This is a genomic window from Clostridium bornimense (genome assembly GCF_018917145.1).
In the GTDB taxonomy this organism is placed as follows: Bacteria; Bacillota; Clostridia; order Clostridiales; family Clostridiaceae; genus Clostridium_AN; species Clostridium_AN bornimense_A.
In genome coordinates this window covers 1-41,196 of sequence record NZ_JAHLOD010000028.1, presented here as the reverse complement: position 1 = coordinate 41,196, position 41,196 = coordinate 1, and the positions used below count along the sequence as shown (strand labels likewise).

The 41,196-nt window shown below is 28.8% G+C and carries 30 protein-coding genes and 2 rRNA genes; 23 read left to right on the top strand and 9 right to left on the bottom strand.

The annotated features are described in order from the left end of the window. From KQI30_RS10750 to KQI30_RS10705, 10 genes are all read left to right on the top strand, one after another. Nucleotides 1–1,580, top strand: a 23S ribosomal RNA gene (locus KQI30_RS10750); the annotation flags it as partial. Between the two features lie 54 nt (nt 1,581–1,634). Beyond that, nucleotides 1,635–1,752, top strand: a 5S ribosomal RNA gene (gene rrf, locus KQI30_RS10745). 160 nt (nt 1,753–1,912) lie between these two features. Next, a complete protein-coding gene (locus KQI30_RS10740; protein WP_216463321.1) occupies nt 1,913–3,724 on the top strand; it encodes a diguanylate cyclase domain-containing protein in 1,812 nt (603 codons plus the stop codon). Between the two features lie 44 nt (nt 3,725–3,768). Then, nucleotides 3,769–5,628: a GGDEF domain-containing protein gene (locus tag KQI30_RS10735; RefSeq protein ID WP_216463320.1), complete on the top strand. Its 1,860-nt coding sequence runs from the start codon at nt 3,769–3,771 to the stop codon at nt 5,626–5,628. 62 nt (nt 5,629–5,690) lie between these two features. Next, on the top strand, nt 5,691–7,652 hold the full coding sequence (locus KQI30_RS10730) for a PAS domain-containing sensor histidine kinase (RefSeq protein WP_216463319.1): 1,962 nt from the start codon (nt 5,691–5,693) through the stop codon (nt 7,650–7,652). A 21-nt stretch (nt 7,653–7,673) separates the two neighbouring features. Beyond that, on the top strand, nt 7,674–8,447 hold the full coding sequence (locus KQI30_RS10725) for a YdcF family protein (RefSeq protein ID WP_216463317.1): 774 nt from the start codon (nt 7,674–7,676) through the stop codon (nt 8,445–8,447). Nucleotides 8,448–8,564: 117 nt separating this feature from the next. After that, entirely contained in the window at nt 8,565–9,260 is a 696-nt protein-coding gene (locus tag KQI30_RS10720) for a response regulator transcription factor (protein ID WP_216463324.1), read from the top strand. A gap of 84 nt (nt 9,261–9,344) precedes the next feature. Further along, the gene (locus tag KQI30_RS10715) at nt 9,345–10,268 is read left to right on the top strand and encodes an ABC transporter ATP-binding protein (RefSeq protein ID WP_216463316.1); all 924 of its coding nucleotides are present in this window, start codon (nt 9,345–9,347) and stop codon (nt 10,266–10,268) included. Next, on the top strand, nt 10,261–11,148 hold the full coding sequence (locus KQI30_RS10710; protein ID WP_216463312.1) for an ABC transporter permease subunit: 888 nt from the start codon (nt 10,261–10,263) through the stop codon (nt 11,146–11,148). The genes KQI30_RS10715 and KQI30_RS10710 overlap by 8 nt, the downstream gene beginning before the upstream one ends. 119 nt (nt 11,149–11,267) lie before the next feature. After that, nucleotides 11,268–12,149 carry a sensor histidine kinase gene (locus KQI30_RS10705; RefSeq protein WP_216463310.1) on the top strand — a complete coding sequence of 294 codons (882 nt, stop codon included), beginning with the start codon at nt 11,268–11,270 and terminating at the stop codon, nt 12,147–12,149. A gap of 365 nt (nt 12,150–12,514) precedes the next feature. Here KQI30_RS10705 and KQI30_RS10700 read toward each other — a convergent pair whose 3' ends face one another. Further along, complete coding sequence (locus KQI30_RS10700; RefSeq protein ID WP_216463308.1) at nt 12,515–13,825, bottom strand: hemolysin family protein; 1,311 nt, start codon at nt 13,823–13,825, stop codon at nt 12,515–12,517. A gap of 137 nt (nt 13,826–13,962) precedes the next feature. Between KQI30_RS10700 and KQI30_RS10695 the strand changes: the two genes are divergently transcribed. The 3 genes from KQI30_RS10695 to KQI30_RS10685 all read left to right on the top strand — a co-directional run bounded on the left by KQI30_RS10695 (nt 13,963) and on the right by KQI30_RS10685 (nt 19,036). Then, a complete protein-coding gene (locus tag KQI30_RS10695; RefSeq protein ID WP_216463306.1) occupies nt 13,963–14,817 on the top strand; it encodes a Cof-type HAD-IIB family hydrolase in 855 nt (284 codons plus the stop codon). Nucleotides 14,818–15,174: 357 nt separating this feature from the next. After that, nucleotides 15,175–16,884 carry an endo-1,4-beta-xylanase gene (locus KQI30_RS10690; RefSeq protein ID WP_216463305.1) on the top strand — a complete coding sequence of 570 codons (1,710 nt, stop codon included), beginning with the start codon at nt 15,175–15,177 and terminating at the stop codon, nt 16,882–16,884. Nucleotides 16,885–16,957: 73 nt separating this feature from the next. Beyond that, nucleotides 16,958–19,036: a family 43 glycosylhydrolase gene (locus KQI30_RS10685; protein WP_216463304.1), complete on the top strand. Its 2,079-nt coding sequence runs from the start codon at nt 16,958–16,960 to the stop codon at nt 19,034–19,036. A 101-nt stretch (nt 19,037–19,137) separates the two neighbouring features. On the opposite strand, the gene KQI30_RS10680 is transcribed toward KQI30_RS10685, so the two are convergent. Continuing rightward, the gene (locus KQI30_RS10680; RefSeq protein WP_216463300.1) at nt 19,138–20,235 is read right to left on the bottom strand and encodes an SLC13 family permease; all 1,098 of its coding nucleotides are present in this window, start codon (nt 20,233–20,235) and stop codon (nt 19,138–19,140) included. 190 nt (nt 20,236–20,425) lie between these two features. Between KQI30_RS10680 and KQI30_RS10675 the strand changes: the two genes are divergently transcribed. Further along, the gene (locus KQI30_RS10675; RefSeq protein WP_367397848.1) at nt 20,426–20,866 is read left to right on the top strand and encodes a L,D-transpeptidase; all 441 of its coding nucleotides are present in this window, start codon (nt 20,426–20,428) and stop codon (nt 20,864–20,866) included. 128 nt (nt 20,867–20,994) lie between these two features. On the opposite strand, the gene KQI30_RS10670 is transcribed toward KQI30_RS10675, so the two are convergent. The 6 genes from KQI30_RS10670 to KQI30_RS10645 form a co-directional block, all read right to left on the bottom strand. Next, entirely contained in the window at nt 20,995–21,225 is a 231-nt protein-coding gene (locus KQI30_RS10670; RefSeq protein WP_216463299.1) for a hypothetical protein, read from the bottom strand. A gap of 126 nt (nt 21,226–21,351) precedes the next feature. Beyond that, the gene (locus KQI30_RS10665) at nt 21,352–23,238 is read right to left on the bottom strand and encodes a PTS fructose transporter subunit IIABC (protein ID WP_216463298.1); all 1,887 of its coding nucleotides are present in this window, start codon (nt 23,236–23,238) and stop codon (nt 21,352–21,354) included. 21 nt (nt 23,239–23,259) lie between these two features. After that, complete coding sequence (pfkB, locus tag KQI30_RS10660; RefSeq protein WP_216463297.1) at nt 23,260–24,171, bottom strand: 1-phosphofructokinase; 912 nt, start codon at nt 24,169–24,171, stop codon at nt 23,260–23,262. 2 nt (nt 24,172–24,173) lie between these two features. After that, nucleotides 24,174–24,917 (bottom strand): DeoR/GlpR family DNA-binding transcription regulator, encoded by a 744-nt coding sequence (locus KQI30_RS10655; RefSeq protein ID WP_216463296.1) that lies wholly within the window; start codon nt 24,915–24,917, stop codon nt 24,174–24,176. 495 nt (nt 24,918–25,412) lie between these two features. Next, nucleotides 25,413–26,810 (bottom strand): hypothetical protein, encoded by a 1,398-nt coding sequence (locus KQI30_RS10650; protein ID WP_216463295.1) that lies wholly within the window; start codon nt 26,808–26,810, stop codon nt 25,413–25,415. A 79-nt stretch (nt 26,811–26,889) separates the two neighbouring features. After that, nucleotides 26,890–27,312, bottom strand: coding sequence for a metal-dependent transcriptional regulator (locus KQI30_RS10645; RefSeq protein WP_253287473.1), 423 nt, complete (start codon nt 27,310–27,312; stop codon nt 26,890–26,892). Between the two features lie 188 nt (nt 27,313–27,500). Here KQI30_RS10645 and KQI30_RS10640 point away from each other — a divergent pair, with 188 nt between their 5' ends. The 4 genes from KQI30_RS10640 to KQI30_RS10625 all read left to right on the top strand — a co-directional run bounded on the left by KQI30_RS10640 (nt 27,501) and on the right by KQI30_RS10625 (nt 30,999). After that, nucleotides 27,501–27,731, top strand: a complete 231-nt coding sequence (locus KQI30_RS10640) for a FeoA family protein (RefSeq protein ID WP_216463293.1) — start codon at nt 27,501–27,503, stop codon at nt 27,729–27,731. A gap of 31 nt (nt 27,732–27,762) precedes the next feature. Continuing rightward, nucleotides 27,763–29,874: a ferrous iron transport protein B gene (feoB, locus tag KQI30_RS10635; protein ID WP_216463287.1), complete on the top strand. Its 2,112-nt coding sequence runs from the start codon at nt 27,763–27,765 to the stop codon at nt 29,872–29,874. Nucleotides 29,875–29,982: 108 nt separating this feature from the next. Further along, nucleotides 29,983–30,360 carry a hypothetical protein gene (locus KQI30_RS10630; RefSeq protein WP_216463286.1) on the top strand — a complete coding sequence of 126 codons (378 nt, stop codon included), beginning with the start codon at nt 29,983–29,985 and terminating at the stop codon, nt 30,358–30,360. A gap of 18 nt (nt 30,361–30,378) precedes the next feature. Beyond that, on the top strand, nt 30,379–30,999 hold the full coding sequence (locus tag KQI30_RS10625) for a DUF4004 family protein (RefSeq protein ID WP_216463285.1): 621 nt from the start codon (nt 30,379–30,381) through the stop codon (nt 30,997–30,999). Between the two features lie 101 nt (nt 31,000–31,100). On the opposite strand, the gene KQI30_RS10620 is transcribed toward KQI30_RS10625, so the two are convergent. Continuing rightward, a complete protein-coding gene (locus KQI30_RS10620) occupies nt 31,101–33,569 on the bottom strand; it encodes a peptidoglycan-binding protein (protein WP_216463284.1) in 2,469 nt (822 codons plus the stop codon). A 308-nt stretch (nt 33,570–33,877) separates the two neighbouring features. Between KQI30_RS10620 and KQI30_RS10615 the strand changes: the two genes are divergently transcribed. The 5 genes from KQI30_RS10615 (at nt 33,878) to KQI30_RS10595 (ending at nt 40,960) form a co-directional block, all read left to right on the top strand. Next, the gene (locus tag KQI30_RS10615; protein ID WP_216463283.1) at nt 33,878–35,020 is read left to right on the top strand and encodes a trans-sulfuration enzyme family protein; all 1,143 of its coding nucleotides are present in this window, start codon (nt 33,878–33,880) and stop codon (nt 35,018–35,020) included. 238 nt (nt 35,021–35,258) lie between these two features. Next, nucleotides 35,259–37,613 (top strand): hypothetical protein, encoded by a 2,355-nt coding sequence (locus tag KQI30_RS10610; protein WP_216463282.1) that lies wholly within the window; start codon nt 35,259–35,261, stop codon nt 37,611–37,613. Beyond that, on the top strand, nt 37,613–38,539 hold the full coding sequence (locus tag KQI30_RS10605) for an ABC transporter ATP-binding protein (protein ID WP_216463281.1): 927 nt from the start codon (nt 37,613–37,615) through the stop codon (nt 38,537–38,539). Before KQI30_RS10610 ends, KQI30_RS10605 begins: the two co-directional genes overlap by 1 nt. A gap of 11 nt (nt 38,540–38,550) precedes the next feature. Then, entirely contained in the window at nt 38,551–39,408 is an 858-nt protein-coding gene (locus KQI30_RS10600; RefSeq protein WP_216463280.1) for an ABC transporter permease, read from the top strand. A gap of 19 nt (nt 39,409–39,427) precedes the next feature. After that, nucleotides 39,428–40,960 (top strand): apolipoprotein A1/A4/E family protein, encoded by a 1,533-nt coding sequence (locus tag KQI30_RS10595; RefSeq protein WP_216463279.1) that lies wholly within the window; start codon nt 39,428–39,430, stop codon nt 40,958–40,960. Nucleotides 40,961–41,196: the final 236 nt, after the last annotated feature.

The window sequence follows — 41,196 nt, the reverse complement described above, 5'->3', positions numbered from 1 at the left end:
ATGGCCGAAAATCTAAGGTTTCCTGGGGAAGGCTCGTCCGCCCAGGGTTAGTCGGGACCTAAGCCGAGGCCGAAAGGCGTAGGTGATGGACAATCGGTTGATATTCCGATACTACCAAATGACGTTATTACTGATGGAGTGACGCAGGAGGATAGGGTGTGCAGACTATTGGATGTCTGTCTAAGCACTTAGACATGTCTCTAGGCAAATCCGGAGACTAAGTTGAGGTGTGATGGGGAGCTCGTATGAGCGAAGTACCTGATTCCACGCTGCCAAGAAAAGCTTCTAAGGAGGAGTTTGGTACCCGTACCGCAAACCGACACAGGTAGATGAGGAGAGAATCCTAAGGCCAGCGGAAGAATTGCAGTTAAGGAACTCGGCAAATTGACCCCGTAACTTCGGGAGAAGGGGTGCCTACAGAAATGTAGGCCGCAGAGAATAGGCCCAAGCAACTGTTTAGCAAAAACACAGGTCTCTGCTAAAGCGAAAGCTGATGTATAGGGGCTGACGCCTGCCCGGTGCTGGAAGGTTAAGGGGATCACTTAGCGCAAGCGAAGGTGTGAACTTAAGCCCCAGTAAACGGCGGCCGTAACTATAACGGTCCTAAGGTAGCGAAATTCCTTGTCGGGTAAGTTCCGACCCGCACGAATGGCGTAATGATTTGGGCACTGTCTCAACTGCAAATCCGGCGAAATTGTAGTACCAGTGAAGATGCTGGTTACCCGCGATTGGACGGAAAGACCCCGTAGAGCTTTACTGTAGCTTAGCATTGAGATTTGGTATTGTCTGTACAGGATAGGTGGGAGACTAGGAAACATGGGCGTCAGCCTGTGTGGAGTCACCCTTGGGATACCACCCTGACAGTACTGAATTTCTAACCGGAGGCCTTGAATCAGGTCACGGGACATTGTTAGGTGGGCAGTTTGACTGGGGCGGTCGCCTCCTAAAAAGTAACGGAGGCGCCCAAAGGTTCCCTCAGAACGGTCGGAAATCGTTCGAAGAGTGCAAAGGCAGAAGGGAGCCTGACTGCGACACTTACAAGTGGAGCAGGGACGAAAGTCGGGCTTAGTGATCCGGTGGTTCCTCGTGGGAGGGCCATCGCTCAACGGATAAAAGCTACCTCGGGGATAACAGGCTGATCTCCCCCAAGAGTCCACATCGACGGGGAGGTTTGGCACCTCGATGTCGGCTCGTCGCATCCTGGGGCTGTAGTAGGTCCCAAGGGTTGGGCTGTTCGCCCATTAAAGCGGCACGCGAGCTGGGTTCAGAACGTCGTGAGACAGTTCGGTCCCTATCCGTCGCGGGCGTAGGAAATTTGAGAGGAGCTGTCCTTAGTACGAGAGGACCGGGATGGACTGACCTCTGGTGTACCAGTTGTTCCGCCAGGAGCACAGCTGGGTAGCTATGTCGGGAAGGGATAAACGCTGAAAGCATCTAAGCGTGAAGCCCACCTCAAGATAAGATTTCCCATGACGTTAAGTCAGTAAGACCCCTGGAAGACTACCAGGTTGATAGGTCAGAGGTGTAAGTGTGGTAACATATTTAGCTGACTGATACTAATAGGTCGAGGGCTTGTCCAATGTATATAAAATTTATTGTAGCATGCAATTTTGAAAGAACAATAAGTTCTTCAATCTGGTGATGATGCCTCTAAGGGATACACCCGTTCCCATACCGAACACGATGGTTAAGCCTCAGAGGGCCGATGGTACTGCACGGGAGACTGTGTGGGAGAGTAGGATGTTGCCAGGTAAGGAAAAAAAGTCTTGAGAATATTCTCAAGACTTTTTTATTTTTGTTTCAAAAATTTATAATATATAAAGTTTCCATACAAAATATCATCAAGTTTCGACTAAAAATATGGTATAATAATAAAAAATGCTAAAATTGTATTTTAATTTGGAGATGTTACATGATAAAAGATATAGATGATTATATAGAGGGGTTAGAAGTTAGACCTAAGTTTATATTAAATATAAATGAGCTTAGAAATTTAAAAAATCAATGTGAAGAATGCATAAAAAATATAAGTAAATATAAAGAAGAAGAATTATTAAAAATATATTATTTGAATGGATTGATATATAGATCTTTAGAGAAAGGTGAAGAAGCTATAAATTGTTTTGAAAAAGTAGCTGTCATAGCAAAGACAATAAATGATGAGATTTGGCAAGCAAGAGCCTATAGTTCTATTTCTCTTGTATATAGTAAGAAGAATGATATACATAATAGTAAAAAATATTTTGATAAAGCATTTAATTTAATTAAATTTAAATATACATTAGAAGAAACATTAATAATACATATCCAAAATATATTAAAGAACAAATATGAAGATTTTGATAGAGATTTATTTAGAAAAGAAATGGATAGGATGAGAGATTTTCTTAATGAAAATATAAAAAAGGAATATGGATATTTATTTATAATCTTAGGATCAAGATATACAGAGATATTTGATGATTATAGAGAGGCAATGAAGTGCTTTTTAAAGGCATTAAAAATAGGGGAAAAATATGAATTAGTAGAAGTTAAATGTATTGTTTTATATTATATAAGTACAAGTTATTATGATGGATTGCATAAAAGTAAAGAAGCCATACGATATTTGGAACCATTAGTTTATAATATCGAATACAAAAATATCATGAATATAAATTTGAGATCTTCATCAACAATGACACTAATTGAATGTTATTTAGATACTGAAAATTTTGATAACATAGATAGATTATTTAAAGATGTTATGGAAAATATAGATAATCTTAGTGAATTTATTAAAAATAGTATGGACGCTATGATTTTTTATTTAAGATCTAGGATAAGTTTTACAAGGGACAAAAATTATGAAGTAGCATTAGAAGAAGCTTGGAAAGCTGAAAAACTTTATCTTGCCAATGAGAAAACATTTGCATTTACTCATTTTGATTATAATATACGGACGTTGATAGGAGATATATATTTTAAACTTGAGGAATACAAAAAAGGTATTGATGTATATAGAGATACTATAGAGATAAGTAAGATATGGGGATCATTATTTGAACTAAATTTATATGAGAAGTTAGCTGAAAGTTATGAAGCTATAGGAGATTATAATAAATCGTTAGAGTATTATAAAAAATATGATGAATTGTTTAGTAATGAAGCTAGATATCAGGATGTTGAGTATATGCATAAGGTTTTTGAAAAGGATTCTAAAGAAGAGAAGATAAAAGAACTATATGATATTAATGGAATGATGAAAAAAGAGATATATATAGATGGACTTACGAAGATATATAATAGAACATATCTTAATAATTTACTAGAAAAGCATAGTGGTAGGCATTATGTATCTATAATGATGATGGATATAGATTATTTTAAAAAGTACAATGATAATTATGGACATATAATGGGTGATAAAGTTTTAGAAAGTGTAGCAAGAACTATTAAGAAGTGTTGTAATCTTGATGAGGATAAAATTATAAGATATGGAGGAGAAGAGTTCTTAATAATATCATATAATGAAGATTCTAATTATTTAAAAGAAGTTAAAAGGAGGATTGAAAGTGAGATATATAATCTGAATATAGAGCATAGGTTTTCTTTAGTTAGTGATAGGATAAGTATTAGTATGGGTGATACAAAAGGTATCATTAATAGTAAGGATGACTATATAAATATGATTAATATTGCTGATGAAGAATTATATAAGGCTAAAAGAAAAAGACTGGAATAGGTTATCAAATATTTAGAAAATATCATTGGGATTAGGGTGGCATAATGGTAGATATTAAATTTATAGAGAATTGTATTGAGAAAGTAAGAAAATTTGATATATATCCAATAAGATTTAAAGAATTAAATGAAATGAAAAGTTTAACTATTGAATATATAAATAGTTTAGAAGAAGGTGAATTATTATATAATCAATCAAAAGGTTATTTTTTAATATCATTAATAGATTTAATCTTAAGGGAAGATATGATATCAAAAAAAGAGATTGAGAAATCTATATTATTATTGAAAAGAAGTGCTGTTGTAGATGAAGAATATGATGCTATTTTACAAGGATATTTAGTACAATGTTATTTCTATTGTTACAATAGCAAAGACTTTATTCACAAGTATAATAATGGGGAAGAAAAGTTAATTAAGTTAAAAAGTAAAGATGAGTTGTTAGATTTCTATTTAAGAATCTTAGAGTTATTATCAAAAGATAGTAGATTTCATGAAGATATTGATAAATATTTAGATAAGGCACGTGAAGTAATAAAAAAGAATGATATTAAAAATAATGGAAAGTATTATTATATCATAGGACATATATACAATAATATATACAATAATATTGTTGGTGCTATATTTTATCTTTCACAAGCATTAAAGTTTGCAGAAGAAACAAAGAGCATACAATTGGAAATTAAAATTCGTATTGCTTTAGGAGAATCTTACAGGATAAAAGGAAATGAAGAAAATAAGTTAGAGGTATTAATACCTTTATTAAGTGAAACAAAGTTCAATTGCATTGATAATTTTACTAAGTGTGTTATATATGAGAACATTATTGAATCTTATTTAGCGATGGGCAATTTCAAAAAGGCATCTGACTTAATTAAGGAAATGGAAGGGTTAATTAACACAACATATTCTTTAGAAAATGAACATGGTAAGTTAGTATTGTTAAATAGTAAAATTTTATATTTAATGCACAAAGGTGATAATGATAAAAATGTTACGCCGTTATTTGAAGAAATGTTGAATGTATATAATAATATAAAAGATAGACCTTTATTTAAAAATATGGAGTATACTTTTTTTAATATTAAGGGAGATATAAAGTATTACTTAGGGGAATATGAGGAGGCAATAAGAATTCATAATCTATTATTGAAAGAAAGTATAAGTAAAGGTAATAGATATGTAATGGATAATTATAAGAAGTTATCTATGGATTATGAGAAGTTAGGAGATTTAAAGAATGCTAGTATATTTTTTAAGAAATATATAAGTTTAAAAAAGGAATGGCATGAAAGGCAAAGTAATCTTTATACTGAAATACTACTTAGAGAATATGATATTAATACAAAGAATGAGGAAATATCTAGATTAATATCTATAAGAGAAACTTTATCAGGTATACGTAATATAGATGGTGTTACGGGGATATATAATAGACGATTTTTAGATAAATTGATGGAAGAAGCTAAAAAGGATTATAGAGATAGAGTTTTATCTGTTATTATGATAGATGTAGATTTTTTCAAGAAATATAATGACAATTATGGGCATTTAAAAGGCGATGATGTATTAAGAAGTATAGGAAATATTTTAAATAGTATTTGTAATGATGGAAATAAGGTAGCTATAAGATATGGTGGTGAAGAGTTTTTATGTATTCTTAAGGATATAGGTTATGATGAATCAATAGAGATAGCTAAGAAAATATTATTAAAAGTTAAAGAGGCTAAAATAGAACATAAGTACTCAGAAATAAGTGATTTATTAACAGTATCAATGGGAATAACAACAAAAAAAACTGCTAAAAGTTATCTAGAATTAATAAAATCTGCAGATGAGGCTTTATACATAGCTAAAAATAATGGAAGAAATAAATATATACATACAGCAGATAGTCGTTGATAATTATGATCGGTGATTGTCATTTTTGTAGACTTTATTATTAAACAAAGGAAGAGGACGCAATGAATGCTATAAGTGAATATGAAAAAAGAACTCAAAAATTAATAAATATTATATTTGCCATGGCAATTATATATATATATAGTATAATTATGAGGTTATTTTTCTGGGAGTATAAAAATGTAGGGAAACTAGATCTTTTAGGAGATATTGATGGCGTAAATATTGTAGTAGGGGTAATAGCTATAAGTGCTTGTTTATTATATTATTATGTGTATAAAGAAGCAGAACTCTTTGTATTAATATTTATATATTTATCGATATGGATGGAATATGTTATATTAAATGCTACAAGAATAGCTAATATTGAAGGTATACATGTTTTATTTACTTTTATTGTTAGAATAGCATTGATGTCAATTGCAATTAGGAGTAACAAGGTACTTATATATAAAATTGAAAAAAATAAATTGTTATTTTCTATAATATATGTAATAATATCTGTATTAGTGATGATAGTCGATATAAAAGTTAGTATAACATATGGAAAAGTATATGCAGAAGTTGATAAGTATATAGGTTTTATAACTATTATTTATTATTATTATCTATTATATAGATTGTACAAGATGGCTTTGAGAAAAAATAGATTAATTTATGCTATTTTTACATCAAGTATTGGAATTCTAATAATGCGTAGGTTTTTATATATAACAAAATTTGTTGAAATAGAAGACCTAATAATGCAGTGTAATTTTATAACTTTTATAGGATTTATAATGTTATTTATAGGATTGTGTGCGGATGTTGTAAGAAGTGTAAGAAATGAGGAAAAGCTATATAATGAGGCTAAAAGGAATGAATCTCTTTTTTATACTATAAATGAAAATGTTAAAGAGATGATAATAACTGTAACAAAAGATGAAGAGATAAGTTATATAAATGGTGTTGTAGAGTCAAAACTTGGATATAAAAAAGAAGAGGTTTTAGGAAGAAAAATTTATGATTTTATTGAAAGTGAACGAGAGGTAATAAGTGATGAAAATGGTGAAATAAAGTTTGTAGAGCACAGATGGATATGTAAGGATTATAGTACATTTGTAACAGAAACCATAGTTAATGAAAGTATAAGTAAATATGATTCAGTGGAAAAAATTATTGTAGCTAGAGATTATGCTTTTAGAGATAAGATAAAGAAATTAGAGAAGCAATATAATGAAATTAAAGAACTGGAAAAGATAAGGATACAGTTTTTGGCTAATATATCACATGAACTTAGAACCCCAATAAATATTATATATTCCTGTATTCAATTGTTACAAAATTCTAATGATAATGAAGAACGATTTATAAGTATGTATAATAAATATGAATTTACAATAAAGCAAAACTGTTATCGTATGATAAGATTATGTAATAATTTGGTTGACATAGCTAAATTAGATTCAGGAGTTATGAATATGAACTTTATGAATTATGATATTGTAAATTTAGTAGAGAATATAGCTTTATCTGTAATTCCGTATGTTGAAGAAAAAGATATAAATATAATTTTTGATACTTATATTGAAGAATTAGAAATAAAATGTGATACAGATAGCATTGAACGTGTTATATTGAATTTATTATCAAATGCTGTTAAATTTACAGATAGAGGAGGTAACATATTTGTATTTTTAGATGCAGATGAAAAGTTTGTGACTATAAGTATAAAAGATGATGGAATAGGAATTCCTGAAGAAGTAAAAGAGGTTATTTTTGAACGATTTGTACAGGTAGATAAGTCACTTAATAGAAGAAACGAAGGAAGTGGAATAGGTCTAGCATTAACTAAATCCCTTGTAGAATTACATAATGGAAAGATAAGTTTGAAATCAAAAGAAGGAGAGGGAAGTGAATTTATAATTAAGCTTCCTAATGTTAAATATACTGGAGATGAACATCAAGAAAGAAATGTAAGTTTAGATAGTAAACCAATAGATAAAGTTAATATTGAATTTTCAGATATATATGAACTTTATTAATGGATTTATATGGGGGATTATATGAAAGGAAAAATAAAGTTGACAAATAAGTTACTTATATTGATAGGAAGTATATTTGTAATATATTATTTAATTTTAAGATTTTTTTATGGGAAAATAGCTTTTTCAGAAACTTTTCTTATTGGTGGAGTGATACTTATTATTTATAATAGTATTCCTACAGATAAAAAGGTAAGTTTATTTAGTAAATTTCCTGAAATAATTAGAAGAGGTGTATGTATTTTTGTTGTTATTTGTATAGCCATTTTTGTATTTGTAGAAGGTATAATAATATACAATGGTTTTGTACAAGATAAAGGAAAATCAGATTATGTCATAGTGTTAGGAGCAGGGCTTAGAGGTAGTAGGATTACTACAGCATTAAGATGTAGATTAGATTCAGCAGTGGAATACAATAAGTTATATTCTGAAGTACCTATTATAGTATCAGGGGGACAGGGACCCGATGAAGATTTATCTGAGGCAGAAGCAATGAAGAATTATCTTGTTACTAAGGGTGTTGATGAAAAATTAATAATAGAAGAAAACAAATCAACGAACACATATGAGAATTTTAAGTTTTCTAAAAGAAAAATCAAAGAAATTGGTGATAAAAAGAATATTACCATAACTGTTATTACAAATAATTTTCATATGTATAGAGCGAAAATGTTAGCAAAAGATGCTGGCTTTAAATGTTTAGGATATCCTTCACCTGGACATAGAGTATTAGCTGTAAACTTTTATATACGAGAATTTTTTGCTGTTATTAAAACGATAGTATTTGGATATTAAGAAAAAGGAGTTGGTACTAACAAATAGAAGTTTGCTCTAGTGCCAACTCCTTTGTATTCTTAAAAAAGAAATAGGGTGATTATGGTATAATTTATATGTAATGAGTGTATGGAGGCAATTATTATGAATAATAGGGTATTGATAATAGAAGATGATCCAGATATAAATGATCTTTTAAGTGATATTTTAATGAGAGAGAGTTATGAAGTGACAAAGGCTTATTCAGGCAGTGAAGGTAAGCTTTTGCTAAGTAATAATGATTATGATTTAATATTGCTAGATTTAATGTTGCCTGGGATAAGTGGAGAAAATCTTATAGAAGAAATAAGAAGAATAAAGGTTATGCCTATAATAGTTATTTCAGCAAAAACTTCTAAGGAAGATAAAATAAATGTTCTAAGATTAGGAGCTGATGATTTTATAGCCAAGCCTTTTGATATTGAAGAAGTAGTAGCTAGAGTTGAGGCACAACTTAGAAGATATACTAAGTTTTCTACCAATATAAGTAATAGCGATAATATTACATATAAAAATTTATATTTAAATAGAGAATCTCATGAGGTATATGTAAATAACAAATTGATAAATTTAACTTTAAGAGAATATAGTATTTTGGAATTATTACTTACTAATCCGAAGAAGGTATTTACTAGGGCTAATATTTTTGAAAGTGTCTGGAAAAGTGAGTTTTTAGGTGATGACAATACAGTGAATGTGCATATGAGCAATTTAAGATCTAAAATAAATAGTGTTGATAAGGATACAGAATATATACAAACTGTATGGGGGATAGGATTTAAGCTTAAGGAATAAACTTAAGATTTTCTTAATGTTTTCTTTAATTGGTCTTATATGTTTATATTTATAATTTAGTTATAAGGTTGAGGAGGGAAAACGATGAAAGAAGTAGTCTTAAAAACAACTAAACTTTCAAAGGTATATGGAAGTCAAGTTGCAGTTAATAATGTAGATATGACAATACGTAGAGGCGACATATATGGATTTATAGGTAAAAATGGAGCTGGTAAAACTACATTAATAAGAATGATAGTTGGTTTAATTCACAAAACTAGTGGAGAAATAGAATTATTAGGTGCAACAAGTGAATCTGATTTAGATAAATCAAGAAAGATGATAGGAAGTCTTGTAGAAACTCCAACATTTTATGGATCAATGACAGCTAGAGAAAATTTAGAAGTTTCAAGATTAGTAAGAGGTATTCCAGATAAAAAAGAAATAGATGATGTTTTAGATTTAGTAGGTCTAAGCGATACAGGAAAGAAAAAAGTAAAGAATTTTTCTCTTGGTATGAGACAAAGACTAGGAATAGCAAATGCTCTTCTTGGTAATCCTAAATTATTAATTTTAGATGAACCTGTAAATGGGTTAGACCCAGTAAGCATAGTAGAAATTAGAGAGTTATTAAAAAAGATTAATAAGGAAAAAGATATAACAATATTAATTTCTAGTCATATACTAGGGGAGTTATCAGAATTAGCTACTTGTTATGGTATTATAAATAATGGTAATCTCATAGAAGAGATTACAGCAAAAGAGTTAAATGAAAAATGTAGACAATATATAGAGTTAGTAGTTAATGATACTAAAGAAGCTGTAGTGATTTTAGAAGAGAAGATAGGAATAATGGAATATGAAGTATTACCAAATAATTTAATAAAAGTCTATAGTCATTTAGATAAATCTGGTGAAATAAATAGTATTTTAGCTACCAATGGAATTATAGTAGAAAGAATATTTTTAAAAGGTCAGAACTTAGAAGAATATTTCTTAAGTAAAATTGGGGGTGGAGAAAATGCTTAGAATATTAAAGGCAGAGTTATTTAAATTAAAGAAAAACACAACTTTCAAAGTATTATGTTTGATTATATTATTGGTATCTTTTTTTACTATAGGAATGACAAAGTTAATGAGTAGTGAAGGATTTATTGATTCTATTACGAAGGAAATGTCAGAATCAGAAAAACAAGCTTTTGAGCAACAAATGCAATCAGTTTCAGAACAAGATACAGAAATAAGGTTATCATCAAATATGGGTATGACCATTTCTGGGGAAGATCCATTTCATCCTACAGGAAAGGAAGTATTTTATCAATCTTTTGGCAATGGTATTATAGAGATATTTATTGCCGTATTGGTAGGTGCTATGGTGGCAAAAGAATATTCAAAGGGAACGATTAAAAATACATTAGCTTATGGTGTAAAGAGATATAAATATTATATTGGAAAAGTATTAGCAATTTCTATTGGTGTAATTGTGTTATTAGCAATTTTAGTTTCAGTATCTACAGTAGGAATATGCATATTTGAAGGATGGGGCGAAACTTTTGATTTTGGTGAAGTCCTAGGAATTTTAAAAGTATTTGGATCAGCATCATTAGCCACAATAGCTGTTACATCTCTTATGGTATTATTAGCAACAGTGTTAAAAAGTAACGGATCAACTATTGGAATAGGAATTGTATTATTTTCTGTAGTACCAATGTTTTTAGGAATAATATACGGAATATATGGATGGCTAGATAATATTTTAAAACTTATTCCGGCATATACTTGGGCAACGGTAGTGAGTCCTATTGCCACTAATGGAAATTTATTAAGAGCAGTATTGGTTTCAATAGTTACCTCAGTTATAGCAATTTTTGCGGGAGTTTGTGTAATTAATAAACAAGATATAAAATAAGTATGTTAATTTAGATGCTTTTAAAATTTTAAAATAACAACACTTAAGTATAATAGTTTTATATATTGCATTTAGAGAATAATTTTGAAAGTTTAAATTTTCAATTATGGGAGGAAAAGATGAATCTTATATTATTATTAATAATATTGATTTTGTTAGTCATTATTATTGGGTATAAAAGAGAAATTAAAAATATGAGCAATCAGATAAGGAATAGTAATGGCTATTTAACTCCAGTAAGAATATCTTCTATAAATAAAGAAATAGAAAATTTAGCGATGGAAATTAATAATTTATATAAAAAAAATCATGAGTCGAACTTAAGGGTTAAGGAAAATGATGAAAATCTTAAGGAAAGCATTGCTAGCATGGCTCATGATCTAAGAACTCCTCTTACTTCTATAATGGGATATATACAGCTTATTGAAAGTGATAGTGTCAAAGATATAGATAAAAATAGATATCTAAAGATAATAAAAAAGAGAACAGAAAATTTAAGTAACCTTATAAATTCTTTTTATGACTTATCAAGAATAGAGTGTAATGAGTATAAAATGGATTTAAAATTAGTAGATATCAAGGAAATATTTTGTGAAGTCTTAGCATTATTTTATGATAATTTTTTAGAGGCAAATATAGAACCAAAAGTAGTTATTGATGAAAAGGTTTCTAAGGTTATTGCAGATGTAGAGTCAGTAAATAGAATTTTTTCTAATCTTATAAATAATATATTAAAATATAATAGTGGAGAAGTACAGTTTATAGTAAAAGATGAAGAAAAGTTTGTAGTAACAACATTTATTAATGATGCACCAGATTTAAATAAAGAAGATGTAGAGAAAATTTTCAATAGATTTTATACTGGTGATTCATCAAGAAGTGATAATAGTACAGGATTAGGATTATCTATTGTGAAAGCTTTAATAGAAGAAATGGGACATAAAATTGAAGCATCGTTGGAAGATGGAAAACTAATAATAAATATATTATGGAATAAATAGAAAGGACTGAGATGCAATAAATATTGTGTCTCAGTTCATCTTTTTAAGTGAATAAGTAAGAGTGAATGGTGAATAGTGAAGGTTAATTTTCCCCTGAGGGGAAAATATTATAAGTCCTGCGGACGGCTAGAATGTGTTAAGTACGCAATGAAAATTTAAATTTTCATATGGCTTATGTATTATAGCAGTTTTATGTAACATTGTATTATATTCTCCATTTTAATTATAAAATAAATCTTTATAACAAACTAATAACATAATACTTAAAATTCAAGAAATTCCGTAGGAATTTCCAACATCACTGTGCACTGAAAAAGGCTTTCGCATACGAAATTTAATCGTTAATGCGAAAGCATTTTTAAATTCTATATAGAAATTCTAACTTTCTTTATTCGTTTTTCATCAACTTCTTCTACTTTAAATATGACATTATTATATTCAATAGTAATATCTTCATTAGGTTTTGGTATTTCACCAATTTCGTTGATAAGGAATCCACCTACAGTATCAGAAATATCTGATTTTATATTTATATCGAGGTAGTTATTTAAATCCACAAGAGAGAGTAACCCGTCAACAATGAAGGTATTATTATCGATTTTAGAGAAGTAATGATTTTCGATGTCAAATTCATCGTCTATATTTCCCATAACTTCTTCTATAATATCTTCGATGGTTACAATTCCAGAAAAACCACCATATTCGTCTACTAATATAGACATATGTTGTTTTGAATCTTGCAATTCTTTAAAAAGAACATCAATATTTTTTGTTTCTGGAACAAAATAAGGTTTCCTCATTATTTTCTCTAAGTCTATTTTATCAAATCCATAATGGTATGCAGCTTCAAATATATCTTTCAGATAAACAATACCAATAATGTTATCAAGATCATTTGAGTAAACTGGTATTCTTGAATATTGCTCTTCTAACAATTTATCAATGAATTCTTTGATAGGAATATTAATGTCAATAGAAAATGTCTCAGTACTAGGAGTCATAATTTCTTTTGCCATTTTATCATCAAATTCTATGATACTATTAATCATATCCATTTCTGTCTCATTAATAACACCTTGCTCTTGTCCAACTTCAACAAAAGAACGAAGTTCTTCACGAGAGACGCTATCTTCTACAGCATTTTTTTCTATCCCAGTAATTTTAACTAGAAAGTTAGTTGATAAGGAAAGAAATTTTACAAATGGTGAAGCTATAGTAGAGACTATCATTATTGGTTTTACAGAAAACATTGCTAAAGATTCCGCATTTCTAAGAGCAATTCTTTTTGGATATAACTCTCCAAATACTAATGTGATATAAGATAAAATTATTGTTATACCAATTAGAGAGATTTGATCACTATAAGGAATATTTATAGATTTTAGAATTTTTGATAAATGAGTTGATATTCCTGTAGCAGCGGAAGCACTAGAAAAAAATCCTGCTAAAGTTATTCCTACTTGTATTGTAGCTAATAATTTGCTTGGATCTTCAGTAAGATTTAACAGTAGTTGTGCTTTTTTATTGCCATCATTAGCTAGAAGTTTTAATTTATGTTTGTTTACTGATACGATAGCCATTTCTGCTGATGCAAAAAAAGCATTAATTAATGTTAATACAGTAACTAAAAGTAATTGTGCAAATATATTACTCGTCGAACTAGGATCTGTTTCCATTTTTAATACACCTCTTTTAATTAAATAATAAATTGATTATACCATAAAATGTAATAAAAGTAGATAAAATAATAAACTTAATTTATGATATATTATAATAAGATAAATAAATTTACTAAAGAAGGTGAGGAGTATATATGATAAAGCTTATTGCATCAGATATGGATGGAACTTTACTTGGAAATGATCATAAAATATCAGAAGAAAATTTAAAGGCTATAAAAATGGCAGAAGAGAAAGGAATAAATTTTGCTATAGTAACAGGAAGAAAATATGAAGATGTGGAACCATTTTTGAAGGAATCAGGATTACGTTGCCAATGTGTAGTTATGAATGGTGCAGAGTATCGTGATTATGATGGAAGTATAATAGAAAAGGTATATATAGATAAAATCAAAGCTAGAGAAGTTATCGATAAGGTAAATAAGAAAGGTGTAGCGCTTCAAATATATACAAATAAAGGTATGTGGACTACAGAGACAAAAGAGCAAGCATTAGAAGATACTGCACATATGCTTGAAATTTTTATGAATATATCTTTTGAAGAGGCATTAAAAATAGCAGTTGACCATCCAGAATATACAGAATTAAATTATATTGAAGATTTAGATGAGTTTTTTAATAGTGATGTAGAAATAGCAAAATTTGTTGCGTTTTATGATAGTGAAGAAACTACTAATAAGGTTAAAAAGGAATTAAGTGACATTAAAGGAATTGCAGTGTCAGGAAGTTTTAAAAGAAACATAGAGATAAATAATATAGAAGCACAGAAGGGACTTATTTTATCTAAAGTTGCTAAGAAATTAGGAATGAAAAAAGAAGAAGTTGTAGTTCTTGGAGATAGTTTTAATGATTATTCTATGTTTAAAGAATTCCCTATATCTTTTGCCATGGGAAATGCTATTGATGAAATAAAGGAAATAGCAAAGTATATAACAGATACTAATTATAATGATGGAGTTGCTAAGGCAATTTATAAGATAATTAATTAGTAAAATAAATTGTTATTATTAGTTAGAGAATTGAAGAATAGAAAGAATTAATAAAAAATTTAAAGTTTTAAAATAGATTTATGTAATACATCTTAGGTGAAATTTATAATATATTTCATTTAAGGTGTATTTTCATAATATAGAGAACATTTTAAAAGATAAAAGTAATTTTTAAATTAAGTAATTATTTAAAAATACATAGAAAAGTATAATATTTTTTCATTTTAGATAGGAAAATATTACGTTCAGGATTGAAAAAAGCTCATTTACGACAAAAAGATACAAAATATACAAAAAAATATTTATAATATAGCATAGGACGTAAAGGCTAAAATCTAAATAGGGAAAGGTGATAAAATGAAAAGAATAATTAATTATTTGCTTATTATTTTTATGGTAGCAGGATTATTAAGTAATTGGTCAAGTACTGTATTTGCAGCAAGTAATACTATATCTGATGGATGGTATTACATAAAGAATGTAAATGCACAAAAATACTTGCAAGTTAAAGATGGTAAAGGTAAAAATGCACAAAATGTTGAAATATCAAAAGGTACAGGTGCAGATAATCAAAAGTGGTATGTAAAGAATCTTGGCAATGGTTATGTGACAATAAAAAGTGCTTTAGGTGAATACATGCTTGATATTGCAAATGGTACAAATAAAGATGGTGCTAATGTACAAATATATAGTGCATATTCAGGAAATGCACAACAATTTGCTATAAAAACTACATCTACAAAAAATGTATATACTATAGCAACAAAAGTTAGTAATTCAAAAAAAGGATTAGATGCAGAAAGAGCTAAAAAAACAGATGGTACAAATGTAATTCAATATACATTAGGAAAAGATAAGAAAAATCAACAATGGAAATTTGAATCTACAAACTCAAGTAGTAGTTCAAATAGTAATAACAACAATAATAATAACAACAACAATAACAATAACAACAATAATAATAATAATACGACGACTACTTCTAAAGATAGTTTAAAAGGAGCATATACTAATATATATGGTAAAGTAGGTTCTGCTGTAACACTAGCACAATTACAAGATAAGACTACACTAGAATTCATAAAAAAACACTACAATAGTATAACTATGGAAAATGAAATGAAACCAGATGCCTTATTAGGATATAATCCTACAAAGATAACAGTAGCAGAAGCTAAGAAAAAGGGGTATATAATTCCAGATGGATATTCAGAACAATATGTTCCTGAAATAAATTACTCAAATATTGATAAAGCATTAAAGATAGCTAAAGATAATAACTTAAGTGTAAGATTTCACACATTAGTATGGCATTCACAAACTCCAGATTGGTTCTTTAAAAATAATTTTTCTAATAATCAAGGATATGTAAGTAAATCTACTATGGATGCTCGTCTTGAGTATTATGTTAAAAATGTTATAGCACATGTTCATTCAGGTCAATATAGTAGTGTTGTATATGCTTGGGATGTTGTTAATGAATATTTACATAGTTCAAGTAATAACTCTAGTTGGGTAAAAATTTATGGAAATGAAGGAGAAAAACCAACATTTGTTAAGAAAGCTTTCACATATGCTAATGATATGTTGAATTATTATAAAGTACGTAATAAAGTTAAGTTATTCTACAATGATTATAATACATATCAAATTCCAGATAAAATAGTAAATATGATTAAATATATTAATTCTAACGGTACACTTTGTGATGGTGTTGGAATGCAAACTCACTTAAAATTAACATGGCCAAGTGTATCATATGTAGGTGAAGCTGTAGAAAAATTTAAAAATGCTAAGTTAGAAATTCAAATTACTGAATTAGATGTTGCTATTGGTGATGGTAATAGTATATCAGCTAAAGAAGCTGAACAAGCAAAATATTATTCAGATTTAATGAAGATGTTTAATGCTAAGAAGAAGAGTGGTGCAAATATTACTGGTTTAACTTTCTGGGGATTATCTGACAAGGTGTCGTGGATAAAAAATGGATATCCACTATTATTCTCAGATATTAATAAACCTAAGAAAGCATATTACTCAGTAATAGAAGCTAGTTCAAATTATTAATAATATAGATTACCATATAAAATTTTTATGGTAATCTAAAACTTAATGCTAATTGACATGATGGGAGAAAAAGATGAAGGAAATATTAAGAAAAGGCATTAATTATTTGCTTATAATTTTTATGGTAGCAGGATTATTAAGTAATTGGTCAAGCACTGTATTTGCAGCAAGTAATACTATATCTGATGGATGGTATTATATAAAGAATATAAATGCACAAAAATATCTACAAGTTAAAGATGGTAAAGGTAAAAATGTACAAAATGTTGAAATATCAAAAGGTACAGGAGCAAATAATCAAAAGTGGTATGTAAAAAATCTTGGAAATGGTTATGTAACAATAAAGAGTGCGTTAGGCGAATATATGCTTGATATTGCAAATGGTACAGATAAAGATGGTGCTAATGTGCAAATATACAGTTCATATTCAGGAGATGCACAACAATTTTCATTAAAAGCTACTTCTACAAAAAATGTATATAATATAGCAACAAAAGTTAGTAATTCCAAAAAAGGATTAGATGCAGAAAGAGCTAAAAAAACAGATGGGACAAATGTAATTCAATATAGCTTAGGAAAAAATAAGAAAAATCAACAATGGAAATTTGAATCTACAAAAGCAAGTAATAGTTCAAATAATAATTCAAATAATAATTCAAATAATAATTCAAGTAGTTCCAATAAATTAGGATCTATTGAAGTTTACATTGATAAAGCAAATGTTTCAAGTAATAAGATAGGTACAGTACCAGTAAATGGGGATGGGTATGAAGATACAACTAAAGACCCATATACACCAGCAAATAAACAAGATAAGAATACTTCTTCTCCAAAATTAACTGAAAGTTATAAGAAGTATAATGGAAATCTAGGCGGCAATCCACTTATAACACAAGATTTTATGGCAGATCCGACTTGTGTTGAATATAATGGTAGATTATATGTATATGGTACAGGAGATAAAATTAAATATGATTCAAGTGGTAAAATTGAAGGAAATAAATATAGTACACATACACTAAAAGTAATTTCATCTGAAGATTTAGTTAACTGGAGAGATGAAGGTGAAATAGATGTAAAAGCAACTACAGGGTGGGCAAATAATGCATGGGCACCATCAATTTGTAAAAAGAAGATGAATGGAACATATAAATTCTTCTTATATTTTGCAAATGGAGCTAATGGAATAGGAGTATTATCTGCAGATTCGCCAACAGGACCTTGGAAATCACCTAGATCATCAGCCTTAATATCTAGAAGCACACCTGGATGTTCAGGGGCTGAAGTACCATGGCTATTTGATCCAGCTGTTTTAGTAGACGATAATGGTACAGGATATCTTTATTTTGGTGGAGGTATTGATGGAAAAGATGTAAATAATCCTGGAACTGCAAGAGTTGTAAAATTAGGAAATGACATGGTAAGTCTTGCAGGAAATCCTGTAAAGATGAGTCCAGCATCATTATTTGAGGATAGTGAAATAAATAAAATAGGAGATACTTATTATTACAGTTATTGTACAAACTTCAGTACAAATACATCTAATAAAGGTGCTATATATTTAATGACAAGTAAGAATCCAATGACAGGATGGCAACAAAAAGGTGAAATATTTGCTAGTACTGGATCACAATTCAATGGAATAGGTGGAAACAATCATCATAAAATTTTTGAATTTAAAGGAAAATACTATATCTTATATCATACAAACATATTAGAAAAATCAGCATATAATTCTACAAAAGGTTATCGTAATCTTCATATAGATGAATTAAATGTAAATACATCAAGTAAAACAATGACGGCTAAAGGTACTTACACAGGTATAACAAAGTCTTTAAGCAATGTTAATGGACGTCAATACAATAATGCTACAACAATGGCATGGAATGGTGGATTAAAGACAAAGTATTCTAGTACACAAAAAGCTATGGTTATTGATTCTATTCATACAGGAGACTGGCTAGGAGTAAAGTCTGTTAACCTAGGAAGCAATGCTAAGAAATTAACAGTAACGTTAGCAGCTGATTCAAATGGAAAAGACTATAAGAAGGTAGAAATTAATCTTACTAAATCTGTTAGTAATGTTCATGATTTATATTTTGTATTCCGTGGTGAAGGATATCATGTAGCAGGATGGCAATTTAGTTAATAATGAAACTTATTTATAAGTTTACAAATTAATATTTTTACAAAATTAAAAGGGACTATTGCATTATAAATTAGTGTGGTAGTCCCTTTTATAACTGTGAATTATATAAAGCAGTATATAATAGGTGCTAAAATAACTAAAAATATAAAATTATATTTAGTGAATTCTTTTAAATATAATTTTGATTCACTTTTAAATTCCTTTGAATAAAGTTTGTAAGAAATAACACTAGCTAATGATGCAATTAAGGTACCTAATCCACCAATATTTACAGATAATAAAAGTTCCTTATAAGAATCTGTGAATCCAGAAAGTAACATTGTTGCAGGTACATTACTAATGAATTGACTACTGATAATTCCACCAATATATGTGGTTAAATTATTATTTAATATATTACTAATAAATATACGGATACTTTCTATTGAAGAGATATTCCCTATAAATATAAAGAAACCTATAAAAGTTATTAATAATGAATAGTCTATTTTTATTAATAATTTTTTATCAAAAATAATAGTAGTTATTATTGTTATAATAAATACAATTTTATAATTAATTATGTGAAATACAGATAAAAGTATTATTATAAATAATAGAAAGAATATAATACTTAATTTTTTATTATTTATAGCTGTTTTTGATATTTCTACGTTTAGCTTATAGTTTTTTTCTTTTAGTATAAATGTTAAAAGTAGAATTAAAGATATTAAAATTAAGGGTAATGTAATTTTAAAAAATTCTATTGGTGATATATTAAAGTATGAATAAAGAAATAGATTTTGAGGATTTCCCATAGGTGTTAATGAACTTCCTAAGTTAGAAGCAATTGTTTCAAAAACTATAATTTTTATTGGATTTATACTAATAGATGAACATATTATCAAAGTTAAGGGTACAAAGGTTATTAAAGATACATCATTAGTAACTATCATAGATGAAAAAAAGCACATAGAAATAAGAGCTATGAAAAGGCTTTTATAGCTTGAACATTTTTTTATAAAAATAGATGCAATGTAGTTCATAAGATTAAGTTCTTTAAATGCTGCAATAACTATCATTAAATTAAATAAAAGTATTAGAACTTTAAAATCTATGTAACTTAACTTTGGTATAGAAAAAAATGAAGTTACTAATGCTAAAATAATTGCAATAAATAAAACAACTTCATTTTTTATATATTGAATTATAGAATTCATAACTATAATCGTCTCCTTTTAATAATAAAATATATCAATGATTTTATAGTATATTAATAAAAATTTCAAATTTAGGCACTACATATTATTATTGCATAGAATAAAGAATAAGCAATAAATATAAGGGAAAATATGAATAAGATTATTAGAAAACAGGATATATATAAGTTATAAAAGGAAAGAAGATAATATTGCATATAGGGGTGATTATGGAACAGAAATTACCGAAAAGGTTAATTTGAATAATTATTACATTAATACTAAATATTTCATTTTTGTTGATTTGAAAAAGTTTAGAACTAACGTATTTATAAGAAAAAATAATAAATGGTTATTAGAGAAAACTTATTTGTGTACAATAGGCAAACCATCAACACCAACAATTACTGGTGACTTTAAGGTTGGAGCAAAAGGTCTTTATTTTGGTGTTGAAAGAGGATATAAGTGTTATTATTATACTCAAATTAAAGGAAATTATTTATTTCATTCTATAATATATAATTTAGATGGAAGCATACGAGATGGTAGACTTGGAATGAAATTATCAGACGGGTGTATAAGATTGGATAAGGAAAATGCAAAGTGGTTATGGGATAATGTTACTATAGGAAGTGCAATTCATATAGAGTAATATGGCACAAGTATGATGGCACAAGGCACAGGTATAGGGAAAATTAACCTTACTTGTGCCTTGTGTCATGATAAAAGGGACTATTGCTTATAAATTTTTAGTTATTAATGCAACAGTTTTTATAATTTTCATTTGTTCTTTTTAATATATTCTTGTGCTTTATTAATCATTTCTTGAGCATCGGTACTTATTTCACTACTGAATTTTTTTGCATCATTTTTTAGTGTGTGTCCTAAATTAGACATTGCACTTACTGTAGAATGAGTTGCTGACTTGGCATCTTTAGCTATGTCAGATCCGAAATGTTTTAAGTCATTTTTTATATTATTTAAGTCAGATTTCATATTGTTATTAGTCATAATATCATCTCCTTATAGTATAAAATTAGTTTCTGATTATTTTATAGAAAATATACTAAATAAGAAAAGGTATCGCTAACAAATTTTCATTTGTTAATGCGATACCTTTTTAATTAAAAAATAAGTTTAGTCTTCTATTACAGGTTTCTTTATTATACCAAGTATAAACATTGATACCACAGATCCAACAGCTAATGCTATTAAGAATCCAAAAGGATTACTTATAACTGGAACTACAAATATTCCACCATGAGGAGCTCTAAGTCCACATCCGAATGCCATTGATAATGCACCAGCTATTGCAGATCCTGCAACTGAAGCAGGTATTACTCTTACAGGGTCAGCTGCAGCGAAAGGAATAGCTCCTTCTGTAATAAATGATAATCCCATAATATAGTTTGTTAATGCTGATTGTCTGTCACGTTTACTATATTTACTTTTAAAGAATGTTGAAGATAATGCAATTCCAAGTGGAGGTACCATACCACCGATCATAACTGCAGCCATTATTTCAAATTGACCTGCACTTAATGCTGCTGTACCAAAAACATATGCTGCTTTATTGAATGGACCACCCATATCAATAGCCATCATACCACCAAGTAATGCTCCAAGTATTATTTTACTGCTAGAATTCATACTCATTAAGAAATTATTTAAAGCGTTATTTGCTGCTGATACTGGAGGATTAATTAAGAAGAACATAATTGCACCGATTCCAAGTATACCAAGTAGTGGATAAAGTAATACAGGTTTAAGACCTTCTAATGATGCTGGAAGGTATGATAATACTTTCTTTAGTAATACTACTAGATACCCAGCTATAAAACCTGCGGCTAAAGCACCTAGGAAACCAGAGCCACCATCTTTGGCAATCATTCCACCAACGAAACCTACAGCAAGTGCTGGTCTATCACCGATACTCATAGCTATAAATCCAGCTAATACAGGAAGCATGAATCCAAATGAAATATCACCAGTTTTCTTTAAGAATGCTGCAAAAGGTGTATTTGAACCAAAGTTAGAAGGATCTATTTCATAATTATCAAATAAGAAAGCAAGAGCTATTAGCAAACCACCACCAATAACAAAAGGCAACATATGAGAAACACCATTCATTAAGTGCTTATAAATTTTACGACCTACACTTTCGTTATCAGATGATTCATTTTCTTTGTGATCGTTTCCATTAGAGTGATGATAAATCGGTGCATCGCCAGCAGCTGCCCTAGTTATTAACTCTTCTGCTTTATGGATACCATCAGCAACTTTAGTTTTTATTACTTTTTTGCCATCAAAACGAGCCATCTCAACATTTTTGTCAGCAGCTACAATTATACATTCAGCATTTGCAATTTCTTCTGCAGTAAGAACGTTTTTAGCACCACCAGATCCATTAGTTTCTACTTTGATTGAGATTCCTAAATCCTTACCTTTATTTTCAAGGCTTTCAGCTGCCATGAAAGTATGAGCAATACCAGTAGGGCAAGCTGTTACAGCTAGTACTCTATAGCCATCTTTTGAAGATTCTTTCTTTTCAGAAGGTTCATCAAATTTTTCACGTTCTTTGTTATCTATAAGTTTTAAAAATGTATCCTTATCTTTTGCATTTATAAGTGATTGTCTAAAAGACTCATCCATTAATATTGTAGATAATCTTGATAATACTTCTAGATGTACATCATTACCACCTTCAGGAGCTGCAATCATAAAGAAAAGGTGAGCAGGTGCTCCATCTAATGAATCATAATCTACACCAGCTTTAGAAACAGCTGCTGCAAGACCAGCTTTTTTTACTGCAGCAACTTTAGCATGAGGAATAGCGATACCTTCACCTATTCCTGTAGTGCTAAGAGATTCTCTAGCTAGAATACCTTCTTTATATGCTGATTTATCGTTTAAGTTTCCTGCTGCATCCATTAAATCAACCAATTTATCAATTGCTTCTGACTTTGAATTAACATTAAAATCAAGGTCTATTCCATTTTTATTAAGTAAATCAATAATTCGCATATTTTTCACCTCGTAAGTTTTCTATATATCATTAAGTTGTTCTAATAATTCATATACTTTATCTTTTGTAGCTAGACCTTCAGAAAATGCACTAGCACTTCCAGTAGCAACACCCATTTTAAAAGCTTCCTTAAAATCATTAGTACTTATAAATCCTGCAATAAAACCAGCTACCATTGAATCGCCAGCACCAACAGAATTTTTTAGAGTACCTTTAGGAACTTCGCTAAAATATATTTCTCCAGTACTTGTAATTAATATAGCTCCATCACCAGCCATAGAAATAAGAACATTTTTAGCGCCCATTTCTTGAAGTTTTTTACCATGAGCAATTATTTCTTCTTTAGTAGAAAGTGTAGTATTAAATATTTCAGCTAATTCATGATGATTAGGTTTTATTAAAAAAGGTTTATATTTTAAAACATTTAAAAGTAAGTCCTTTGTAGCATCTACTACAAATTTTATTCCCTTACCTTGTAGTCTACTCATAATATTTTCATAAGTATCAGATGGAAGAGAATTAGGAATACTACCTGCTAATACTAATATGTCTCCATCATTTAGAGAATCTAACTTCTCATTAAGAATTGAAATATCTTCATTTGTAATTTTAGGACCTTGACCATTTATTTCAGATTCTTTGTCACTTCTAAGTTTTACATTAATTCTAGACATACCTTCATGTAATTTAACAAAATCACAATGAACTCCAAATTCTGATAAACGTTTTGATATTTCATCACCAGTAAATCCAGCAATATAGCCTAATGCTTCATTATCTATTCCAAGATTTTTTAAGACGATAGATACATTAATTCCTTTTCCACCGGCAAAGATTTCTTCGTGATTTGATCTATTAACCATACCTTCTTTAAAACTATCTACATCAACAATATAATCTAGGGAAGGGTTCAAGGTAATTGTTTTTATCATAGTTAGTCTACCTCCATTACTTCAGTAAAGTTTTTGAAATTGTTAGTACATTTAGGGATAATCATTATAGCATCATCTATATTTGCAAATGTAATAAAACTATTTTCATTGAATTTTGATTCGTCACATAGGACATAGCATTCATTACATCTTTTTATAGATTCTGTTTTTACAAGGGCTTCATTTAGATCTGGTGTAGTATATCCTCTTTCAGAAGTAACACCATTGGTACCAAAGAAACCTTTAGTAAAGTTGTATTTTTTTAAACTGTTTACAGCTTCGATACCTACAATAGCTTCAGTAGTAAGTTTTACTTCACCACCTAAAATTATAGTTTTAAAGTTATTCTGAATTAATTTTTTTGCATGAACTATACCGTTAGTTACAAATACAACATTTTTAGCATCTATATAGTCGATAATTAATTCAGTAGTAGTTCCTGCATCGATATAAACTATATCTTCATCATTAATAAGAGAAGCTGCGTACTTAGCTAGTTTTTGCTTTGTATTAAAATTTAATTCTTTTTTTATATTAACTGTAGTTTCTTCTTTAAATTTAGTGTTTGAAATTATAGTTGCTCCACCATGTATTTTTTTTAGAAGACCTAATTTGTGAAGAGTATTTAGATCACGTCTAATAGTTGATTCTGATGCATCTAGTAGAGTGACTAATTCTGTCACAGTAATGGTAGATTGCTCTTTCAATTTTTTAAGAATAATTTCATGTCTTTCTTCTGTTAACATTTACATCACTCCTTGGTTATATAATAATCAAAATAAATCAAAAAATCAATAGTTATAATCAAAAATAATCAAAACAAATCAAAAACAATCAAAAGAGTTTTGAATTTATACAGTGTATTGTAAAAAAAGGAGGTATCACATTAACAAATGAAAAGTTGTTAGCGATACCTCTTTTTATTATGGCACAGGTCAGGGTAATTTCAGGGCACAGGTTAGATGGCACAAGGCACAAGTAAGGTTAATTTTCCCCTGCATAGAAAATATTATAGTCCTTAGGGCGGTGAGATGTACAATTGTATTTATAGATATATCTAGTGCATATATAAAACTGTTATACTTAAGTGTTGTTTTCACTAATCATGAATTCCTAGTTCAAGCTACATGAAAGCGCAGCCTTCATTAGCCCCCTAATTGTGCACTGATATTCTATTTTGATGAAAAAACTGCCGCACTTTGATCTATAACTTTTTTGTGCGACAGCTCCGTAAAGATAATTTAAGACTCTTCATCATCAGATACTAGGTTTTGTATACTTTCTATTAAATCAACTTGTTCACCATATTTTAATTCTATTCTGTAAAGGAAATTCATCCACTTTTCTGTGGAGTTAAGAATTTGTATATATATGTATTGAATTTTTGTAATATACTGAATTGCATCATCATATGAGGTATCAGTATTTACTTGTAGCAAAAGTTCAAACACAGATATATAATAATCAATTATTTCTATAGGAAATCTTTCTTTTAAGTGATCCGCAAACTTGTCTAACATTTTAAAATCACTATATTCTATAGGGGTAGATTTAACATTTTTCAATACTTCAATGATATTATCGTAAAGTTTTTCAAAAAGGCATATTTGTAAATAATCTTTTTTTGCATTAATTCCAAATTTTACAATGTTTAGCAGGTTTGGACGTATATTAATAAATTCAGCTTCATCCATAGATTTTTTGATTTTTTTATATTCTTCAAGATAATTTTTTTCATACGGTATTTTAAAAGCTGAAAATAATAGCTTTTTATATTCATACATATTATCATTATTTAAATAATAATCTAGGGCCTTTGTTATTATATTTTTAGTAATATCTATATTATTAAAAGATTCGTTTACTAGCTTATTTAATTTATCTTCTTCTTTATATTCTATATAGTAATTTAAAAGATAGTTATATATATCAGATTTTGGTTCTTCGTTATTTAGTAACGCTTCTTCACAAGCTTCTGTGGCTTTTTCAGTTTGATTTGTATTTATATAATATTTAGCTAATTCAAAAGAAGTCATACCGAACTTTTCTTTTTTGATTTTTAAGAATTTTTCTTCATTATTTAATTTATCTTTATATATATTCATTATAAATAAATAATCACTATCACTAGGTTTTTCTTCAAGTAATGTTACAAGTTGAGTCCATAAGTTTGAATTATCACATAAACTAGAGAAAAAGTCTAAAAAGGTATCTTTCATAGTATCATCTAAATTATTGTAATATACAAAGATTTTATTTATTAATTTTGATTTACAAGTATCATCAATTTCTTTATTAGATGTTATTAAAGTTAAGTCATCTATTATATTAAAAAAGTCAGATAAATCCTGGTCAGAATAAGTATTCTCATTCTCGAATTTGGAAAGAAGCCTAGAAAGGATATCCCACTTTTTCCATAATAGCTCTTGAGGAGATTCATCGATAATAGTTTTAGGTATCATAGATATTGAAGATGTATGAATCATAGAACTAGGTTTATTTGAGGCATTAATTTTTTGAATCCAGTTTAAAATTAAATTATTAATATTGCTATCTGTTTCAGAAAGATAAAATATTAAAGATTCTAAATCGGTTCTCTTAATTACAGAAAGTTCATTTTTTAATAATTTTTTCTCCAAAGATAACAACTCCTTATAAAATTTACAATATAGTAATATTATACAATAAAGTTTTATAAAAATATAGAAATTATTAATATTAATGGGAGTTTATTGAATTATCTATAAAAACTTTTATGCATTTCAAAGTTTCCTCATTTATTACATGTTCAATTTTTTCTGTTTCTTCTAATATAGAATCTTTAACACCTAAAATAGATAAAAATTTGAAAACTATGTTATGACGGTTATAGAGATATTCACCATAGCATTTTCCAGAATCGGTCAATTCTATAGCACTATATTTTTCATATTTAATTAATTTTAGTGAACATAATTTTTTCACCATATTATTTGTAGACGGTGCTGTTACATTAAGAGCATGTGATAATTCACTGATTCGTGTATATCCTTGGTTTAAAGAAAGTCTATAAATCATTTCTATATAATCTTCCATAGAAGCAGTTATAAGATTGTTGTTGAGATATGTGTTAAATGTATGAAAGGTATTTTTATCTGTCAAAGAGATCACCTCAAAAATATAGTTACAAATATATATATTTTAATAAATAGTGTAGTAGTACATATATACAATGAATTGAAAATGTGTAACGATATTTTTTTATTACGAATAGTATATATTAAGTAATAAAAGTTAGATTAATCTAACAAATATACTTATGAATTTTGTGATTTATGGAGGAAAATAAAATGGAGATGTTATCAGAAGTAGGGACAGGTAAGTCCGCTATAGTTACATCAAATGAGGCTGGAGAATTGTTAAAAGAGCGGTTAATGTCTCTAGGATTAACTAATGGAGCAGTTGTAGAGGTATTGCGTAAAGGACCTAAAAATAACTTAACTGTGTATAGAATTCGTGGAGCTATGATTGCACTTAGAAAAGAAGAATCTTCTTTAATTAAAGTTTCTTTGGCTAAGTGATTATATATTAATTATCTTAGGAGTGATACTGTTGGGGTTAACAGCTCAATCAACTAAAAGTACAGCTATGAAGGATATATTTAATATTGAAAGAAAGCCAGGTCAGTATGTTATTGCACTAGCAGGTAATCCAAACACAGGAAAAAGTACAGTTTTTAATTATTTAACTGGGCTTCATCAACATACGGGAAATTGGCCCGGAAAAACTGTGGTCAATGCGAGAGGAGAATTTAAGTATAATGGTAATGAATATGTTCTGGTAGACTTGCCAGGAACATATTCATTACTTTCATCATCTATAGATGAAGAGGTAGCAAGAGATTTTATTTGTTATGGAGATTATGATGCAGTAATAGTTGTTACTGATGCAACTTGTTTAGAAAGAAATTTTAATCTTGTATTTCAAGTTATGGAATTAACAGATAAGGTGATTGCTTGTATAAATCTTATAGATGAAGCTAAAAAGAAAAATATTACTATAGATAAAGATGGAATAGAGAATGAATTAGGTATTCCATTAGTATTGACGGCAGCCAGACAAGGTAAGGGCATGAATGAACTAAAAGATATTATAGAAAAAGTTGCTTTCAATCAAATAGACATTAAGTGTAATAATGTTATTTATGATGATGATATAGAAAAGATGGTAGCAGATACATCAAAGTTGTTGGAGGAATATGATAGTATAAATAAAAGATGGATAGCATTACGACTTTTGGACAGTGAAGTTAATATTTTCAATAAGATAGATGAATTAGGTGAAAAGTTTAATACTAATGTTGCAAAGGAAATACAAAATAAATTAAATTACAAAATAGACAAGATTAAGTTAAGAGAGAAAATTTCTAAAAGAAATTATGATAAAGCTAATGAGATAAAAGAAAAGTATGTGAAAGAGGATCTTAAGAAAGTTAATAGAGATAAAAAAGTTGATGATATTGTAACATCGAAAAGATGGGGAATTCCATTAATGTTAGTATTATTAGGATTGATATTTTGGATAACTATACAGGGAGCTAATTATCCTTCTAAGCTATTAGCTAATGTATTATTTGCATTGCAAGATAAACTAACAGACTTTTTTAATTATATTAGTGCACCAGGATGGTTGCATGGGGTAGTAGTGCTAGGAATGTATAGAACATTGGCATGGGTAGTATCTGTAATGTTACCTCCGATGGCTATCTTTTTTCCTTTATTTACGTTACTTGAAGATTTAGGTTACTTACCTAGAGTGGCTTTTAATATGGATCATCTATTTAAAAAAGCTTGTGCTCATGGAAAGCAATGTCTTTCAATGTGTATGGGATTTGGCTGTAACGCTGCTGGAGTTGTTGGGTGCAGAATAATTGAGTCGCCAAGGGAGAGAATGATAGCAATTTTGACTAATAATTTTGTACCGTGTAATGGAAGGTTTCCTACCCTTATAGCAATAGCTACTATTTTTTTTGCAACAACTACTAATATGTTTACAAATTCTATCATACAAACATTGGCAATAGCAATAATTATAGTTATAGGGATAGGAATAACGTTGTTAGTATCATACGTATTGTCAAAAACGTTATTGAAGGGAATACCTTCAAGTTTTACGCTAGAATTGCCTCCGTATAGGGTACCTAAGATAGGAAGAATTTTATATAGTTCAATTTTAGATAGAACATTATTTGTTTTAGGAAGAGCTGTTGTTGTAGCGGCACCAGCAGGGGCTATAACTTGGATTTTAGCTAATATTTATATTGGTGATGCAAGTGTAATGACCCATATTTCTAATTTTCTACAACCTATTGGCGAATTTATAGGATTAGATGGATTTATATTAATGGCTTTTATTGTAGGAATACCAGCTAATGAAATTGTTTTACCTATACTATTAATGGGATATTTAGCTACAGGTTCTATCAATGATTTTTCTAGTTTAGATTCACTTAGGACAATTTTAGTTAATAATAATTGGACGATGCTTACAGCTTTAAATACAATGTTATTTAGTTTACTTCATTGGCCTTGTGCAACTACTTTATTTACAATAAAAAAAGAAACAGGAAGCAAAAAGTGGACTTTGGTATCTTTTTTATTACCTACTGTAATAGCTTTTACCGTGTGTTTTATAACCAAAACAGTATACAATTTTATTTTATAAAAGTATTGACTATATAGCGTAACAATGTTACGCTATATCTATAATGTTTGCAAACAAGTATTTTTTTAATTAGCAACGTAACAATGTTACGCTGAAAGGTGGGTTATTATGAAAAGTGATATGAAGTTATCTGGATCAGGAAGTATAGTAGAAGGAGAATATGAGAATATATCCGTTTCTGGTAGTGTAAAAATATTAGGTAATATAAAGGCAAGAGATATAAAGATATCTGGTTCTGTTAAAGGAGAAGGAAGTATACATTCGAATTCATTAAGTGTATTTGGATCTATGCATATTAATGGCGGTACTGAAGTAGAAGAAAATATAAAGATTAGCGGATCAGCGAAGATTGGTGGAGTAGTAAAGGCAAAAAATATAAAAACTAGTGGAGCGCTTAATATTAATAATGATGTGAATTTTGAAGAAATGAAATGTAGCGGTTCATTATATGTTAACGGAAATTGTGAAGGAAGTAGACGGAAATAGTGTTGTAGGTGAGAGAGTATGTGTGAAGAATTAATTTCTAAGAAAGATTTATTAAGAGAAAAGGAAATATCCTATGGACAGCTTTATAGATGGAAGAGAAAAAATTTGATACCAGAGGAATGGTTTATAAAAAAGAGTGTATCAACAGGGCAAGAAACATTTTTTCCGAAGTCAAAGATTATAGAGCGTATAGACAAAATCTTAGAATTAAAAGATGAAATTTCATTAGATGAATTAGCTGATAAATTATTATCTAAAAATGAAAATATAAAAATAAAGCGTCAGTATATTATAGAACATAACATTGTTTCACAACCTATTCTAGAAAAATTTGAAGAAGGTTATGGAAGAGAAGAATATTACTATAGTGATAAGCTATTTGCTCTTAGAATATATAATGATCTTATAACATCTGGTGTTGTTAGTATTGATGAAGCTAATAATATAACAAAGTCAGTAAAGGAAGGATTTTTAAAGATAGAGGAAAATTCAGTATTACTGATAAAACGAAAATTGGGAGTTTGCTTTTTTTATGTAGCAAAGGGAGAAGAAATAATTTGTGATAATGAGGCAAAAACAATTTATAACATAAATTTATATAAGGTTTTAGAAGAAGTAAATTTATATGGAAGAATATAAGTTGTAATATGTAAATCCTAAACTAAGATGAGCTAAAAAGAATATACAAAAAACCTATTGCAGAAAAAGATGAATTTTTGCAATAGGTTTTTTATTATATTTTAACAATAATAGCAATTTCCACAATTATGACAATGATGGTGGTGATGTTTTTTCTTTTTCTTCTTCTTTTTTTTCTTCCAATCCTTACACTTCTTAAATTTCTTTCCATAAATATCTTTTTCTTTATGATGATGACTATGATGCTCAGGGCAAGAAGGACAAGGTGGACATGGTGGACATTGAGGGCATGGTGGACATTCTGGGCACTTTGGACATACTATAGTTGCATCTTCATAAATTTTAGATTTTTCTGTAGGTTGATTAGAAGTATAAATAATGGTGTTAGGTGCAGTATTTACAGGAGTTTGTACGCAAGAAGGACAAGAATGAGCATGTTGTACTTCTATATCAGCACCGATTAAAGCAGGTCTTGCATTAAAGCAATCATTATTTGCATTTCTATTATCTTCATTTACATATTTGCCAAAGTAAGCATTTATATATTCATCCATCATAGCATCCCAAGTATTTTTATTGATTATTCCATTAGTATCGAGGTTACTTTCTAGTTGGAATATTACTAAGTTTTCACGAGTTTTTTCACCAAATTCACCATCAAGTATTAATGGAGTAATTTTTGAGTTATCTCTATGAATTATATTTAATATTTCTTGTAATACTTTAATCCAGTTACCAGAGTCACCTATTTTAAATTCTATATTAGGATATTCATAGTATAGTTTTGGAGTATTAGCTTTATTTGTAGAATCTAATTTAGAGTAAACATCAAAAATCATATTCCAAGTAGTAGGACCAACTATTCCATCAGGATTTAATCCAAAATATTTTTGAAAAGCAATTACGGCAGCTTTTGTTTTTGAACCAAAGTGTCCATCAGCAGATATATTTGGTAGTACAGTATATTTAGAAGCTATAGATGAAAGGTATGATTGAATCTTTTTAACTTCATGTCCTGTACTACCTTTTTTTAATACATAGCCAGGATATTCGGAAGGTTTTACTATACCTTGTTCTAGATTTTTTTCGATACTTTTGAAAGTGTTATATATTTTATTCCAAGTTTTTTTGCCTACAATGCCATCTACTTCTAGGTTAAAGGCATTTTGAAAATCTTTTACTGTATTTTCGGTATTAGTTCCAAAAATACCATCAATTTTTAAAGAATATATATCTTCATAATAAGCGGAAATAGCACTTAAGAAATATTGAAGTTGTTTTACTGCTTCACCGGTAGAACCTTTTTTCAATATTCCTGGGTAAGTTACTGAAGAAGGTAGTTCTTCGCCTTCGGATTCTAATTCAGCTAAACTTTTTATAGCAACGTATATTGAAGAAATTTTATACCAAGTTGCTCTACCGATTATACCATCGGCAGTAAGATTAAATATTTTCTGAAATGACTTTACAGCTTTTTCTGTATTTTCATCATATATGCCATTTACAGGATATATTTTTGGTATAGCAGGATAATTATCACTAATTCTATTTAGTTGAATTTGAATTGTTTCAACATCAGCTCCTTCTTTTCCTAATTTTAATACTTCACCAGGATAAGATTCTAAGGTACCTTCTATTGTACTAGTTTGTCTTAATTCAATATCATTTCCATAGTAATATCTGAGAATTTCTAGGGCAGAGTAATTTTTGTTTGCTAGGTCTACTGTACCCCATTGAGAAAGACCGTTACAGGTTACAGTTGAACCATTACAATACTTAGCAAATAATGGCTCCTCAAAACCGATTTTTCCAATATAAACGTTGAAAAGTGAATCAACTATTTTACTTATATTATCGTAAATATTTCTATTTTTTACGAAGTATTGATCATAAGCGGTAGAGTTAGTAATTTGGAAACTATATCCCTTATTTCGATACCATTCAGTATAGATTCTATTTAGGGCAAAAGAAACTTGGCAGTTAATATTTGATATTAGTGATTCTGTAGGCCAAGTTGGATATATTTCACTAGAAGCGACATTCTTAATATAATCTATAAATGGAATCGTTACATCTTCTGCATAAGAATCAGGGGAACCTAAATGAACTGTAATATATTGAGGAATATAAGGTTCTCTTAATACATAAGTGCTAGTAGGACGTGAACCTACTTGTTTGTTAGGTATATCTAAGAGTAATGCATTTTTAGGTATATCTATTACTTCTGCTTTTTCTTTTCCTTTTGTACTTGGAAGCATAGCTATTTCTTGAAGGGTAGTGATGCCATCAAAGATTTCTACACCATGGATTATAACATCTTTAAATCCTGTACTTTTAACATAGATATCATATGTTTCATAAGGAACTAAATCTTTAGTAGGTTTTAAAGTTAAATCTTTATCTTTTGTCTCTAATTTTATATGAGGTGATTTACCATTACTATCTACATTAAAATTTGATTCAGCAATAGTGGTACCATTAGAAACTTTTTTTACTGTAATAGTAGCATTAGTTACTGGTCGTGCTTCTCTTCCGATGTAAAGTTGGACTTGCAGTCTTCCTAAACCCATAAAAATCTCCTTAAAATTGTTACCTTACTGTTTATAATATGAAAAATACTAGGTGGGGGTTCGTAATAACATTATTTTAGGATAAAGATGATAATATATTAAATAATACAAAATAAAAATATTAGAAAAAATAGAAAAAAGTAGTTGACGAAAAGAATAAGGAAGAATATACTAATTCCTATAGGAAAACAAGATTTTAAAGGAGCGGTAATTATGATGAAAATTATTTGTTGTTTAAGAGGGATAAATATTTAAGACAAATTTATTTCGTAAAAAACCAAGTAAAACGATAGGAATGAGGTGTGAATATGAATTTGAATTCAAAGTTAATACATGGAGGAATAGATGGAGATAAGGTCACTGGAGCAGTAAATGTTCCTGTATATTTAACATCAACTTATAAGCAACCAAGGTTTGGAGAAAATTTAGGCTATGAATATTCAAGAACAGGAAATCCTACAAGAGAAGCAGTAGAAAAACTTATAGCAGATTTAGAAAATGGAGTTAGAGGATTTGCTTTTGCTTCAGGAATGGCAGCAATAACAGCAGTTTTAAATTTATTTAAAAGTGGAGATAAAATTCTTATAAATGATAATTTATATGGAGGTACTTTTAGGGTAATAGATAGAATTTTTAGTAATTTTAACCTTAGTTATGAAGTGGTAAAAGATTTTAATAATTACGATTTTAGTAGTGTGGATAAAAGTGTAAAGGCAATAATTATTGAGACACCAACAAATCCATTGTTAACAATAACTGATTTAGAGAAAGTTTCAAAGGTGGCAAAGGAAGCTGGTTTATTTACAATAGTAGATAATACATTCATGACTCCATATTTGCAAAACCCATTGGAGTTTGGAGTGGATATTGTAGTACATTCTGCTACTAAGTATTTGGGAGGACATTCTGATACTGTAGCAGGCTTAGTAGTAGTAAATAGTGAAGAGTTAGGAGAAAGACTTCATTTTATTCAAAATTCTACAGGAGGAGTATTACCACCATTTGATTCATATCTATTGATAAGAGGAATAAAAACTCTTTCAGTTAGATTAGATAGACATCTTGAAAATGCTAAAGCTATAGTGGAATTTTTGCAAGGACAAGATGCTATAGAAAAAATATATTATCCAGGAATAAAAGAACATCCAGGTTATGAAATAAATAAAAAGCAAGCAAGGGGAGCTGGAGCTGTAATTTCTTTTACTCTAAAAGAAAGGTATGATTTCAAAAAGTTCATAGATTCATTAGAATTAATAACCTTTGGAGAAAGTCTAGGTGGAGTAGAGTCACTATTATGTCATCCAGCAACAATGACTCATGCAGCACTTCCAGAAGAAGCTAGAAAAGCTTTAGGAATTAATGATAGACTTTTGAGGTTATCAGTGGGAATTGAAGATAAAAATGATCTAATTGATGAGATAAGAAGAGCTATTGAAAATAGTAAAAAGTAGTTTTTATATAAAGTTTAAGAAGTTATAATTTTAGTTTATTCATTTATTGAAAGTTCCAATAAAAAAGGCTTAAGTACAATATTAGAAAATGTACTTAAGCCTTTTTCTAATTAAAAGATAACAAACGTTCTATATCAAAATATTAAATTCTTAAAAAATTCTTACAAATACTTTATAATAATCTGAAAAATCGTTAATTCATGCTATAATTTATAAAAAACCTTATAGGAGGAACAAAATGGGGAAGTGGTTTAAAAAATTATCATTATTAACTATGATATTGATGATTTTATGTACAATTTTTGCAGCTTATGATACAAAAGCAAGTGAAAATTCTAAGATTGAGATTAATACAACTTATGGGATTGAAGGAAAATATAAAGGATCAGATTCCATTCCAGTAAATATTGATGTTAGTAATAAAACAGAAAAAGATATTAAGGGAACCGTTGAGGTAAGAGTAAATTCTAACGATGGAGATACATATAATGCCTATGCTAAAGAAGTAGTTATAGAAAGTGGAAAAACAGAACATATAACAATACCAGTAAAATTAGGGGAAGAAAATAAAAAAGCTACAGTAGTACTGCTTGAAAAAAATAAGGAAGTAGCCAAAAAAAAGATGTTAGTTGATTCTGGTAGAGTATTAGATTTTGATTTATTTATAGGAACATTAACAGATGACTTTAATGGCATAAGTTATCTTGGCGATATGAATTTTCAATATGATAAAAGTAAGTATGGAGATCTAGGAGATGGAAAGGTTACCAATGTTCCATTATCATTAGATCAATTAGCAGGTAATATTGGAAATTTTGAAGCTCTAGATGTAATAGTAATAAATAACTTTTCTATTTCAAAACTAGAAGAAGTTCATTATAAGAACCTTAACAATTGGGTAAAAAATGGTGGAACTTTAATTATTGGAACTGGGGTAAATGTAAATAAAACTGCAAGTGGAATAAGTAGTAAGTTATTAGATTTAACTGTTGATGGAAAAGAAGATAAAAGTATAAATATTTTGGGAGATAATCTAATAGCTACTGTTGCTAATTTAAGTATTAAAAATTCTAAGGAGGAATTAGAATCAGGTAGTGATACATTAATTTATTCTGTACAAAAAGGAAAAGGAAATATATATGTAGCTACTTTTGACTTAGGGACAGAACCAATTGCTTCGTTTAAAGGTAATAAAGAGGTTTGGCAAAACATACTAATTGGTGGATTAAATGAGAAGCTTGAAAATTACCAAATGCATGGAGTATATTACGATAATAATTCTTCTAGTATGGTTCCAATGGATAAGGAGATAAATTTTACAGTGATTTCTCTAGTATTTCTTATTTATGTATTATCAATTGGATTAGGTGCATATTTTATTCTTAAGAAAATTAAGAAAAATGAATATTTATGGATTGTAATACCAGTATTATCTATAGTATTTACAGTAGTGATATATGGAATTGGAAGTTCTACAAGGTTTAAAGATATTATACTTAATCAAGTAAATATAATAAACGTTGATGAAGATGGAGTTGGCATAGTTAAAGGTAATATTGGTATAGCTAATAAGAGTAAGGATGATTTACTTGTAGAAGAGGTAGAAGGTACTACCCTTGAGTATATTACAAATGATTATGGATATTCTATGGATGAAAAAAGTGAACCAACAAAATTAGGTGTAAGAACAATCTATAAAAATGAAAAAGCATTTTATGAATTTAAAGATAATGGGGCTTTAAATATTAGAAACTTTTCTATAGTTGGCAGAGAAGAATCTGTAGGGAAGTTAGAAACAAAACTTAATTATGTAAATGAAGGTATATCAGGAACTATTAGAAATAATTTAGATTGTAATATTAATAAATTACTAGTGGTTTCTGGAAACAATATATGGGATTTAGGAGATATAAGAGAAGGTAAGGATATTAAGATAAATAAATTGAAAAGTACCTATAATGGTGGTTTAGAGCAGTATTCATATGAGATGCAGAATAATTATTATATAGGTAAGAAAAGTGAAAAAAATTTATTTATAAACGCAAATATATTAACTTCTTTATCACAAGAATTAGAAAGTACTGGTGTCTATTATATTGCTATTACTGATAAGAAGATAGATTATGGTTTTAATTTTGATAAGAAGAAATTATCTAAATATGATATAACCACAATGATAGGACAAGTAGATATTGATTTCAAAGATGAAAATGGAAATTTAAATTATCCTGTAGGGTATTTTAATATGGATATTGTTACTATGAGCCCGGGAATAAGCCTTGATAGAGGATCAGTAATTTGGGGTGATGGAACAATTGAAATGGATTATAAGATAGATAGTAACGTAGTTGTAAAAAATATAGGTTTTTCTATACCAAGTAGCAATTATTCTTATAATGAAGAGGAAGAAGTTGAAATTTACAATAATAACACAAGTAAATATGAAAAATTTGATTTGAAAACTGGAAAAGTACGTGATATTGAAGATCTTGATAGTTACTTAAAAGATAATACGGTAAGAGTTAGAATAGTTGCAAATCAAGAAGAAGGAATGACCATTCCACAAATTTCTGTATCAGGGAGGGAAAAATAATGCTATCTATTAAGGGATTGGAAAAGACATATGGAAGTTTTAAAGCATTAAATGGTTTAGATCTTACGATAAATAAAGGTGAGATATTTGGATTTATTGGTCCTAACGGTGCAGGGAAAAGTACTACTATGAAGATAGTAGCAGGATTATTAACTCCTGATAGTGGTGAAGTTTATGTAGATGGTATAGATGCTATAAAAAGAAATAAGGAACTAAAAGAAAAAATAGGATATATGCCAGATTTCTTTGGAGTTTATGATAATTTGAAAGCTATAGAGTATTTAGAGTTTTATGGTTCTATTTATGGGTTAAGTTATAATGAGGGAAAAAAGATAGGGATGGATTTATTAGAATTGGTAAATCTTAAGGATAAAGCGGAGTCCTATGTTGATGGATTATCTAGAGGTATGAAACAAAGATTATGTTTAGCTAGATGTCTTATGCACAATCCTAAATTACTTATATTAGATGAACCAGCCTCTGGAATGGATCCTAGAGCTAGATTTGAAATGAAGAATATATTAAAAAATTTAAGAGAAATGGACAAGACCATAATAGTAAGTTCTCATATATTATCAGAGCTTGGTGAGATATGTACTAATATAGGAATTATAGAAAGAGGTAAAATGGTATGCCAAGGCACTGTGGAAGAGATTATGGAAGAAGCAAAGGGGAATAATCCTTTATTTATTACAGTAATAGATGGTGTAGAAGAAGCTGTAACGGTGTTAAAAGAAATTCCTACAATAGGTAAAGTTACTTTTGATAAAAATAAAATTACTGCAAGTTTAAGTGGTAATGAAGCTGAAGCGGCAGAAGTTCTTAGAACCTTAATTAATAGAAATATAAAAGTTACTTCATTTAATAAGTCTGAAGGAAATCTTGAAGAGTTATTTATAAAGTTAACTGAGAATGTTGAAAGTTAGGGGGAAGAGGTATGAGGATAAATCCAGTTTTAAAAAATGAAGGAAGACTTGCTACTAGAAATATTAGATTTTCTATGATGATATTAGTTTTTATAGCGTTATTATCAATAGGCGGTATATTTTTATTTAAGGTAAATATAGTTGATGTTAATGCAAGAGGAATAGATTTGTCAGGAAATATATTTGTATACATAAGTATAGCTTTTATTGAAGCAATTTTATTACTTTTTATTGTGCCAGCGCTAACAGCAACAGTGATATGTTCAGAGAGAGAAAAACAAACTTTAGATATATTGTTATCCACAAGTATGAGTCCTTTATCTATAGTTGTTGGAAAACTAATATCTTCTGTAAGTAAGGTAGTGATATTAATAATAGCCACTATGCCTGTATATGCAATAACCTTTTTTATTGGTGGTGTTAATATAGGTAATATTGTTTCATTAAGTTTGTTTTTTATAGTTGCAACATTTTTCGTAGGATCTATTGGATTATTTATATCTACTGTTATTAAGACATCAAAGGCATCAACAGCAACAACTTATGGTGTTACACTATTTGTATTTATTGTTATATTAATAGTATCAGCAGTATGGATGGCACTGACCATTGATGTAAAGAGTGGATCAAGCAATGCTAAGTTACCAGTGTTTTGCTATTTAAGTCCGATTATTGGTTTTGTATCAATGCTAATAAATCAAGTCGGAGGAATAAAATTAAGTATGATTGGTGGTATATATATTATTCCATGTAGTGACCATGCAGTATTAATTTCTGTAGTTGTACAAATAGTTATTACAGTTATACTAGTATTATTGTCAGCATATAAGTTAAATCCATTAAACAAAAAGAAGATATTAAAAAAATAAGAAATAAAGGGTGAATGGTATGAAGGCTTTAGAAAGAGAAATAGATAATTTTATAAAAAAAGCCTCAATAAAGATAGGGGTAAATTTTATCATAAGAAATTTAGTAATTAGCTTAAATATTGCTCTATGTATTTCTATTTTTGTAATAGGTTTATCACTATTTTTACCTATACCTTTTAGGAGTGAAATAGCTTATGGAAGTATCATTGTTTTAGTGATACTTTCCGTGGGCTATTCTTTTGTTAAAAGGTATAGAAAGAAACAAGTTGCGCTAATAGTTGATTCAAAAGGACTTAAAGAAAGAGTAACTACATATTTAGAATTAAGAGGCAAGGAAGATGATTTTGCAATAGCTCAAAGAGAGGATACATTAGAGGCAATAAGAAAATTTAATATAAAGGATAAGTTACCGATAAGATTTCCAAAGAAGGAAGCGATATTGGCTCTAGTGTTTGCAGTAATATGTATTTCAATGTCTTTTATAAACACTTCAGCTACAGAAAAAGGGAACAAGATTAGAGAGCTAAATAAAACAAAGAAAGAAATAATTGAAGAGATAAAAAAAGAAGAGAAAGATATTGATAAGATAGATAATCTTACTGAAGAGGAAAAGAAAGAATTAAAGGATATATTAGATAAAGCAAAGGAACAAATAAAAGAAAGTGATAAAAAATCAGACTTAGATAAAGCTAATGAAAGGTTAGAAAAAAAGTTAGAAAATTTAAAAGACAAGCTTCCATCAGAAAAAGGGAAAAAGGATATAGAAAAAATATCAAATAACTTATTAAAAGAATATAAGGAAAATATGAAGAAGGAAGCTAAGGAAGATGAAAATGCAGTAAAAAGTAATTTAATGAATACCGAAGAAGGAAAGAAGTTATTAGAAGCAATAAATACTGGTGATAAAGAAAAAATAGCAACGGCATTAGGGGATTTAAACAAGTCATTAGATAGTCTTAGTGATGCTGAGAAAAGTAAGTTAAGTAACAGTTTTTCAGATGCAGCAATGGCAGTAAATAGTGAAGATCTTAAAGAAGCATTAAGTAGTGCAGCTGATGGTGTTATGGATGGAAAGATAAGTGCGGAAGATTTATCAGGAGCATTAGCATCGATGAAGTCAAAAAGTAATGGTGGCAAAAAGCCAGGAGGAAATAATGGTTCTGGGGATAGCAATGGATCAGGCAATGGTAATGGAAGTGGCAATGATAACGGTAATGGAAATGGTAACGGATCAGGTAGTGGATTAGGTGGAGGATGGAATACTGGTAGTAAGAATGGAACTGAAAGGGTAGATACTACAAAATCTGCAGAGGAAATTTATATACCAGGTAGGGAAGTAGGTAATGATGGTAATCTATCTGGTGGAAAAAATGAAGGCGGCAATACACAAAGTATTACTACTAAAAATGGAGTTAACACTAGTGGGAGTAAGGATAATTATACCAAGTATGTTGAAGATTATAGTAATGAAGCCTTGAATAATTTAGATAGTTCGTCAATGCCAGATAGTTTGAAGGATGTAGTTAAGGATTATTTTGAGGGGCTGAAATAAATCAGTGCACAGTTGTCAGTGCACAGTCAATGTCGTCAAATTAAGGAATGTTTATAAATTCCATATAACTTTTTTATAATATCACTTTAAAGATATCAGAAAAAATGGTATACTAAATAAATCCGCGGTTAAACGGACTTGTTTCTAGTATTTGGATTTTACAATCTAAATACAGGATTTTTGGTTGTAATGGTGCGTTTTCCGAGGGTGTGTGTGTTTTCGCTCAATAGAACGAT

Bases quoted from the DNA above. Each gene is read 5' to 3' on its own strand.
- KQI30_RS10740 (WP_216463321.1), top strand. From the start codon at position 1,913: ATGATAAAAGATATAGATGATTATATAGAGGGGTTAGAAGTTAGACCT.
- KQI30_RS10735 (WP_216463320.1), top strand. From the start codon at position 3,769: ATGGTAGATATTAAATTTATAGAGAATTGTATTGAGAAAGTAAGAAAA.
- KQI30_RS10730 (WP_216463319.1), top strand. From the start codon at position 5,691: ATGAATGCTATAAGTGAATATGAAAAAAGAACTCAAAAATTAATAAAT.
- KQI30_RS10725 (WP_216463317.1), top strand. From the start codon at position 7,674: ATGAAAGGAAAAATAAAGTTGACAAATAAGTTACTTATATTGATAGGA.
- KQI30_RS10715 (WP_216463316.1), top strand. From the start codon at position 9,345: ATGAAAGAAGTAGTCTTAAAAACAACTAAACTTTCAAAGGTATATGGA.
- KQI30_RS10710 (WP_216463312.1), top strand. From the start codon at position 10,261: ATGCTTAGAATATTAAAGGCAGAGTTATTTAAATTAAAGAAAAACACA.
- KQI30_RS10705 (WP_216463310.1), top strand. From the start codon at position 11,268: ATGAATCTTATATTATTATTAATAATATTGATTTTGTTAGTCATTATT.
- KQI30_RS10700 (WP_216463308.1), bottom strand. From the start codon at position 13,825: ATGGAAACAGATCCTAGTTCGACGAGTAATATATTTGCACAATTACTT.
- KQI30_RS10695 (WP_216463306.1), top strand. From the start codon at position 13,963: ATGATAAAGCTTATTGCATCAGATATGGATGGAACTTTACTTGGAAAT.
- KQI30_RS10690 (WP_216463305.1), top strand. From the start codon at position 15,175: ATGAAAAGAATAATTAATTATTTGCTTATTATTTTTATGGTAGCAGGA.
- KQI30_RS10685 (WP_216463304.1), top strand. From the start codon at position 16,958: ATGAAGGAAATATTAAGAAAAGGCATTAATTATTTGCTTATAATTTTT.
- KQI30_RS10680 (WP_216463300.1), bottom strand. From the start codon at position 20,235: ATGAATTCTATAATTCAATATATAAAAAATGAAGTTGTTTTATTTATT.
- KQI30_RS10670 (WP_216463299.1), bottom strand. From the start codon at position 21,225: ATGACTAATAACAATATGAAATCTGACTTAAATAATATAAAAAATGAC.
- KQI30_RS10665 (WP_216463298.1), bottom strand. From the start codon at position 23,238: ATGCGAATTATTGATTTACTTAATAAAAATGGAATAGACCTTGATTTT.
- pfkB (WP_216463297.1), bottom strand. From the start codon at position 24,171: ATGATAAAAACAATTACCTTGAACCCTTCCCTAGATTATATTGTTGAT.
- KQI30_RS10655 (WP_216463296.1), bottom strand. From the start codon at position 24,917: ATGTTAACAGAAGAAAGACATGAAATTATTCTTAAAAAATTGAAAGAG.
- KQI30_RS10640 (WP_216463293.1), top strand. From the start codon at position 27,501: ATGGAGATGTTATCAGAAGTAGGGACAGGTAAGTCCGCTATAGTTACA.
- KQI30_RS10630 (WP_216463286.1), top strand. From the start codon at position 29,983: ATGAAAAGTGATATGAAGTTATCTGGATCAGGAAGTATAGTAGAAGGA.
- KQI30_RS10625 (WP_216463285.1), top strand. From the start codon at position 30,379: ATGTGTGAAGAATTAATTTCTAAGAAAGATTTATTAAGAGAAAAGGAA.
- KQI30_RS10620 (WP_216463284.1), bottom strand. From the start codon at position 33,569: ATGGGTTTAGGAAGACTGCAAGTCCAACTTTACATCGGAAGAGAAGCA.
- KQI30_RS10615 (WP_216463283.1), top strand. From the start codon at position 33,878: ATGAATTTGAATTCAAAGTTAATACATGGAGGAATAGATGGAGATAAG.
- KQI30_RS10610 (WP_216463282.1), top strand. From the start codon at position 35,259: ATGGGGAAGTGGTTTAAAAAATTATCATTATTAACTATGATATTGATG.
- KQI30_RS10605 (WP_216463281.1), top strand. From the start codon at position 37,613: ATGCTATCTATTAAGGGATTGGAAAAGACATATGGAAGTTTTAAAGCA.
- KQI30_RS10600 (WP_216463280.1), top strand. From the start codon at position 38,551: ATGAGGATAAATCCAGTTTTAAAAAATGAAGGAAGACTTGCTACTAGA.
- KQI30_RS10595 (WP_216463279.1), top strand. From the start codon at position 39,428: ATGAAGGCTTTAGAAAGAGAAATAGATAATTTTATAAAAAAAGCCTCA.